The organism is Rhodanobacter sp. OR92, from assembly GCF_000427545.1.
Lineage (GTDB): Bacteria > Pseudomonadota > Gammaproteobacteria > Xanthomonadales > Rhodanobacteraceae > Rhodanobacter > Rhodanobacter denitrificans.
The window spans coordinates 373,034-428,975 of the sequence record NZ_KE386558.1 but is presented as its reverse complement, the minus strand read 5'-3'; the positions used below and the strand labels follow the sequence as shown (position 1 = coordinate 428,975).

49 protein-coding genes and 1 pseudogene (2 of these 50 cut by a window edge) are annotated in these 55,942 nt (G+C 67.3%); 20 read left to right on the top strand and 30 right to left on the bottom strand.

The annotated features are described in order from the left end of the window. The 4 genes from RHOOR92_RS19430 to RHOOR92_RS19785 all read right to left on the bottom strand — a co-directional run. Window positions 1-527: the 5' portion of a WxcM-like domain-containing protein gene (locus RHOOR92_RS19430; protein WP_081660261.1), read on the bottom strand. It extends 295 nt beyond the left edge of the window; 527 of the gene's 822 nt are visible here — the first part of the coding sequence; the start codon lies at window positions 525-527; its stop codon lies off the left edge, out of view. Beyond that, window positions 508-1,497: a glycosyltransferase family 2 protein gene (locus RHOOR92_RS18945; protein WP_037115688.1), complete on the bottom strand. Its 990-nt coding sequence runs from the start codon at window positions 1,495-1,497 to the stop codon at window positions 508-510. The genes RHOOR92_RS19430 and RHOOR92_RS18945 overlap by 20 nt, the downstream gene beginning before the upstream one ends. Beyond that, a complete protein-coding gene (locus RHOOR92_RS0118145; protein ID WP_027490895.1) occupies window positions 1,482-2,582 on the bottom strand; it encodes a DegT/DnrJ/EryC1/StrS family aminotransferase in 1,101 nt (366 codons plus the stop codon). The genes RHOOR92_RS18945 and RHOOR92_RS0118145 overlap by 16 nt, the downstream gene beginning before the upstream one ends. Before the next feature lie 165 nt (window positions 2,583-2,747). After that, window positions 2,748-3,161 (bottom strand): hypothetical protein, encoded by a 414-nt coding sequence (locus RHOOR92_RS19785; RefSeq protein ID WP_155950272.1) that lies wholly within the window; start codon window positions 3,159-3,161, stop codon window positions 2,748-2,750. Between the two features lie 280 nt (window positions 3,162-3,441). Between RHOOR92_RS19785 and RHOOR92_RS19055 the strand changes: the two genes are divergently transcribed. Next, window positions 3,442-4,371: a class I SAM-dependent methyltransferase gene (locus RHOOR92_RS19055; RefSeq protein ID WP_051281251.1), complete on the top strand. Its 930-nt coding sequence runs from the start codon at window positions 3,442-3,444 to the stop codon at window positions 4,369-4,371. Window positions 4,372-4,377: 6 nt separating this feature from the next. On the opposite strand, the gene RHOOR92_RS0118130 is transcribed toward RHOOR92_RS19055, so the two are convergent. The 6 genes and pseudogenes from RHOOR92_RS0118130 to RHOOR92_RS0118105 form a co-directional block, all read right to left on the bottom strand. After that, window positions 4,378-5,286: a sulfotransferase gene (locus tag RHOOR92_RS0118130; RefSeq protein ID WP_081660260.1), complete on the bottom strand. Its 909-nt coding sequence runs from the start codon at window positions 5,284-5,286 to the stop codon at window positions 4,378-4,380. Window positions 5,287-5,295: 9 nt separating this feature from the next. Then, the gene (locus RHOOR92_RS0118125; protein ID WP_027490892.1) at window positions 5,296-5,736 is read right to left on the bottom strand and encodes a hypothetical protein; all 441 of its coding nucleotides are present in this window, start codon (window positions 5,734-5,736) and stop codon (window positions 5,296-5,298) included. A 165-nt stretch (window positions 5,737-5,901) separates the two neighbouring features. Beyond that, a pseudogene (locus RHOOR92_RS19425) lies at window positions 5,902-6,422 on the bottom strand (FAD-binding protein). 50 nt (window positions 6,423-6,472) lie between these two features. Continuing rightward, window positions 6,473-7,228 carry a sulfotransferase family 2 domain-containing protein gene (locus RHOOR92_RS19050; protein WP_051281249.1) on the bottom strand — a complete coding sequence of 252 codons (756 nt, stop codon included), beginning with the start codon at window positions 7,226-7,228 and terminating at the stop codon, window positions 6,473-6,475. A gap of 119 nt (window positions 7,229-7,347) precedes the next feature. Next, window positions 7,348-8,289 (bottom strand): FAD-binding protein, encoded by a 942-nt coding sequence (locus RHOOR92_RS0118110; protein ID WP_027490891.1) that lies wholly within the window; start codon window positions 8,287-8,289, stop codon window positions 7,348-7,350. Window positions 8,290-8,400: 111 nt separating this feature from the next. Next, a complete protein-coding gene (locus tag RHOOR92_RS0118105) occupies window positions 8,401-9,147 on the bottom strand; it encodes an electron transfer flavoprotein subunit beta/FixA family protein (RefSeq protein WP_027490890.1) in 747 nt (248 codons plus the stop codon). A 325-nt stretch (window positions 9,148-9,472) separates the two neighbouring features. Here RHOOR92_RS0118105 and RHOOR92_RS0118100 point away from each other — a divergent pair, with 325 nt between their 5' ends. Together RHOOR92_RS0118100 and RHOOR92_RS0118095 are read left to right on the top strand one after the other, a co-directional pair. Continuing rightward, window positions 9,473-10,459 (top strand): glycosyltransferase family 2 protein, encoded by a 987-nt coding sequence (locus RHOOR92_RS0118100; RefSeq protein WP_007510885.1) that lies wholly within the window; start codon window positions 9,473-9,475, stop codon window positions 10,457-10,459. Beyond that, window positions 10,452-11,390, top strand: a complete 939-nt coding sequence (locus tag RHOOR92_RS0118095) for a glycosyltransferase family 2 protein (protein WP_027490889.1) — start codon at window positions 10,452-10,454, stop codon at window positions 11,388-11,390. The genes RHOOR92_RS0118100 and RHOOR92_RS0118095 overlap by 8 nt, the downstream gene beginning before the upstream one ends. 18 nt (window positions 11,391-11,408) lie before the next feature. Here the strand turns inward: RHOOR92_RS0118095 and RHOOR92_RS0118090 are convergent, their stop codons facing one another. Further along, window positions 11,409-13,019, bottom strand: coding sequence for an electron transfer flavoprotein-ubiquinone oxidoreductase (locus RHOOR92_RS0118090; protein WP_027490888.1), 1,611 nt, complete (start codon window positions 13,017-13,019; stop codon window positions 11,409-11,411). Between the two features lie 169 nt (window positions 13,020-13,188). Here RHOOR92_RS0118090 and RHOOR92_RS0118085 point away from each other — a divergent pair, with 169 nt between their 5' ends. From RHOOR92_RS0118085 to RHOOR92_RS0118055, 8 genes are all read left to right on the top strand, one after another. Next, on the top strand, window positions 13,189-14,586 hold the full coding sequence (locus RHOOR92_RS0118085; RefSeq protein WP_027490887.1) for an amidase: 1,398 nt from the start codon (window positions 13,189-13,191) through the stop codon (window positions 14,584-14,586). 156 nt (window positions 14,587-14,742) lie between these two features. Next, on the top strand, window positions 14,743-15,660 hold the full coding sequence (gene cysD, locus RHOOR92_RS0118080; protein WP_027490886.1) for a sulfate adenylyltransferase subunit CysD: 918 nt from the start codon (window positions 14,743-14,745) through the stop codon (window positions 15,658-15,660). After that, on the top strand, window positions 15,660-17,552 hold the full coding sequence (gene cysC, locus RHOOR92_RS0118075; protein ID WP_027490885.1) for an adenylyl-sulfate kinase: 1,893 nt from the start codon (window positions 15,660-15,662) through the stop codon (window positions 17,550-17,552). Before cysD ends, cysC begins: the two co-directional genes overlap by 1 nt. Before the next feature lie 88 nt (window positions 17,553-17,640). Then, entirely contained in the window at window positions 17,641-18,741 is a 1,101-nt protein-coding gene (gcvT, locus tag RHOOR92_RS0118070) for a glycine cleavage system aminomethyltransferase GcvT (RefSeq protein ID WP_027485622.1), read from the top strand. Window positions 18,742-18,832: 91 nt separating this feature from the next. After that, complete coding sequence (gcvH, locus tag RHOOR92_RS0118065) at window positions 18,833-19,228, top strand: glycine cleavage system protein GcvH (RefSeq protein WP_007510870.1); 396 nt, start codon at window positions 18,833-18,835, stop codon at window positions 19,226-19,228. A 137-nt stretch (window positions 19,229-19,365) separates the two neighbouring features. Further along, window positions 19,366-19,785 carry a hypothetical protein gene (locus tag RHOOR92_RS19780; protein WP_155950271.1) on the top strand — a complete coding sequence of 140 codons (420 nt, stop codon included), beginning with the start codon at window positions 19,366-19,368 and terminating at the stop codon, window positions 19,783-19,785. Between the two features lie 53 nt (window positions 19,786-19,838). Continuing rightward, window positions 19,839-20,375 (top strand): met regulon transcriptional regulator MetJ, encoded by a 537-nt coding sequence (metJ, locus tag RHOOR92_RS20060; RefSeq protein WP_081491641.1) that lies wholly within the window; start codon window positions 19,839-19,841, stop codon window positions 20,373-20,375. 385 nt (window positions 20,376-20,760) lie between these two features. Continuing rightward, complete coding sequence (locus RHOOR92_RS0118055; protein WP_007510865.1) at window positions 20,761-21,789, top strand: energy transducer TonB; 1,029 nt, start codon at window positions 20,761-20,763, stop codon at window positions 21,787-21,789. A 69-nt stretch (window positions 21,790-21,858) separates the two neighbouring features. Here the strand turns inward: RHOOR92_RS0118055 and RHOOR92_RS0118050 are convergent, their stop codons facing one another. Continuing rightward, window positions 21,859-23,172: a serine hydrolase domain-containing protein gene (locus tag RHOOR92_RS0118050; RefSeq protein WP_027485624.1), complete on the bottom strand. Its 1,314-nt coding sequence runs from the start codon at window positions 23,170-23,172 to the stop codon at window positions 21,859-21,861. A gap of 55 nt (window positions 23,173-23,227) precedes the next feature. Between RHOOR92_RS0118050 and RHOOR92_RS0118045 the strand changes: the two genes are divergently transcribed. Together RHOOR92_RS0118045 and RHOOR92_RS0118040 are read left to right on the top strand one after the other, a co-directional pair. Next, the gene (locus RHOOR92_RS0118045; protein WP_027485625.1) at window positions 23,228-23,815 is read left to right on the top strand and encodes a LemA family protein; all 588 of its coding nucleotides are present in this window, start codon (window positions 23,228-23,230) and stop codon (window positions 23,813-23,815) included. Window positions 23,816-23,862: 47 nt separating this feature from the next. Further along, window positions 23,863-25,776: a M48 family metallopeptidase gene (locus RHOOR92_RS0118040; RefSeq protein ID WP_027490884.1), complete on the top strand. Its 1,914-nt coding sequence runs from the start codon at window positions 23,863-23,865 to the stop codon at window positions 25,774-25,776. On the opposite strand, the gene RHOOR92_RS0118035 is transcribed toward RHOOR92_RS0118040, so the two are convergent. Continuing rightward, window positions 25,761-27,371: a choline dehydrogenase gene (locus RHOOR92_RS0118035; protein ID WP_027490883.1), complete on the bottom strand. Its 1,611-nt coding sequence runs from the start codon at window positions 27,369-27,371 to the stop codon at window positions 25,761-25,763. The two genes, RHOOR92_RS0118040 and RHOOR92_RS0118035, sit on opposite strands and share 16 nt — an antisense overlap. Window positions 27,372-27,488: 117 nt before the next feature. Between RHOOR92_RS0118035 and RHOOR92_RS0118030 the strand changes: the two genes are divergently transcribed. Further along, complete coding sequence (locus RHOOR92_RS0118030) at window positions 27,489-28,751, top strand: MFS transporter (RefSeq protein WP_027490882.1); 1,263 nt, start codon at window positions 27,489-27,491, stop codon at window positions 28,749-28,751. Between the two features lie 26 nt (window positions 28,752-28,777). Here the strand turns inward: RHOOR92_RS0118030 and RHOOR92_RS0118025 are convergent, their stop codons facing one another. Both RHOOR92_RS0118025 and mtgA read right to left on the bottom strand, forming a co-directional pair. Next, the gene (locus RHOOR92_RS0118025) at window positions 28,778-29,206 is read right to left on the bottom strand and encodes a CBS domain-containing protein (protein WP_007510852.1); all 429 of its coding nucleotides are present in this window, start codon (window positions 29,204-29,206) and stop codon (window positions 28,778-28,780) included. Between the two features lie 98 nt (window positions 29,207-29,304). Further along, entirely contained in the window at window positions 29,305-30,045 is a 741-nt protein-coding gene (gene mtgA, locus RHOOR92_RS0118020; protein WP_027490881.1) for a monofunctional biosynthetic peptidoglycan transglycosylase, read from the bottom strand. Between the two features lie 110 nt (window positions 30,046-30,155). On the opposite strand from mtgA, the gene RHOOR92_RS0118015 reads away from it, so the two are divergent. Continuing rightward, window positions 30,156-31,055: an Hsp33 family molecular chaperone HslO gene (locus tag RHOOR92_RS0118015; RefSeq protein ID WP_007510848.1), complete on the top strand. Its 900-nt coding sequence runs from the start codon at window positions 30,156-30,158 to the stop codon at window positions 31,053-31,055. A gap of 16 nt (window positions 31,056-31,071) precedes the next feature. On the opposite strand, the gene RHOOR92_RS0118010 is transcribed toward RHOOR92_RS0118015, so the two are convergent. Then, on the bottom strand, window positions 31,072-33,972 hold the full coding sequence (locus tag RHOOR92_RS0118010; protein WP_027490880.1) for an EAL domain-containing protein: 2,901 nt from the start codon (window positions 33,970-33,972) through the stop codon (window positions 31,072-31,074). Window positions 33,973-34,214: 242 nt separating this feature from the next. Here RHOOR92_RS0118010 and RHOOR92_RS0118005 point away from each other — a divergent pair, with 242 nt between their 5' ends. Further along, window positions 34,215-35,123: a hypothetical protein gene (locus tag RHOOR92_RS0118005; RefSeq protein ID WP_007510844.1), complete on the top strand. Its 909-nt coding sequence runs from the start codon at window positions 34,215-34,217 to the stop codon at window positions 35,121-35,123. Between the two features lie 72 nt (window positions 35,124-35,195). Here the strand turns inward: RHOOR92_RS0118005 and RHOOR92_RS0118000 are convergent, their stop codons facing one another. The 5 genes from RHOOR92_RS0118000 to RHOOR92_RS0117980 all read right to left on the bottom strand — a co-directional run bounded on the left by RHOOR92_RS0118000 (window position 35,196) and on the right by RHOOR92_RS0117980 (window position 39,744). Then, entirely contained in the window at window positions 35,196-36,098 is a 903-nt protein-coding gene (locus RHOOR92_RS0118000; RefSeq protein WP_027490879.1) for a DUF4097 family beta strand repeat-containing protein, read from the bottom strand. Window positions 36,099-36,115: 17 nt separating this feature from the next. Continuing rightward, window positions 36,116-36,574 (bottom strand): hypothetical protein, encoded by a 459-nt coding sequence (locus tag RHOOR92_RS0117995; RefSeq protein WP_081660259.1) that lies wholly within the window; start codon window positions 36,572-36,574, stop codon window positions 36,116-36,118. After that, on the bottom strand, window positions 36,565-37,110 hold the full coding sequence (locus tag RHOOR92_RS0117990; protein WP_027490877.1) for a sigma-70 family RNA polymerase sigma factor: 546 nt from the start codon (window positions 37,108-37,110) through the stop codon (window positions 36,565-36,567). Before RHOOR92_RS0117990 ends, RHOOR92_RS0117995 begins: the two co-directional genes overlap by 10 nt. Window positions 37,111-37,253: 143 nt before the next feature. Further along, window positions 37,254-39,038: a phosphoenolpyruvate carboxykinase (GTP) gene (locus RHOOR92_RS0117985; protein ID WP_027490876.1), complete on the bottom strand. Its 1,785-nt coding sequence runs from the start codon at window positions 39,036-39,038 to the stop codon at window positions 37,254-37,256. Window positions 39,039-39,165: 127 nt separating this feature from the next. Beyond that, on the bottom strand, window positions 39,166-39,744 hold the full coding sequence (locus RHOOR92_RS0117980) for a TetR/AcrR family transcriptional regulator (RefSeq protein WP_015446820.1): 579 nt from the start codon (window positions 39,742-39,744) through the stop codon (window positions 39,166-39,168). Window positions 39,745-39,873: 129 nt separating this feature from the next. On the opposite strand from RHOOR92_RS0117980, the gene RHOOR92_RS0117975 reads away from it, so the two are divergent. Genes RHOOR92_RS0117975 through RHOOR92_RS0117965 form a run of 3 tightly spaced genes read left to right on the top strand, consistent with a single transcriptional unit; the run spans window position 39,874 to window position 43,785 of the window. Then, window positions 39,874-40,794 (top strand): alpha/beta fold hydrolase, encoded by a 921-nt coding sequence (locus tag RHOOR92_RS0117975; protein WP_027490875.1) that lies wholly within the window; start codon window positions 39,874-39,876, stop codon window positions 40,792-40,794. A 9-nt stretch (window positions 40,795-40,803) separates the two neighbouring features. Continuing rightward, entirely contained in the window at window positions 40,804-43,254 is a 2,451-nt protein-coding gene (locus RHOOR92_RS0117970; protein ID WP_027490874.1) for an acyl-CoA dehydrogenase, read from the top strand. A gap of 57 nt (window positions 43,255-43,311) precedes the next feature. After that, the gene (locus RHOOR92_RS0117965) at window positions 43,312-43,785 is read left to right on the top strand and encodes a hotdog fold domain-containing protein (RefSeq protein ID WP_027490873.1); all 474 of its coding nucleotides are present in this window, start codon (window positions 43,312-43,314) and stop codon (window positions 43,783-43,785) included. 18 nt (window positions 43,786-43,803) lie between these two features. On the opposite strand, the gene RHOOR92_RS0117960 is transcribed toward RHOOR92_RS0117965, so the two are convergent. The 9 genes from RHOOR92_RS0117960 to RHOOR92_RS0117920 all read right to left on the bottom strand — a co-directional run bounded on the left by RHOOR92_RS0117960 (window position 43,804) and on the right by RHOOR92_RS0117920 (window position 55,234). Next, complete coding sequence (locus tag RHOOR92_RS0117960) at window positions 43,804-44,796, bottom strand: diguanylate cyclase (protein WP_027490872.1); 993 nt, start codon at window positions 44,794-44,796, stop codon at window positions 43,804-43,806. A 72-nt stretch (window positions 44,797-44,868) separates the two neighbouring features. Then, window positions 44,869-47,691: a response regulator gene (locus tag RHOOR92_RS0117955; protein WP_231378429.1), complete on the bottom strand. Its 2,823-nt coding sequence runs from the start codon at window positions 47,689-47,691 to the stop codon at window positions 44,869-44,871. Window positions 47,692-47,750: 59 nt separating this feature from the next. After that, the gene (locus tag RHOOR92_RS0117950; RefSeq protein WP_015446826.1) at window positions 47,751-48,647 is read right to left on the bottom strand and encodes a type II CAAX endopeptidase family protein; all 897 of its coding nucleotides are present in this window, start codon (window positions 48,645-48,647) and stop codon (window positions 47,751-47,753) included. Window positions 48,648-48,700: 53 nt separating this feature from the next. Next, window positions 48,701-50,302, bottom strand: coding sequence for a peptide chain release factor 3 (locus tag RHOOR92_RS0117945; protein WP_015446827.1), 1,602 nt, complete (start codon window positions 50,300-50,302; stop codon window positions 48,701-48,703). 217 nt (window positions 50,303-50,519) lie between these two features. Beyond that, window positions 50,520-51,692 carry an IS4 family transposase gene (locus tag RHOOR92_RS0117940; protein WP_027490870.1) on the bottom strand — a complete coding sequence of 391 codons (1,173 nt, stop codon included), beginning with the start codon at window positions 51,690-51,692 and terminating at the stop codon, window positions 50,520-50,522. Between the two features lie 492 nt (window positions 51,693-52,184). Further along, on the bottom strand, window positions 52,185-52,883 hold the full coding sequence (locus RHOOR92_RS0117935) for an aspartate/glutamate racemase family protein (protein WP_015446828.1): 699 nt from the start codon (window positions 52,881-52,883) through the stop codon (window positions 52,185-52,187). A gap of 88 nt (window positions 52,884-52,971) precedes the next feature. Then, the gene (locus tag RHOOR92_RS0117930; RefSeq protein WP_015446829.1) at window positions 52,972-53,322 is read right to left on the bottom strand and encodes a helix-turn-helix domain-containing protein; all 351 of its coding nucleotides are present in this window, start codon (window positions 53,320-53,322) and stop codon (window positions 52,972-52,974) included. Continuing rightward, window positions 53,319-53,684 carry a DUF6516 family protein gene (locus tag RHOOR92_RS0117925; protein WP_015446830.1) on the bottom strand — a complete coding sequence of 122 codons (366 nt, stop codon included), beginning with the start codon at window positions 53,682-53,684 and terminating at the stop codon, window positions 53,319-53,321. The genes RHOOR92_RS0117930 and RHOOR92_RS0117925 overlap by 4 nt, the downstream gene beginning before the upstream one ends. A gap of 152 nt (window positions 53,685-53,836) precedes the next feature. Then, window positions 53,837-55,234, bottom strand: a complete 1,398-nt coding sequence (locus RHOOR92_RS0117920) for a M20/M25/M40 family metallo-hydrolase (protein ID WP_015446831.1) — start codon at window positions 55,232-55,234, stop codon at window positions 53,837-53,839. A gap of 311 nt (window positions 55,235-55,545) precedes the next feature. Here RHOOR92_RS0117920 and RHOOR92_RS0117915 point away from each other — a divergent pair, with 311 nt between their 5' ends. Further along, window positions 55,546-55,942: the 5' portion of a manganese efflux pump MntP family protein gene (locus RHOOR92_RS0117915; RefSeq protein ID WP_007510803.1), read on the top strand. 170 nt of this gene lie beyond the right edge of the window; 397 of the gene's 567 nt are visible here — the first part of the coding sequence; its start codon is at window positions 55,546-55,548; its stop codon lies beyond the right edge, outside the window.

The window sequence follows — 55,942 nt, the reverse complement described above, 5'->3', positions numbered from 1 at the left end:
CCGAACACCATGAAGTAGCGCTTGGCCTCGAAGGGCAGCGTGCGCCCGAATTCGCCCACAGTGAGGTTTCCGCGTAGATCTAATACCTTGGGCAGGCGGTGCAGGATGACGTCTCGAACCCGTGTGGCTGCCTTGCCGGGTGCCTCTGGCAGGTGCATCCCGGGGACGTGAGCGGAGTCGATTCCGGCCGTCGTATAGCCGGTGATCTGCGCCGGGTTCCCGGAAACGATCGCATGGGGTGGAACGTCCCGGATGACCACTGCACCGGGTTGTACCAAGGCGCCGCGTGCGACGTGTACAGGTCCCGCAATGGTTGCGGAAGCCATTACACGGGCGCCTGCTTCAACGACGATGTGCGCGTCGTCGGCACCCGGATCCAGGACCGCGCCCGCCCCGACAATGCAGTTGTCGCCTATCGTGCAGCTACCACTGATGATTGCTCCGGCGCCGATTTCGACGTTCGCGCCGAGTACGGCCAGCGGCGAGATCCAGCCGCGCGCCGAGGAATCAAGGTTCGGTTGTTCCACGAGATGGGTCCGAATGGGGGAATGGAGTGAACTCTTCGATCAGCATGGGGATGCTGAGAGGCCGTTGCTTGGTATTTTCGTAGGCGCGCCAGGCGTAATTGCCAACCAGGCCCAGCCCTAGTGCGTTCAGTCCACCGAAGAACAGCACGGCAAGCATGGTGCCTGCGTAGCCGGGTACCAGCACCAAGCCCAGCAGGCGTGCGGCGAGAACGGCCACGCCCAGAGCGATGGAAAGACCAAGGCCAGCCATCCCACTAGCGAGTAGCAGCCGGATCGGCGCGTCGGTAAATGCGAAGACGCTGTCGAGCAGGTAAGTGAGCTTCTTGTGGAAGGTCCACGCGCTTTTGCCGTGAGCGCGCTCGCGGCGCGTGTACGGCACGAAGATCCTGCGTCCACCCATCCAGAACAGCAGGCCAAGCAGGCTGCCATTCGCCTCGCTGAATGCCGCCACGCGATCGAGAAACTGGCGGTTGACGGCAAATACGTCCACGCCGCCCACGGGCACATCCCGTTGCACAAACCGGCGATAGACCCACCAGAAAGTATTGGCCATCAGGCGTGATAGCCATGGATCGTGCCTGGCTTCGCGTACACCGAAGGCGACGTCGCCCTCGCCTTCGTCCAGTCGCCGGAAGAACTCAAGCACCAGTTCCGGCGGCTCCTGCAGATCGGCGGCCATCACGGCGGCATAGCTCCCGCTCGCGTGCAACAGGCCCTCCCGGATGGCAGAAAATGCACCGAAGTTGCGCGACAGCAGGATCAGTTTGGCACGTAGGCCGCTGGAAGGCAGCTTGGTCTGCAGTTGCCAATGGCAATCATCCGGGCTGCCATCCACCACGAAGATTGTTTCAAGACGATCGTCGAGCTGTTTCTGAAGATTGCCTACTGCGGCCAACAACGCGTCTATCGCGCCCGCATTGCGATACACGGGAATGACGAGTGAATAGTGCGGATTCAGAAGTTGTTGCATGCCCGAATCACTCGCGTGGCTTCGTCATCGGTCAACTCGGGGAAACACGGCAAGGTCAGGACGCTCTGGCATGCGGCCTCGGTAGACGGCAGCGTCGTCGAGACGAAACGGTCGCGGAAGAGCGGCTGGCGATGGTCGCCAGTCGGGTAATGCACGTCGCTGCCAACGCCTGCTGTGGCCAGGTGCTGCTGAAGTCCCGTCCGATCCGATGCCTGCACTACATAAAGATGGGCGACATATTCTTCGCTGCTCGTGGGAGGCACCTGGATGCGCTCGTTGCGGATCTCGCGGGAATAGCGATTGGCGATCTCTCGCCGGCGTGCGTTCCAGCCGTCGAGCAGCGGCAGCATGGTGCGAAGGAAGGCCGCTTGCAGTTCGTCCAGGCGGCTGTTGCGGCCGCCGGGAAGCTCGTTGCGGTACTTGGCAGTCCAGCCGTACTGGCGCAGCTTGCGCAGCGTGTCGGCGATCTGCGGGTCGTTGGTGACGATGGCCCCCCCGTCGCCGATGGCGCCAAGGTTCTTCGTCGGATAGAAACTGAAGCTGGCAGCTTTGCCGAAGCTGCCAACCCGCCGGCCGGATACATCGCGCGCACCGTGGGCTTGCGCACAATCCTCGAACACCGCGAAACCGTGCTTGTCGGCCAACGCCATGATGGCTTCCATGTCGGCCAGCCTTCCATAGAGGTGGGTCACGATTACCGCGTCGAGGCGACCGGCGGCAAGCACGGCCTCGAGGGACCTGGGGTCGAGCGTATGGGCGGCGGGATCGATGTCGACGAAAACGGGTTCGGCACCGCACGCGAGCACTGCCGTGGTGCCATACATGGCAGCATTCGCGACCAAGGCCACGCGCTTGCCTTGGGTGATGCCGATGCTGCGGAGCCCCAGCTCCAGCGCCTCGGTGCCATTGGCTACGCCCACGCAATCAGAAACGCCACAATATGTGGCGAATTCCTTTTCGAACGCGCTTACGTTGGGGCCCAAAACGAAGTAGCCGCTAGAGATGACGTTGCTACTTGCATGAGTCAATTGTTCACGGAGAGGGGCAATATGGCGATCTAGGGCGTTTACGGGAATGTTGGTCATCAGATTTTCAAGGAGATCTGTTGATGTCTTGGGCGGCGAGTAACGAAATTCCGTGCGATGCCGCAGTTCGGTCGTCTACTTGGAAAGTCTGCCTCGCCCGTCGATTTCTGCAATGTGAGCAAGTCGGCACCTTGCGAAGTGCCCCGTCACCGTCCGGCTGATAATTCAATGGCAAACCGGGCCACCGACAACAGCTTGACCCAGCTCTTTTCCATCTGGCTTGTTCTTGAGAATGAAGTGGGTGCCGGGGCGAGTCCATGCGTCCGTCTTGGCCTCGCCGCTGTTGCCTCCAGCCGAAAAGAGCTTGGCGTCAGCGTTCGACGAGCCGACCCAGATCTCGGTGCTGTCCGTGTTGCTCCCTGCCTTGCTCGCGTCCCAGTGGACGGTGGCGACGGCGCCATCGCAGTTCTGCAAGGTGTCCGGCGCCACCGTGATCGCCGGATTCGAGATAGCAGTGGCAATCTGGCCGGATGCTGTCTTGTTGGATTGCGGAGAAGCCGGTGGCACCGAGGTCGATTCTTTCTGGCAGCCGGCCAAGGCCAGCAGGGTTGCCACGATGAGGACGGTGCGCTTGAGCATGGGCTTCTCCCGAGTTCGCAAAGGAAATTAGGTCGTCTAAGGTAGCAGTTGTCGCCATACCCTGCACGCCTTATGCTCCATCAGGCTCGGTGATCGCGGGTATGCTCATCAAGATGCATGCCGGGTGGCGACATGCCATCGCAAGCATGAATGGTTTTTAGATCATGCGCTTTATGGCATTCATCGAGTAGACGCTGCATGGGGAAAAATAGGGATTTGATTCCGGAAGATCGGCCCCGGGTTGCCGGGAGCCATCTCGCCGGATACTGGGAGCTATGGAATGATGATCAGGTTTGGTAATTCCGTCGTGGGGCTGCTCTCTTGGGCTGGTGTGAAGTCGAGAGCCAGCCGCGCAGGGCAGGGGCTTTGGAATTTGTCATTTGCTTCTCTTGACGAATGCAGGCTTCAGCTCGAGGCGCACGCCGAGGAGTTGCGCGAGCGACGGCAGTTCGAGCAGCAGTTGGAAGAATCTCTGGGGGTGCTTGAGGAGAGCGTGTTCGCTGGTCAGTGTTGGGTCTGCTCCAGAAAGCAGGCGTTTCTTTACGACCGCAGGTACTCCGACGGTGTCCACGTAAACTGGCGCGAGCGACTTGTCTGCCCACGCTGTGGCCTCAACAATCGCCTGCGCTTGTGCGTCCAAGTGATTGAACGAATGGCTCCAAGGGGAGCCTCAATCTATCTGACGGAGCAGGTCACACCACTGGCTGCCTGCCTGACGCGCAGGTATGAGAGGCTTGAGAAGAGTGAATACTTGGGCGATGGTTTCACATCCGGCAACGTCGATGCACGCGGCATCCGCCATGAGGATGTGACTGCGCTCAGCTACGGGGATCGTTCGTTCGACTGCGTCCTCAGTTTCGATGTGCTGGAGCACGTGCCGGATTATCGGGCGGCTCTAGCCGAGTTCGGGCGGGTGCTGAAGGACAGTGGAAGTCTGATCCTGTCCGCCCCGTTCGGGTTGCTTTCCGAGAAGAACGTCGTGCGTGCCCGCATTTCGGCGGACGGCAGCGTGGAGCATCTGCTTGCGCCGGAATATCACGGCGACCCGGTCGACCCCCAAGGTGGCATCCTGTGTTACTACCACTTCGGCTGGGAACTGTTGGAGGATATGCAGGCCGCCGGTTTCAGGGAGGCGAGAATCGACGCCTACTGGTCCCGTGAGTACGGCCACATAGGCGGTGAACAGTTGGTGGTCGTCGCCACCAAGTGATTGCCCTCATGTCCCGGCAAGCGACGCTTCGTCGGGTTCGCTCGTGGTCTCCCTGACCCGGAGCGTGATGGCCGGAGTGGTCTTGTCGGCTTCCGTGCTGCGAAGGTACATCTCTAGGCGGCTCGGCCGGGCAGTGAGGCCGGTGGGCACGATGGCCGTGACGAGATTGCCTTCGCTGTGCACCTTGCTGGCGAGTGGCACTCCGGCCAGCACGACTTGCGTATCGGGCGCAGCGTGCCGTGTGCTGACCCAGATGGCCGAGCTGCCGTCAGGCTGCCGGTTGAACGGGGCGCCGGCCTGGATGTCGGTCGGCCCCCAGTCCAGCACTTCCAGCGGCTGCTCGATGCGCTTCAAGCGGCGCTGCAGGGTGACACATTCGTGCTGCAGATCCGCGACCTGCCTTTCGTAGTCGAGGTTGGCCATCGAAAGCTGCTCGTTGGTCGCGGGCAGCAGGCTGGTCCGGTACTCGCGCAGGTTGTACGCCAGCTGTTCGTGGGCGGCGGAAGCGCCGCCGTCGAGCACGTCCTTGCCGGCCAGCAGGCGCGCATACAGTTCGAAGGCTTCCCTGATCCACGGCGTTTCGGACTGGATATGGGCTTCGACGCTGCAGTCGCCGGGATCGTCGTAGCGGGAGCTGTTCATCTTCTCGCGCAACGGCATCAGGCAGTCGGCGTGGTACTTCTCGCCGATGAATGCCAGGCACTTGGCCAATGCGTCGCGCGGTGATTCCAACAGCTCATCGTGCATGAGGCGCATGACGCGTCCGGGTCCCAGCGCCTGTTCGCTCAGGGCGGCGTCGTGCACCAGGCGCTTCCAGATCAGGTAGGCGCTCTTCTCGTCGTAGTCCTGCGCTCCCATGGTCGAGAAGTGCATGAGGGAGGTGGCCACGCGGCGCGGATTGCGCAGGGTATGGATGAATCGCGCCTAGGGGAACAGCCGGAGCAGCGGCAGCACGAAGTGCGAGTTTTCCGGTGTACCGTCCACCCAGCGCCGCTTCGGTTGCCACCAGCCGCGATGAAGCCTGACGTTGGGGCTCTCGCGGGAGCGGTCGCGCAGGCTGATCTCCATGCAGTGGCGCGCGATATGTCGGCGCGCATCCAGCACCATCCGGTCGCACGCTTCGCTGAAGTAGCGCTGAAACTCCGGGGCGCCATAGCGGGCCAGGCCGAGGAACGAGTGCTCGCCCTGGGCGGTGCCCAGTTCGTAAAGATTCTCGAGGTCGACGGCCAGCTTGTAGAGGAAATGGGTTTCCTCCAGCGGGAAGAGGTTCGAGTGCTGGCCCAGGGCCCATGTCAGCGCGCTGGTGGCGGCGCGGTACGAGCCGATGACGAAAATGGGCCGGATTTGCCCGAATCTCTGCCGCATGGATTACGCACCTTCAACAAAATTTTGCGGGAGGGTGTAACGCGGCTGTCTCGGGTAAGTCGACAGAACCCGCCATCACGGCCTTGGCAAAGCGTTTTCTTTGCCGAATGATGACAGGCGCCAAGGGCGTTCCGCAATAATTTGCGGAACGCGGGAATATGGGAATCAACCCAGCGCCGTTTCGAGCTCCGGAATAATCTTGAACAGATCCCTCACCAACCTGAGATCCGCCACCTCGAAGATCGGTGCCTCACCGTCCTTTTTGATCGCCACGATGGTGCCGGCGTCCTTGATGCCGGTGAGGTGCTGGATGGCGCCGGAGACGCCGATGGCCATGTACAGCTCGGGGCGATGATCTTACCGGTCTGGCCAACCTGCAAGTCGCTGGGCACGTAGCCGGCGTCCACGGCGGCGCGTGAGGCGCCTCGACCGGCGCACTGTTGGCGCCGCTGGCGCCGGCTAGCCAGGAGGCCGAGCGGATGGTGGCGACCACGGTGTGGGGTCGGCTTGGACCGTGATAATCGCGGCGCCGGCGTAGATCAGGCGCTTGAAGCTGTGTGCATTTTTCATGCTCATCACGTCGCTGACCTGGCCACGCCGAGCAGGGCGGCCACGTGCGAGGTGCCCTTGCCGAAGGTGGTGGAGGGCGCGAACACGTGGCTGTAGCCAGCGGCGGCTTTGACGATCTGCGGTGCGCCTTTTCCATCGGGCCATAGACAAGCTCATGTGCCCTGCATCACGCGTGCAGTAATGCTCGTCCGTGGGCGTACAGGGTCGAGTCGAGGCGATTGGCCTCCATGAAGTCGTTGTGCAGGCCCTCACCCAGCATTTGCCTTAGTTGGTCCACGCGTTCGGCCAAGGGCGTGGCTTCACGCGAAGTGGCGTTGTCCCACCTGGAAAGGAGTTCGAGGCCTGGCAAATGCTGGCCGTACCTGGCTTGGAACGCCGCGGCCGACAGGTCGAACTCCTCCACGATGCCCGCCACACCCCAGTCCGACAACAGTTGGCAGGCCTGCTCCAGATCGGCCAGGGTGGCCTCGGTCTTGAGGATGTCGCCTCCGCGCCATGACGCATCAGACAGGTGCACCACCTGGTAGTTGCGGATGACGATGCTGCCGGGTTCTTTCTTGAGAGCCCACCTGATGTAGTCGGAGAATGTCAGCTCGCGGGCCACCGCGGAATAAGGCTGCGAACCATTGGCGCGCGTGTATCGATAGACGGACCAGGCGCGCAGCAGCGGATGCCGTAGAAACACCACAGGCAGGCAATGGGAGTGCGGCAGTGGAGGGCGTGCGAGGTGGCTGGATATGGCAACCAGGTGCTTGTTGGCTGCTATGAACGCGGACAACTGCTCGCTGGACTGAATGGCATGGGCGTGTGGCCCTTCGAACGTTCCCCAATGGTCTCCGAAGGAGTGCCGCAGGCTCGCGTCTACGCTGCTGCCCGCATTTTTGAAGATGTGATAGTGGATCAGGACGTAGTCGTCGCTCATCGCGGAAATTTCGGCGGGTGGGGCGCAGATGGATCGGCTTGGTGCCGCATCAGTCAAGGTCGACGACGCGGTTTCTGCTCACGGTGCGACCGTGAGCGGGTGCCTCCGGATGGCAGGGCTCAGAGTGCCTGCTCCAGCTCTGGAATCAGTTTGAACAAATCCCCCACCAGCCCGAAATCCGCCACCTCGAAGATCGGCGCCTCGCCGTCCTTGTTGATCGCCACGATGGTGCCGGCGTCCTTGATGCCGGTGAGGTGCTGGATGGCGCCGGAGATGCCGATGGCCATGTACAGCTCGGGGGCGATGATCTTGCCGGTCTGGCCGACCTGCATTTCGTTGGGGCAGTAGCCTGCATCGACGGCGGCACGCGATGCGCCCACGGCGGCGCCGATCCTGTCGGCGAACTTGTAGATGATGTCGAAGTTTTCCTTCGAGCCCACGCCGCGGCCACCGGACACGACCTTGCGGGCGCTCTGCAGGTCGGGGCGGTCGCTCTTGCCCTGCTGCAGTTCGACGAAGCGGGTGTGGGTGGGCAGCGCGGTGTCGACGGTGATGGCCTCGACCGGCGCACTGTTGCTGGCGCTGGCAGCGGCGGACCACGACGCGGTGCGGATGGTGGCGACCACGGTGTGTGCCGGGTCGGCTTCGACCGTGATGATCGCGTTGCCCGCGTAGATCGGCCGCTTGAAGGTGTGCGGGGCTTCCACGCTCATCACATCGCTGACCTGGGCCACGCCGAGCAGGGCGGCCACGCGCGGCGCGAGATCCTTGCCGAAGGTGGTGGAGGGTACGAACACGTGACTGTAGCCGGCGGCGGCCTTGGCGATCTGCGGCGCCAGCACGGCGGCCAGCGGGTGTGCGTTCTCGGCGCGGGCGACGGTGAGTACGCGGCTGACGCCGTCAATCTTCGCCGCCTCGGCGGCGATCGCGTCGACGCTGTCGGCCAGTACCAGCACGTCGATCGCTTCGCCTTTCACCGCAGCGGCGGCGCTTACGGCGCGCGCGGTGGAGGAGTTGAGTTTGCCGCCGAGGTGTTCGGCGATGACGAGGATCTTGCTCATGTGTGTCTCCGAAGCTCTTTTGTAGGAGCCCGCTTGTGGGCGATGCTTCTGCTCTGGATATCGAAAGAAAGAGCATCGCCCGCAAGCGGGCTCCTACATACGGGAATGGGGTTACAGCAGGCCTTTCTGCTTCAGTGCGGCGACCAGCTCGGCCGCGTCCTTCACCATGACACCCTTGCTGCGCTTGGCCGGCGCGGCGTAGTGCGTGGTCTTCAGGTGGCCGTGCGACTCGACACCGAGTGATCCGAGCTCGATCGTGTCGATCGGCTTGGACTTCGCCTTCATGATGTCCGGCAGCTTGATGAAGCGCGGCTCGTTCAGGCGCAGGTCGGTGGTGATCACCGCCGGCAGTTCCGCTTCGATCACTTCCAGGCCGGCGTCGATCTCGCGGGTTACCGTGGCCTTGCCATCGGCAATCTCGACCTTGCTGGCGAACGTGGCCTGCGGGCGATCCCACAGCGCGGCGAGCATCTGGCCGGTCTGGTTGGCGTCGTCGTCGATCGCCTGCTTGCCCAGGATCACCAGCCCCGGCTGCTCCTTCTCGATCAGCTTGAGGAACACGCGCGCGGCGGTCAGCGGCTGCACGGCGTCGCCGGTGACCACGTGGATGGCGCGGTTCGCGCCCATCGCCAGGCCGTTGCGCAGGTGCGCGGTGAGATCGGCCGGGCCGATGCCGACCACCACCACTTCCGTGGCCACGCCTTTCTCGCGCAGGCGCAGCGCCTCTTCCAGTGCGATGTCGTCGAACGGGTTGGCGGACAGCTTGACGCCGTCGGTGACCACGCCGCTGCCGTCGGGCTTGACCTGGATGCGCACGTTGTAGTCCACGACGCGCTTGTAGCCGACCAGAATTTTCATCGGTGATTCCTGTCTTGTTGGCCGCCCCGGCAGGGGCTCGAAATCGCCATTCTAACCGGCATCGAACAATCGTACGAATTGGACGGTTCTGCGGCGTTGCGACGCAGTGCAGCGGTCAGCCGCTGCGTCGCGCGTACGGTGGATGTCGCCGGCGCCGCTGCGGCGAGGTCGAGCGGGCTGGCCGCGCTGGCTGCGGTGAAGCCGCGGGCGCGGCGGTGCGTTCCGGTATGATGCCGCGATGCCGGGTCGGCCGGCATGTGGCGGTATCGATGGCGTCCCCGTGGTCACCCGACTTGAGCAGGGTCGCCCGCGACAACGAGTGAACATGACGCGGCCTCGCTTTTCCATCGTGCTTTGCACTTACAACGGAGCTGCTTACCTGCAGCCGCAGCTGGACAGCCTGCTGGCACAGACGCGTCTGCCCGACGAGATCGTGATCGGCGACGACGGTTCGACCGATGCCAGCATGGATATGCTGCATGTGTTCGCGCAGCGTGCGCGCAAGGCCGGCATCGCAGTGGAGCTGCGGCGTAACCGGGACACTCTCGGTTATGTCGGCAACTTCTCCGCGGGTTTGCGGGCTGCCGAGGGCGAGGTGTTGTTCCTCTGCGACCAGGACGATGTATGGCGCGCCGACAAGCTGGCGCGGATGGCCGACAGGTTCGAGCGGGATCCCTCGCTGTTGCTGCTGCACAGTGACGCGCGGCTGGTGGATGCGCAGGGCGGCTCGCTGCAGTGTTCGCTGTTCGAGGCGCTGCAGATGACGCCGCAGGAGAAGCGGGCCATTCACGACGGCCACGCGTTCGAGGTGGTTCTGCGGCGCAGTTTCGCGACCGGCGCCACCGCGGCGTTGCGGCGTAGCCTGGTCGAGTTGGCGCTGCCGGTGGAAACGGGCTGGATCCACGACGAATGGTTGACCGCGGTGGCAGCGGCGACCGGTCGGGTCGACTTCATCGACGAGCCGCTGATCGATTACCGCCAGCATGGCGCCAACCAGATCGGCATGCGCAGGCGCACGCTGGCGATGAAGTGGCGGGATCTGCTGCTTCCGCGTGGTCGCCTGCTGTCCGACGAGGCGCTGCGCCTGCGGCGACTGGAGGCGTTCCTGGCGCGGGGCGAATTCCGTGGCAGCGCCGAACGTGTCGCGCAGGTGCACCACAAGTCCAGCCATTTCGATCGGCGCGTGGCGATCGGCCGCCTGCCACGGCTGCGGCGCCTGCCGGCGATCATGCGGGAGGCGCGCAGCGGCTGCTATCGCCGCTACGGCACCGGCGGCCGCTCGATGTTGCGGGATCTGCTGCGGCATGACTGAGATTTCCGTCAGCGGCATCTGTGCGGTGATCGTGAGCTATCAGCCCGATCCGGCGGCGATCGCCGACCTGCTCGGCAGGGTGATGCCGCAGGTCGGCGCCGTGGCGCTGGTCGACAACGCCAGCGGCGGCGACTGGCAGGCGGCGATCGGTGAACTGCTGGCCGCCCATGGCGGGGCGTTGCTGGGCCAGCCGCGCAACATCGGGCTGGCCGCGGCGCAGAACGTCGGCATCGACTGGGCGCGCGCACGCGGCTTTCGCCATGTGCTGCTGCTGGATCAGGACAGCGAGCCGGGCGCCGACATGGTGGCTGCCCTGTGGCGGGCGCTGCAGGTGCTGTCCGCAGCCGGCAAGGTGGCCGCGGTGGGGCCACGCTTCCATGACCCGCGCGAGCACCGCGACGCACCCTTCGTGCGCATCGGTTTCCCGCTGAACCGCAAGCAGTGGTGTGCTGCCGATACGCCATCCGTCGCATGCGATTTCCTGATCAGCTCGGGGATGTTGATTCCGTTGGCCGTGTTGGATCGGGTGGGCCCGATGGACGCAGGCTTGTTCATCGACAACGTGGATCTGGAATGGGGTTTTCGCGCGCGGGCGCAGGGCTATGCGCTGCATGGCGTATGTGCGGCGACCATGTATCACCGTCTTGGCGACGGCCGCCGTGCGCTGCCGTTCGGCCGCGGGCGGATCGTGGTGCATGGTTCGCTGCGGTTGTACTACATGATGCGCAATCGCCTGTTGCTTTACCGGTTGCCGCACACGCCGCGGACATGGGTTGCGCAGGATCTGCCCAGGGTGTTGGCCAAGTTGTTCCTGTTCGGCGTGCTGGTCGGCCCGCGCTGGCGCAACCTGCGTTGCATGCTGCGCGGCCTGCACGACGGCCTGCGGGGCCGGCGTGGGGCGTGCCCGGACGAGCTTTCCGGATACGGCTGAGCGCGAGACTGCGACTGCTTACAGGTTCTGGTAATTCGGCCCCGAACCACCCTCCGGCGTGACCCAGGTGATGATTTCGTACGGGTCCTTGATGTCGCAGGTCTTGCAGTGCACGCAGTTGGCGGAATTGATCTGCAGGCGCTTGCCGTGCGGCGCGCTTTCGTCGGCGACCATCTCGTAGACGTTGGCGGGGCAGAAGCGGGTGCAGGGGTTGTCGTATTCCTCGACGCACCTGGTGGCGCAGATGTCGGTATCGGCCACGTGCAGGTGCACCGGCTGGTCCTCGTCGTGCTCGGTGGCGGCGAAGTAGACGCCGGCCAGGCGGTCGCGCGGCGGCAGCGTGCGCTGCACGTAGTCGCGCTTGGGCTCTTCGTACTCGCCGAGCTTGTGCAGGCTGGACCAGTCGGGCTTGTTCTTCAGCGTCCACGGCGACAGCCCGCCGGTGGCGGTTTCCCAGGCGGCGTTGAGCATGCCGAACCACAGGCCCTTCTTGAACGCGGGCTTGATGTTGCGCACCTTCCGCAGCTCGGCCATCGCTGCCGAGCCGCGTAGCTTCGCATCGAAGCCGATGGCGTCGAGGCCATTGGCGGCCAGGTGCTCGGCGGCGAGCATGCCGCTCCTGATCGCCTGGTGGGTGCCTTTCACCTTCGGCACGTTGAGCAGGCCGGCGGTGTCGCCGATCAGCAGCGCGCCGGGCATCTCGCATTTCGGCAGCGACTGCCAGCCGCCGGTGACGATCGCGCGCGCGCCAGCGGAGAGGATGCTGCCGCCTTCCAGCAGCGGCAGGTTCATCGGGTGGTTCTTCCACTGCTGGAACGCTTCCCACGGCTGGTACTTGGGGTCGCTGTAGTCGAGCCCGCTGACGTAGCCGAGCGCGATGCGGTCCTGCTCCAGGTGGTACATGAAGCTGCCGCCGTAGGTGTGCGTGTCGGCGGGCCAGCCGAAGCTGTGCACGATCTTGCCCGGGGTGACGCGGCCGGGCGGCAGCTGCCACAGCTCCTTGATGCCGATCGAGTAGCCCTGCGGGTCGCTGTCCTTGTCCAGCGCGTAGCGCTTGATCAGCCGCTTGGTGAGGCTGCCGCGCGCGCCTTCGGCAAGCACGGTGACCTTGGCCTTGATGTCGATGCCCTGGGTGTAGCCGGCCTTGTGCGAACCGTCCTTCGCCACACCCATGTCGCCGATGCGCACGCCGGCGACCGAACCGTCTTCGTTGTAGATGTTGTCGGCGGCGGCGAAGCCGGGGAACACGTCGACGCCCAGCGCCTCGGCCTGCGGCGCCAGCCAGGCGCACATCGCGCCCAGCGAGACGATGAAGTTGCCGTGGTTCTTCATGCCCGGCGGCACCATCATCTTGTGCCCGCCGGTTTTGCTGAGCAGCCAGAACTCGTCCTCGCCGGCCGGCACGCAGACCGGCGGCGGGTTGGCGCGCCAGCCCGGCAGCAGCGCGTCCAGCGGCTGCGGCTCGATCACCGCGCCGGACAGGATCTGCGCGCCGATGGTCGAGGACTTCTCGATCACGCACACGCTCGTGTCCGGCTTCAGCTGCTTCAGGCGGATCGCGAACGACAGGCCGGCCGGGCCGGCACCGACCACGACGACGTCGTATTCCATGGTTTCGCGTTCGCTCATGGCGGACTCCCTGGAGCTGGGTGGCGGCGCAGGCGCTTGCCGTGCGCGCGGGTATGGGTCAGGTCGCCATTGTCCGTTTTCGCGCGCCGTGCGGCAACGCGTGCTGCGCTACCGCTTGCAATCGTTTCACCGGAGGCGGCGATAATCGGGCCAAGCCACGGGAGCGTTCATGAATTCGATGCCGCCGATCGCCGATCTCGACCTGCGTCGCGCCTCGCTGTGCCAGTTGCTGCACTGGCTGGCGGCGGGCCGCGTGCAGCCGCAGGCGCTGGCCGACGTCTACCAGCAGGCCATCGAGCGTATCGATCCGCAACTCCATGCTTACGTGGACCAGCGTTCGGGCCTGGTGCAGGATCAGGCGGCACTGGCCGAACGGCGCCGCCGCGACGGCGTGATCGGCCGGCTCGACGGTATTCCGATCGCGCTGAAGGACAACTTCGACATCGCCGGCTGGCCCACCCGGGTCGGCCTGCCCGGTCGCGGCAAGCCGGTACGCGAGGATGCCCACGTGGTGGCGCGGCTGCGCGCGTCCGGTGCGGTGCTGCTGGGCAAGACCAACATGGACGAGGGCGCGCTGGGCGCGGTCACCGACAACCCGCACTTCGGCGCCACCCACAACCCGCACCGGCACGGCTATACCGCCGGCGGTTCCTCCGGCGGTGCGGCGGCCGCGGTGGCCGCGGGTCTGGCGGTGGCGGCGGTGGGTTCGGACAGCCTCGGTTCGATCCGCATCCCGGCCAGCTATTGCGGCGTGTATGCGCTGAAGCCCACCCACGGCGAGATCTCCGCGCGCGGCCTGGTGCCGGCGGCGCGCCGGCTCGACGCGGTCGGTTTGCTGGCGCGCAGCGCCGACGACCTCACCGTGCTGCTGCAGGTACTGGCCGGCTACGACGCCGACGATGCGCGTTCGCGCCGGCGCCGGGTCGCGTTCGCGCTGCCGGACTGGGAGCCGGGCAACCTGCGCGCGGGGCTGCTGCCGGACCTGGCCGCGGTCGGCGTGCAGCCGGAAGTGATCGAGGTGTTCGAGGCGGCCATGGCGAAATTGCCGCATGCGCTGGGCGACCGCCGCACGGTCGACTTCGCCGACTGGGATTTCGCGCGCACCCGCCGCGCCGGCCTGCTCCTGATGGAGGCGGAGATGCTCGGCACCTTCGCCGCGGACCTGGCCGATAGCAGGCGCCCGGTGTCGGAACGTTTCCGCCGTCTGCTCGGCTACGCCGCCGGCAAGAGTGCGGCCGATTACGCGGTGGCCGATCGCGTGCTCGACGCGGCCACCCTGAAGATGCGCCGGCTGTTCGCCCAGGTCGACGTGCTGGTGCTGCCGACTACGCCGCAGGGTGCGTTCCCGCTGGGTGGTCCGGTGCCCGATTCGCAGGCCGACCTGACCAGCTTCGCCAGCCTGGCCGGTTGCCCGGCGGTGAGCCTGCCGATGGGCATGCTGCCGAACGGCATGCCGGTGGGCCTGCAACTGGTCGGCGCGCGCGGCTCGGACCTGCGCCTGCTGGAGCTGGCCTCGGTGTGCGCGGCCACGCTGGATGCCGAGCCGACGTACCCGGCGATCGCCTGAGCGCATCCATACCGTGGCGCGAGGGCGCCCGCATATGCCGCACGCGCAGGCGACTGCCGATCGAGATTATTTCGGAACCCCGCCGGTGTTCGCGTAACATGGCCGGATGACCGGCGCGCGGTGGCGCGCCGCGCAAGGCCAGCCTGGGTTCCACGCATGAACATCGACAACGTACCGGCGCGCTCGCACCTGGACGATCTGGAAGCGGAGAGCATCCACATCTTCCGCGAGGTGGCGGCCAGCTTCCGCCATCCGGTGATGCTGTATTCGATCGGCAAGGATTCCTCGGTGCTGCTGCACCTGCTGCGCAAGGCGTTCTACCCGGCGAAGCCGCCGTTGCCGCTGCTGCACGTGGATACCACCTGGAAGTTCCGCGAGATGATCGCGTTCCGCGAGCGGGTGGCGGCGAGCGGCGACGTGCAGGTGCTGGTGCACATCAACCAGGACGGCGTGCGCCAGGGCATCTCGCCGCTGACCCATGGCGCCACCGTGCATACCGACGTGATGAAGACCCAGGCACTGAAGCAGGCGCTGGACCAGTACGGCTTCGATGCGGCGATCGGCGGTGCGCGGCGCGACGAGGAGAAGTCGCGCGCGAAGGAGCGCGTGTTCTCGTTCCGCAACGGGCAGCACCGCTGGGACCCGAAGCGCCAGCGCCCGGAGTTCTGGCACACCTACAACACGCAGATCCGCCAGGGTGAGAGCGTGCGCGTGTTCCCGCTGTCCAACTGGACCGAGATGGACGTGTGGCTGTACATCCGCCGCGAGGCCATCCCGGTGGTGCCGCTGTACTTCGCCGCGCCGCGCCCGGTGGTGGCGCGCGACGGCGCGCTGATCATGGTGGACGACGAGCGCTTCACGCTGCGCGAGGGCGAGGCGGTGGAAATGCGTGAAGTGCGCTTCCGCACGCTGGGCTGCTACCCGCTCACCGGCGCGGTGGCATCGTCCGCCGACACGCTGGACAAGATCATCGCCGAGATGGCCGACTCGCGCAGTTCCGAGCGGCAGGGCCGGGTGATCGACCACGACCCCACCGCCTCGATGGAGCGCAAGAAGCTGGAGGGCTACTTCTGATGGCCGCCCCGACCGCTTCCGCCATCACGGCTGCCGCCGCCGGCCAGGGCCTGCTGCGCTTCATCACCTGCGGCAGCGTGGACGACGGCAAGAGCACCCTGCTCGGCCGCCTGCTGTACGACGCCGGCATGGTGCCGGACGACCAGCTCGCCGCGCTGGCGCGCGACAGCCGCCGGCTGCATGCCGACGCCGGCGACGCGCTGGACTTCGCCCTGCTCACCGACGGCCTGGACGCCGAGCGCGAGCAGGGCATCACCATCGACGTCGCCTGGCGCTACTTCCACACCGCGCGACGCAGCTTCATCGTGGCCGACTGCCCCGGCCACGAGCAGTACACCCGCAACATGGCCACCGGCGCCTCCAACGCCGAGCTGGCGGTGGTGCTGGTGGACGCGCGCAAGGGCCTGCTGCCGCAGACCCGCCGGCACACTTATATATGTGCGCTGCTGGGCATCCGCCGGGTGGTGCTGGCGGTGAACAAGATGGACCTGGTCGGCTGCGACGAGGCGGTCTACCGCGGCATCACCGACGCCTACCGGGCGCTGGCGCAGTCGCTGGGCATCGCCGAAGTGGCGTGCCTGCCGGTGATCGCGCCGGACGGCGACAACGTGGGCTCGCGTTCGTCGCGGATGCCCTGGTACACCGGCGCCAGCCTGCTCGAACTGCTGGAATCGGCCGACGTCACGCCACTGAGCGCCGGCGATTTCCGCATGCCGGTGCAATGGGTGAACCGGCCCGACCAGTCGTTCCGCGGCTACGCCGGCACCATCTGCGGCGGCCGCGTGGCGAAGGGCGACGAGGTGATCGTGCAGCCCGGCGTGCAGCGTGCGCGCATCGCGCGCATCGTCACCGCCGACGGCGAGCTGGACAGCGCCGGCGACGGCCAGGCGGTGACGCTGTGCCTGGACCGCGAGATCGACGTAAGCCGCGGCGACGTGATCGCCGACGCGCTGCACCCGGCACCGGTCGCCGACCAGTTCGCCTGCCACCTGCTGTGGCTGGGCGACAACGCGCTGCTGCCGAACCGCACCTACTGGCTGAAGCTCGGCACGCGCACGGTGAACGCGCGGGTGATGTCGATCAAGCACAAGGTGGACGTCAACAGCCAGGCCAAGCTCGCCGCGCGGCAGCTGCTGCTGAACGAGGTGGGCTACTGCACGCTGGGCCTGGACGACGAGGTCGCGTTCGAGGCGTATGCGGACAACCGCACGCTCGGCGGCTTCATCCTGATCGACCGCCAGAGCAACGCCACGGTGGCCTGCGGCATGCTGGATTTCGCGCTGGGCCGCTCGGCCAACGTGCACTGGCAGCACGTCGACATCGACAAGGGCGTGCGCGCCTCCAGCAAGGGGCAACAGCCGCTGTGCCTGTGGTTCACCGGCCTGTCCGGCGCCGGCAAGTCCACCATCGCGAACCTGGTCGAGCGCCGCCTGCACGCGCTGGGCTGCCACACCTACCTGCTCGACGGCGACAACGTGCGCCACGGCATCAACAAGGACCTGGGCTTCACCCCGCAGGATCGCGTGGAGAACATCCGCCGCATCGCCGAGGTGGCGCACCTGATGGTGGACGCCGGGCTGATCGTGCTGGTCAGCGCGATCTCGCCGTACCGCAGCGAGCGGCGCTCGGCGCGCGAACTGTTCGCCGCGGCGGAGTTCATGGAGGTGTTCGTGGACGCGCCACTGGAGGAGTGCGAGCGGCGCGACCCGAAGGGCCTGTACCGCAAGGCGCGCGCCGGCACGATCCGCAATTTCACCGGCATCGACGCGCCGTACGAGCGGCCCGAAGCGCCGGACATCCACCTGCTGAGCGGCGGGCAGCGCCCCGAGCAGCTGGCCGAGCAGGTGGTGGCGCGGGTGCTGGCCGCGCTGGATGGCGCCGCGGGCGGTTGAGCCACCGCGGCCAACGGCCGCGCCCGGCTTGGATTGCCCGCTGCCGGCGGCGATAATGCGGGACTTTCCTCCGCAAGGCGCCGCCGCGATGACCGAGAAGACCGTACTCAACGCCACCCACCGTGCGCTCGGCGCGCGCATGGTCGACTTCGGCGGCTGGGACATGCCGATCAACTACGGCTCGCAGATCGAGGAGCATCACGCGGTGCGCCGCGACGCCGGCATGTTCGACGTCTCGCACATGACCGTGATCGACCTGCACGGCGCGCGCACCAGGGATTTCCTGCGCCACCTGCTGGCCAACAGCGTCGACAAGCTCAAGCTGCACGGCAAGGCGCTGTACTCGTGCATGCTGGACGAGCGCGGCGGGGTGATCGACGACCTGATCGTGTACTACCTCGGCGAGGAGTTCTTCCGGCTGGTCGTCAACGCCGCCACCCGCGCCAAGGACCTGGCCTGGATCGAGCGCCAGGCAAAGGCGTTCGAGGTGGAGGTGAAGGAGCGCCCCGAGTTCGCCATGATCGCGGTGCAGGGCCCCAACGCCCGCGCGAAGGTGCTGGGCCTGCTGCACGAGGTGGACCGTCCGCGCATCGAGAAGCTCGGCAAGTTCAGTGCCGCCGCCGCGCAGGGGCCGCACGGCATGCCGTTGTTCGTGGCGCGCACCGGCTACACCGGCGAGGACGGTTTCGAGATCATCGTGCCGGCCGAGCACGCCATCGCGCTGTGGGCGGCGCTCGTCGCCGCGGGCGTGACGCCGGCCGGCCTCGGCGCGCGCGACACGTTGCGCCTGGAAGCGGGCATGAACCTGTACGGCCAGGACATGGACGAGAGCGCCACGCCGTGGGAGGCGAACCTGGGCTGGACCGTCGCGCTGGACGAGGGCCGCGACTTCATCGGCCGTGCCGCGCTGGAGGCACAGAAGGCGACGGGCGTGCCGCGCGTGATGGTCGGTCTGGTGCTGGACGAGAAGGGCGTGCTGCGCCACGGCCAGAAGGTGCTCACCGCGAACGGCGAGGGCGAGATCCTCTCCGGCAGCTTCGCGCCGACGCTCGACAAGGCGGTGGCGTTCGCACGCATACCCGTGGGCGAGCCGGGCGCGATCCGCGTGGATATCCGCGGCCGCGAAGTGCCGGTGCGCCTGGTGAAATATCCGTTCGTGCGCGACGGCAGGCCCTGCGAGGGGATCTGAGCGACGCCCGGCATGACACGTTTTTCCAACGGCGGATGTGGCTAGAATCACCGCCTGTAACCCGACCCAACCCAACGACTGGACCCCGATCATGAGCGAGATTCCCGGCGATCTGAAATTCCTCAAGTCCCACGAGTGGGCCCGCGCCGAAGACGACGGCCTGGTCCGGGTGGGCATCTCCGACCACGCGCAAGACCAGCTCGGCGACCTGGTCTACGTCGAGCTGCCCGAAGTCGGCTCCGCGGTGAAGGCGGGTGCCGGTGCGGCCGTGGTGGAGTCGGTGAAGGCTGCCTCGGACATCTACTCGCCGGTGTCCGGCGAGGTCGTCGCGGTCAACGAGCTGCTCAACGACAAGCCTGAGACCATCAACGAGGACGCGTTCGGCGAAGGCTGGATCTTCCTGGTGCGTCCCAGCGATCGCGGCGAGCTCGACGAGCTGCTCGACGCGAACGACTACGAGGAACTGGTCGAGAACGAAGACCACTGACCTCGCACGCGATCAGGTTCGACCTTGCCGGCCGCCCAGTGCGGCCGGCGGCGTTTTTGCGACGGCGACTTGCTGTCCGCGGCGTGCGTGCAGCCGGCGTCGCGCAGGCGCGCCTTCGTCGACGCGACGTGTCCGGCATGACGTCGAGCGAGCGCCTCGGCGACGAGTGCCCGACGCCGCCGCGCGTTTCGTTCGCGCCGTCGCCGGGGCGAGGGCAGGGTGGGCGAGGGATTTTTTTTGCCTGCGTCGGAACGCGGGTCCGGGTGGTTTCAGTCGTGTTCCGTTCATCTGCAGGCCACCTGCCGGCGGCTCGGAACGCGCCTCGCGCGAATGGCGCCGTGCGATGCTCATTTTCCGGTACGCCATGGCTGCATGTCTTGAAATCGTTGTGTACCAACGGTTTCAAGGGGTACAAAGATTTTCTTGAAAATATCGTATGGACGTCCAGACGTCTATTCGATGAATCGTGCAAATGCCCCGAAAGCCTTGTTGCGGCAGGCCTCGGGGCGGTTTGGGGCGGCTGCAAGCGGGTGGAATTGATGACTGAAATCAATTGACAGGCGAAATCTTCGGGGATAGCTTTCGCAACAGATCACGGGGAATGCGTTTTATGGCGACAACGAAATTCATCAAGCCGTATGTCGAGCACGGTGAAAAGGCCAATGCAGTACGCAAGATCACCGTCTCGATTCCGCTGCATGTGCTGCGGCGGCTTTCTGATTTGCGCACCCACCGTCAAGTGAACAATCTTCGGCACGCTACCAACAGTGATGTGTTGGTCGAAGCGTTCCTGCACGCTTTTACTGGGCAACCACTGCCAACTGATGAGGAGCTGAGACGAACCATGGCCACTGCCAAGAAATCCGCTGCAAAGAAACCGGCCGCCAAGAAGGCCGCCGCCAAGAAACCCGCCGTGAAGAAGGCCGCCGCCAAGAAGCCGGTTGCCAAGAAGCCGGCCGCCAAGAAGGCTGCCGCCAGGAAGCCGGCCGCCAAGAAAGCTGCCGCCAAGAAGCCGGCGGCCGCCAAGAAAGCTGCCGTGAAGAAGGTCGCGAAGAAGGCTGCGCCGAAGAAGGCCGCCGCCAAGAAAGCTGCACCGGCCAAGGTGGTGAAGGCCACCAAGACCGCGAAGGCCAAAGCGAAGAAGTAAGGCGACACGCGACACCCCACAATAAGACAAGCCATCGACTTCTCTCCCCGCGGTGCCCAGCGCGGGGAGAGCACTTCGAGAAGCCTTCGTCCCGGCCTGGCCGGGACGCTTCGTTTCAGGGGGTGGAATATCCGTGCGCGCAACCGGCGGCGTGCCCGCGTTGCCTTTCGCCGCCCACCCCGAGCGTGCCGTTTTCCGAAGGTCGCGACGATGCCTGCCTGGAACAGATTTCCGGCCGGTAGCGTGACCTTGCGCATGATTTGCCGTGCTTCGCCATTGGAGTTACCTTCTGCACATCCGCGCCGCGGTGAATCCGGGGGATTCGCCGCTCCTGGATCGACAGGGGGAAAAAGCGCGGGTATCTGTCGACACTCAGTGAGAGACCATGGATACCCGATACATACTTGATACGCGTCGGCATGCGCGTGGGGCCGTCCGGCCCCTGGTCATTGCCATCATCGCCATCTTCGCCTTGCTCGCCGTGGGTGCGTGGTTCCTGATCATCAAGCCGCACCAGGACCTGATCATGGCCGACTCGGGCGGTCATCCGTCCACACCGGTTTCCACCGCGACGCGGGCGGCGCCGCCGCCGCCGGCCAATGTGGCCGCGATGGATCTCAACCAGTTGCTCGCCGAGGCGCGCACCGCGATGAACGAGCAGCGCTACCTGGCACCGGCCGGCAACAACGCGTTCGAGTTCTATCTGCGCGTGCTGGAAAAGGAGCCCGGCAACAAGGTGGCCTCCGACGCGTTGCGCGAGACGTTCCCGTTCGCGGCCAGTTCGGCCGAGCAGGCGATCAACTCGCGTGACCTCGGCGAGGCACAGCGCCAGATCGAGCTGCTGGCGAAGGCCGATCCGGCCAACTTCACGCTGACCATCCTCCGCTCCAAACTGGATGCCCAGCGCAAGACGCTGGACAAGCAGCAACAGCAGGCCGTCGATCAGGAAAAGGCCGCACAGCTGGCCGCCCAGAAAGCCGCGGCGGACAAGCTGGCGGCGGATCAGCTGGCCGAGCAGCAGAAGGCACAGCTGGCCGCGCAGCAGAAGACGGAGCAGTCGCGCGTCGCGCAGCAGCCGCGTCAGCAGTCGGCGGCGGATGGCGGCGCCTCCGCTGCGGCGGACGGCGGCGGCACGGCGGCAGGCGGGACCACGGCGGCGGTGCTGGTGAAGGGCGCGGCCGCCCGCTATCCCACGGCCGCGATGCGCGCCCGCCAGGAAGGCTGGGTGGTGGTGTCGTTCACGGTCGATCCGGACGGCAGGACCAGCGACGTGAAGGTGGTCGAATCGCAGCCGCGGCATGTCTTCGACCGCGCCGCGGTCGATGCGGTGGAGCGTTACCGCTTCAACCCGGCGATGAAGGATGGCGTGGCCGTTTCCAGCGTCAAGCAGCAGCGGATCGAGTTCAAGCTCTGATCGGAGCGTGAGCGTGGCAACCCGGGCGGCGCATGTTTCGCATGCGCCGCCCTTCTTTTGGGCGGCGGCTCAGCGGTGCCGCGGCGTGCGGCGATGCACGCGTGGTTTCGCCTTGGCCTTCGCCCGGGGTTGCGCCACCGGCTTGGCGGGGCTCTCGAGGTTGGCCCAGTCGACGTGCGGCAGGCCCAGCAGGTCGTCGAACACCATCGGCATCAATCCGCTGGGTGTGGGGCCGGTGGAGTTCCACAGGGTGACCACGCCGGCGCGGTATTTCGGGAAGAAGCCGATCATGGTGCGATAGCCCGCCACGGCGCCGGCGTGATAGATCAGCGTTTCGCCGCCGTATTCGTAGACCCGCCAGCCGAGTCCGTAGTACGCGCCGCTCAGCCGCCCGCGACGCCAGGCGGTGGCGTACAGTTCGCTGGGGGTGGCGACGCCGGGCGTGTGCAACGTGTCCAGCAAGGAGGTGGGCAGCACGTCCTGGCGACCGCCCATCTGTGCGATCAGCCACTTCTCCATGTCGCGCAGGCTCGCGTTGACGCCGGCCGCCGGCGCGACCCGGTAGTAGGTCTCGCTCGGATCGAACGGCACCCAGCCCCGGCTGGTGGCACGGTGCGGGCGCGCCCAGCTCTTGCTGGATTCCAGCGCGGCCCGGCCGTAGCTGGCGGTGGTCATGCCCAGCGGATAGAAGATGCGCTTGTCGACCTGGTGATAGAAGAAGTCGCCGGTGCGGGCGAGCACCACGTCGCCGATCATGCTGAAGGCGACGTTCTGGTAGCCGTAGCACTGGCCCACGCCGCAGATCATGTCGACCTCGTCCAGCTTGCGCACCAGCTCTTCGTACGAAGTGTCGCCTTCGAGCATGTTGTCGTAGGTGTTGCGCGGCAGGCCCAGCCGCTGCCCCAGGATGTCGCCGACGGTGGCCTGCGCGGCGGCCTGCATGTCCTTCAGCTTGAAGTACGGCAGCACGTCGACCAGCTTGGTGTTCCAGTCCAGCTTGCCGTCGTCGACCAGCAGGCCGGCGATGGCGGTGGCGAATGCCTTGGACAGCGAGGCGAGGCGGAACACGGTGTCCGGCTTGATCGGCTGCTTGGTGGCGGTGTCGGCATAGCCGACGGTGCCCTCGAACACCACCTTGCCGTCGATCACCACCGCGGTGGCCAGGCCGGCCACCGCGTCGCGCTGGGCGAGACGGTTCAACCAGCGCTGGTAGTCCGCGAGGGTCTGCTTGACGCGTGCCGGCGGCAGTTGCTGCGGCGCGGTGTCGACACTGATCGACAGCATGGCGGGTGCCGGGGAGGCGGGTGATGCGGCGGCGCGGAGCGGCGTGCAAGCCAGCCCCAGGGTGCCGGCGATCAGCAGGAAGATCTTCTGAAACTGCATGGTATTCTGGCGTGGTTCCGGCGTGGGGATGCGCCTTGGGGTGGAGAGCTTGACGATGGGTCTGATCATCTTCCTGATAGTCGTCGTTCTGATTGTCTTGTACTTCGTGGCGATCTACAACGGACTGGTCACTTCGCGCAACGGCTACAAGAACGCGTTCGCGCAGATCGACGTGCAGCTCACCCGTCGCCACGACCTGATTCCGAACCTGGTCGAGACGGCCAAGGGCTACCTGGCGCACGAGCGCGGGACCCTCGAAGCCGTGGTGCAGGCACGCAACGCGGCGGTCAACGAACTGGCCGGCGCGAAGGCCAACCCGGGCGACCCGGCCGCGATGCAGCAGCTGGCCAGCAGCGAAAACGCCTTGACCCAGACGCTGGGCCATTTGTTTGCGCTGCAGGAGGCGTACCCCGACCTGAAGGCGAACCAGACCATGATGCAGCTCTCCGAAGAGCTGACCTCCACCGAGAATCGGGTGGCGTTCGCGCGGCAGGCCTATAACGATGCAGTGCTGACCTACAACAACCGGCGCGAGGTCTTTCCCGCGTCGTTCGTGGCGAACGGCTTCGGCTTCGCCGCCGCCGAGCCGCTCGCGATCGACAATCCGGCCGTGCGCGACGCGCCGAAGGTCTCCTTCGGCTGATCGCCGCCGCGTCGCGGTGCATGCCGCGGCGCACTCCGGGAGTTTGCATGGATTTCTTTGCGCAACAGGCGCGCGTGCGCGGCAGCAGCCGGCGGCTGGTGGCGCTGTTCGTACTGGCGGTGGTGGCGATCGTGGCGGCGATCGACGCGGCGGCGTGGCTTGCCTTCGGCCACCATCCGGCCGCCGGCGAGCCGGCCGCGTCGAACCTGCCGCTGCTCCTCGCCAGCAGCGGCGCGGTGATCGCCGGGATCGGACTCGGCTCGCTGTTCCGCATCATGAGCCTGTCCGGCGGCGGCAAGGCCGTCGCTGAAAGCGTCGGCGCGGTGGCGGTGCCGGCGGATACCCGCGACCCGCAGCTGCGCCAGCTGCGCAACGTGATCGAGGAGGTCGCGATCGCCTCCGGTGTGCCGGTGCCGGACATCTACCTGATGGCCGACGAGGCGGGCATCAACGCCTTCGCCGCCGGTTACTCCGCCTCCGACGCGGCGGTGTGCGTGACCCAGGGCTGCCTGGACAACCTCACGCGTGACGAACTGCAAGGCGTGATCGCGCACGAGTTCAGCCATGTGCTGAACGGCGACATGCGGCTCAACATCCGCCTGATGGGCCTGCTGTTCGGCATCCTGGTGCTGGCGGTCGTGGGGCGCAAGGTGCTCCAGTTCGGTGGCGGCCGCGGCAGTCGCCGGGGCAGCGGCGGCCAGGTGCTGCTGATCGGTGCGGCGCTGATGGTGGTCGGCTACATCGGCTACTTCTTCGCACGCCTGATCCAGGCCGCGGTGGCGCGCTCGCGCGAAGCGCTGGCGGACGCCTCGGCGGTGCAGTTCACCCGCCAGACCGATGGCCTCGCCGGTGCGTTGAAGAAGATCGCGATCAACGCCGAAGGCTCCGCCTTGCAGGTGGCGAACAGGCAGGAAGTGGCGCACATGCTGTTCGGCGAGGCAGGCAGTTTCAATGCGCTGTTCGCTACCCATCCGCCCTTGCTCGAGCGCATTCGAACGCTGCAGCCTGGCTTCAAGGAGGCTGACCTGGCACGCATGGCGGCGGGGATGCAGCGCGAAGCGGCGCCGCCTGCGCAGGCGAACGGCCCGGCCGCCGCCTCAGGCGTGCCGGGGTTGCCGTTGCCACCGATCCTGACGGGCGTGCTGGCCGGCGGCGTGGCCGCGGCCGCGCCGGCGTTCCGGCGTGCCGCGACCGTGCAGCAGGCGATGCCGGCGAGCCTGAGCGAAGCCGTGCAGCAGCCCGAGTCCGCGCTGACGGTGATGCTGGCGCTGGCGCTGTCCTTGAAGGCGGAGCTGCAGCCGGCGCAGCGCCGGATCGTCGCCGATGCCTTTGGCGACGACGTGCAGCGCGCCGTGCAGGCGCAGGCTTCCGCCCTGGCCGCCTTGGCGCCGATCGCGCGCCTGCCGCTGGTCGCGCTGGCGTTTCCCGCGCTCAAGCAATTGCCCGACGGACGCCAGCAGACTTTGTTGCGCGCGCTGGACGAGCTGGTCAAGGTGGATGGCCGGGTCGACATCAACGAGTACTGCCTGGCACGGCTGCTGCGCATTCACCTGAGCGAGGCAAGTTCGCCGCGCCGTGCACCGGTCGACGGCGTGAAGAAGCTTCCGGCGGCGCGCGACAGCGTGATCCTGGTCTGTGCCATCGTCGCCGCGGCCGGCTGCTCGGACGAGGCCAGCGCAAGGCGCGCCTGGCTGCTGGCGATGCAGCAGGCGTTCCCCGGCGAGGCGATCGACTGGACGCCGCCGCCGGCGGCCTGGCAGGCACCGTTCGAGCGCGCGCTGGACGATCTGGACGGCCTGAGCCCGATGGCCAAGGAGCTGGTGATCCAGGCCTTGCTGCGCGCGGTCCACGCCGACGGCCAGGTCAGCGTGGAGGAGGCCGAATTGTTGCGGGTGATCTGCGCCAGCCTGCATTGCCCGCTGCCGCTGGGAGAGGACGGAGGGGGTCAAGTCGCCACTTGACTCCCGCCGTTCCCTCCCGCAATCAACGCACTCGCCCGCTCGGCGATCATGATGGTGGGTGCGTTGGTGTTGCCGGTCGGCAGGGTGGGCATCACCGAGGCGTCCACCACGCGCAGCCCATCCACGCCGCGCACGCGCAGCTCGCTGTCGACCACAGCGCGATCGTCCTTGCCCATGCGGCAGGTGCCGACCGGGTGGTAGATGGTTTCGGCCTTGCGCCGGATGAAGTCGACGTACTCGGCGTCGCTGGCGATGCGCCGTTCGGGGAACACCGGCGCGCCGCGGTAGGGCGCGAACGCGGCCTGGTCGAGGATCTCGCGCGACAGTCGCGCCGCCTCGATCATCATCTTCAGGTCGTGGCCTTCCGGGTCGCCCAGGTAATTGGCGTGGATCGCGATCGGCTGCGCCGGATCGGCCGAGTGCAGGCGCAGCCGGCCGCGGCTGCGCGGGTGCAGATGGCAGGCGTGCAAGGTGTAGCCGTAGCCAGGCAGGCGATGGCGGCCGTGGTCGTCGAGCAGCGCGGGCACGAAGTGGAACTGCAGGTCGCAGCGTGCATCGGCGGCGTAGCGGCTGCGCACGAAGCCGCCGGCCTCGGCCACGTTGGAGCTGCCCGGCCCGTCGCGGTGGCGCAGCCAGCGCCAGCCGGCGGCCAGTTCGTTGAGGTGGTCGTAGCTGACGCGGCTCGGGTTGCCGTCGAGCGTGCAGATGTCCAGGTGGTCCTGCAGGTGGGCGCCGACGTCGGGCAGGTCGGCGAGCACCGCGATGCCGTGCTCGCGCAGGTGGTCGGCCGGGCCGAGTCCGGACAGCATCAGCAGCTGCGGCGAATTGATCGCACCGCCGGCGAGGATCACCTCGCCCGCCGCGATCCGCTCGGCGTCGTGCCGGCCGCGGCGCAACTGCACGCCGACCGCGCGGCCGTGCTCGATCAGCACGCGCTCGACCAGCGCATGCGTGCGCACGTCGAGGTTCGCGCGCCGGCGCACCGGCTTCAGGAACGCCGTGGCCGACGAGCAGCGTGCGCCGTCGCGCTGGGTCACCTGGTACAGCCCGAAGCCGGCCTGTCGCTCGCCGTTGAAGTCGTCGTTGCGTGCGAAGCCGGCGCTCGCGGCCGCGTCGAGCAGCGCTTCCGACAGCACGTTGCGGTGGCGCAGGTCGGCGACGCCGAGCGGGCCGCCGGCGCCGTGCAGCGCGCCGGCGCCGCGGCTGTTGTCCTCGCTGCGCAGGAACCACGGCAGCACCTCGCGCCACGACCAGCGCGGGTCGCCGCTGGCTTCGGCCCAGCCGTCGTAGTCGGCCGCCACGCCGCGGATGTAGCACATCGCGTTGATCGAACTCGAACCGCCGAGGGTCTTGCCGCGTGGCCACCACAGCCGGCGCTGGCCGAGCGCCGGTTCCGGCTCGGTGCGGTAGTTCCAGTTGAGCGCGCGGTTGTTGGCCAGCCGCGCGATGCCGGCGGGCATGTGGATCAGCGGGTTCCAGTCTGCGGGGCCGGCTTCCAGCAGCAGCACGCGCGTGGCCGGATCGGCGCTGAGCCGGTGGGCCAGCACGCAGCCGGCCGAGCCGGCGCCGACGATGATGTAGTCGTAGTGGTTCAAGGCGTCCCCCGTGCGTGACGGAATGAGCGTGACCGCGTGCTAGGCTTGCCGCGCCCCACGCCGGATGTACCCGTGAGTTTGCCCCGCCCGCTGCCAGTGGAACAAGCCGCCGCGCCGATGCTGTCCGCGCTGGCGTTCTTCTTCGTGATGACTTCGTACTACATCATCCGGCCAGTCATGGGCCAGCTGAGCGGTGCGGTCGGCTCGCAGTCGCTGCCGCTGTTCTACGGCGCGGTGTTCGTGGTGATGCTGCTGCTGACGCCGCTGTTCGGCATGCTGGTGGCGCGCTTCCCGCGCAGACAATTGCTCGGCTGGAGCTACAGCTTCTTCATTTTGTGCCTGCTCGCCTTCGTGCCCGCGTTCATGGCGCAGGAGCGCATCGGCGCGCGCGAGCTGGGCGTGCTGTTCTTCGTCTGGGCCAGCGTGTTCAACCTGTTCGTGGTGTCGCTGTTCTGGAGCTTCATGGCCGACATTTTCTCCAGCGCGGAGGCACGGCGGGTGTTTTCGCTGATCGCATTGGGCGGCATGGCCGGCGCGGTCTTCGGTCCGCTGGTGACCAAGCTGCTGACGCAGCTGATCGGGGTGGCGCCGTTGTTGGTGGTTTCTGCGTGCGCGCTGACTCTCTCGCTGACGCTTTTGCTGCGGCTTTCCGCGCAACACGATCAGCAGCCGGGCAGCGCTGGCGAGGCGGCGATCGGCGGCTCGCTGTGGGCCGGCCTCAGGCAGCTCTGGTCGCGTCCTTTCCTGCGCTACATGGCTTTGCTGATGTTGTTCGGCGATGGCATCGGCACGCTGGCCTATGCGCTGGTGGCGGACTATGCCAAGGCGCATTTCACCAGCACGGTCGCGCGCACGTTGTTCTACAGCAATCTCGACCTGGCCACCAATCTGCTCGGTGCAGTGTTGCAGTTGAGCGTGACGCCGTGGCTGCTGGTGCGTCGCGGCGCGGGCTGGGGACTGGTCGTCCCGTCGCTGGTGAATCTGGCCTTGCTGGCCGGGGTGGCGTTGATCGGTGGCGGGAGCTTTGCGTTCTTCAGCTACAGCGTGCCGCTGCTGGCCGTGATGCAGGTGATCACGCGCGGCTTCGCCTACGGCATGACCAAGCCCGCGGTGGATGCGCTGTATACGCGGGTGCCGCGCGAGACGCGCTACAAGGGCAAGAACTTCGTGGAAACCGCGGTGTGGCGCTTCGGCGACGTGGTGGTGACCAGCGCGGTGAGCGGCCTGCGCCTGCTGGGCTGGGGCGTGGCCGGCCTGGCCTTGGCCGGTGCCGGCGTCGCTGCGCTGGCCGTAATGGTGTCCCGGCGTGCCGGCTGGTCGCCGGACCTGGCGCCGGACGAGCAGGCACCCGTGGACAAGGCGGCGAAAGCATCGGCGTGAGCCGATGCTTTCCCGAAGCCCGCGTCTCAGCTCGTGATGTAACGCTGCAGGTGCTCGATCTGCTCGGCCTGTGCGTCGATCACCGCCTTGACCAGGTCGCCGATCGAGATCACGCCGACTACCTTGCCGTCGTGCACCACCGGCAGGTGACGGATGCGGCTGTCGGTGCACAGGCGCATGCAGTCGAACACGTCGGTGTCCGGGCTCACGGTCAGAGGGGGGCCGCTCATGATGTCGGACACGGCGGTCTGCGACGAGGAACGGCCCTGCAGGATCACCTTGCGCGCGTAGTCGCGTTCGGACATGACGCCGACCAGCTGCTCGCCGCGCATCACCAGCAGCGCGCCGATCCGATGCTCGGCCATGTGCTTGATCGCATCAAGTACCGGCGCCTCCGGCGCGATGCTGTAGATCGCGTTGCCCTTGCCCTGCAGCAGATGTTTGACCTGGCTCATGCTTGGGTCTCCCAGCGGCCCGGGCGGGCCGTCTGGGGCGAGTCTAGCGCCGCCACCACGCCGGCGTGTAGTGAAGTTGTGAACCCGTCGCGCCGCGCTCAGTGCGTGGCGCGTGGCGGCGTGCGGCCTTCGATGTAGCCGGGTCCGCCGAGCTGGTACATCTGCCGCTGGATCCACGCCGCGCGGCGCTGCACGTAGGCGCTGGGGCGGTCCGCATGCAGGCGCCGCGGGCTCGGCAGCACCGCGGCGAGGCGGGCAGCCTGGGCCGGGCCGAGCTGCGCCGGCGTGGCGTGGAAGTACGCCTCGCTGGCCGCGCCCACGCCGTAGATGCCGTTGCCCAGCTCGGCGATGTTCATGTACACCTCGAGGATGCGCTGCTTCGGCCAGGTCAGTTCGATCAGCACGGTGAAGTACGCCTCCAGCCCCTTGCGCACGAAGCTGCGGCCGTTCCACAGGAACAGGTTCTTGGCGGTCTGCTGGCTGATCGTGCTGGCGCCGCGCAGGCGCCGGCCGTCGTCGGCGGCGTCGAGCGCGTCCTGGATCGAATCGAGGTCGAAGCCGTGGTGGTAGGGGAATTTCTGGTCCTCGCCGGCCACCATCGCCAGCGGCACCCAGCTGGATACCTGCGTCCACGGCACCCAGTGCTGGCGCAGGCGGAAATCCCTCTCGCCGTGGAGCCATGCGCCGAGCTGGCGCTCCAGCATCACCGCCGACGTCCACGGCGGCACGAAGCGCAGCACCAGCACCACCAGCCAGCTCAGCGCCAGCCATGCCAGCAGCAGGATCGCCAGCGTGCGCAGCAGACGTAGCAGCGGGGCGCGGCGGAATGGAAAAGGCATGGCGGTACGCGTGGGAGGACGCGGGCAGTATAAGGGCCTGTTCAAGGGACGTTGTCCGGCCGCCGCGGCGCCCCCATCTGTGGCGCTTGACCTCCAGGAGACCTGCTGCCGTGGAAAACCTGCCTGCCGAAGACGTGCTGCATCGCTTCCTGCTGGAACGCGCCGGGGTGCGCGGTACCCTGCTGCGGCTGGGGCCGGCCTGGCGCGAAGTGGCCGGTCGCGCCGACTACCCGCCGGCGCTGCACGCCCTTCTGGGCGAGGCGCTGGCCGCCAGTGCGCTGCTGACCGGCGGGATCAAGCTCGACGGCGCGCTGTCGATCGAGCTGAAGAGCGCGGGCGCGTTGCGCCTGCTGTTCGCCGAGTGCAGCGACCAGGGCCGCCTGCGCGGGCTGGCGCGCTGGAACGAACCGCTGCCCGCGCCGCTGGCGCTGGATGCGCTGGCCGGCGCGATCATGGCCATCACCATCGGCAACGTCGATCGCGGCCAGCGCTACCAGGGCCTGGTGGACCTGCGCCACGCCGACCTGGCCGCTTCGCTGGAAGACTACTTCACGAAGTCCGAGCAGTTGCCGGCGCGGATCCTGCTGGCCGCCGACGGCGAGCAGGCGGTCGGCCTGATGCTGCAGAAAATGCCGGGCGAGGGCGGCCACGCCGTGGTGCAGGACGACGATGCGTGGAATCGCGTGGTGCACCTGACCGCCACCCTGGGCACGCAGGAACTGCTGGCCAGCGCGCCGGAGCAACTGCTGTACCGCCTCTACCACGAGGAGTCGGTGCGCCTGTTCGAGCCGCGTCCGCTGGCGTTCGGCTGCAGCTGCAGCCGTGAGCGGGTCACGGCGATGCTGCGCTCGCTCGGCCGCGACGAGGTGGAGGCAGCACTGGCCGCCCGCGGTGACGAGATCGAGGTGGTCTGCGAGTTCTGTGCGCAGCGCTATCACTTCGACCGGATCGACGCCGAACACCTGTTGAGCGAAGCTGCGGCACCCGGCGCGCCGGGCACGGCACAGTAGACACTCGGTTCCGCGATCAGGCCAGCAGCAGCGGCTTGTCCGCGCCGAGCCAGGTGCTGGCCGGCTGTGCCTCGGCGAACAGGAAGCCCTGGCCGTAGCGGCAGCCGACGCGCAGCAGCGCCTGCCGCTGCGATTCTTCCTCGATGCCCTCGGCGATCACCTTCATCCGCAGCGAATCGGCCAGCACCTGGATCGCGCGCACCAAGGCCAGGCCTTGCGTCTCGGCGTCGTCCGGTGGCAGCTCGGTGATGAAGGAGCGGTCGATCTTCAGCGTCTCGAACGGGTACTGGTGCAGGTAGCTGAGCGAGGAATAGCCGGTGCCGAAGTCGTCCAGCGCGATGCCGACGCCGTGGCTGCGCAGGTTCTGCAGCATCTGCTTGACCTGGGTCGGGTTCTCCAGCAGCGCGTGCTCGGTGACCTCGATGCGGATGCAGCGCGTGGGCACGGCGTACTGGTCGAACAGCGCCAGCAGCCGCAGGTCGAGGTCGGCCGAGCGGAAGTGCCGGCCGGACACGTTGATGCTGATGAAACCGTCGGTGCCGATCAGCCGCACCGCCTGGGTGCACACCTGCTCGAAGATCTGCCAGTCGATCGCCTCGGCGCAGCCGCACTCTTCGGCGATCAGCAGGAAATCGTGCGGCGGCAGCAGGCCGCGCTCGGGATGGTGCCAGCGCAGCAGCGCCTCGTAGCCGGTGATGCGGCCGTCCGCGAGTTCGACGATCGGCTGGTAGAACGGCTCGAACTCGTTGCGGCTCAGCGCGTGGCGCAGGTCGCTCTCCATGTCCAGCAGCGACAGCGCCTCGCGGCGCAGGCGGTCGTCGAACATCGCCGCGCGATGGCGGCCGCCGTCCTTCGCGTTGTACATCGCCGCGTCGGCGTCGCGCAGCAGTTCCTCCGGCTGGCGGTAATGCGGGCGGGCCAGCGCGATGCCGATCGAAGCGGAGGTGAAGATCTCCTTGGTGCCGAGCCGGAACGGCGTCTGCAGCTCGCTGATGATGCGCTCGGCGATCAGGGTGGCCTTGCCGGTCTCGACGATGCCTTCCAGCAGGACCGCGAACTCGTCGCCACCCAGGCGCGCGACCACGTCGCGCGTCTTCAGGCAGGCGCGGATGCGGCCGCCGACCTGGAACAGCAGGTCGTCGCCGACCAGGTGGCCGACCGAGTCGTTGATCACCTTGAAGCGGTCCAGGTCGATGAACAGCACGGCGAACTGCTCGCCCGGGTTGGCGGCGTAGCGCTGCATCGCCTGTTCCAGCCGCTGCAGCAGCAGGGTGCGGTTCGGCAGGCCGGTCAGCGAGTCGTGCAGCGTTTCGTACTTCAGCCGGCGCTCGACGCGCTCGCGCTCCGCGATCTGCTCGCGCAGGTCGCGGTTGGCCAGCGCCAGCGCGCGGGTGCGCTCGGTGACGCGGCGCTCCAGCCCGGCATAGGCCTGCTTCAGCGCCGTCGCGGCCTGTTTGCGCTGCAGCGCGTTGGCGATGTGGTAGCTGACGAAGGTCAGCAGCTCCTGATCGCGCTCGTTGTAGGTGTGCTCGGGCGAGTAGCTTTGCAGCGCCAGCACGCCCATTGCCTTGCCGCCCCAGATCAGCGGCACGCCGAGCCAGCACACCGAGCGTGCGCCGAAGAGGCTGATTTCGCCGAGCGCGCTGAGCCGGTCGATTTCCGCCGGCGTGGCCAGCAGCGGCTTGGCGTGGCGCAGCACGTACTCGGTGGCACCCCGGCCGTGCGCACGCGGCGGCCGCACGCTGTCCATGTCGTCCACCGAATAGGGGAAGGTGAGGTGGCCGTTCTCCTCGTCAATCAGCGCGATGTAGAAGTTGCGCGCGTACAGCAGGCCGCTGATCACCTGATGCATGGCCGCGTAGAACTTGTCCAGGCTGTCCGAGGTGTTGGCCAGCTCGGCGATGCGGAACAGCGCCGCCTGCAGGCGTTCGCCGCGCTGGCGCTGCAGCACCTGCTGGCGCAGCACGCGGTTGGCCTCGCGCAGCGCGGCGGTGCGGTCGGTGACCCGGCGGCCCAGCTCGAGGTGCGCCTCGCGCCGCTCCAGCGCGGTCTGCACGTGCTGCGCCACGTAGTTCAGCAATTCCAGGTCGTGCCGCGAGTAATGGGTGTCGGCACGGTAGCTCTGCATCACGATGCCGCCGACGACGCGGCCGGCGCGCAGCAGCGGCGCACCCAGCCAGTGTTCGCAGCTGGGGCCGATCGGCACGAAGCGGTCGCCAAACTGCTGCTTCAGCTCCTCGAATGAACCCATCAGCGGGCGGCCTTCCTGCAGCAGGTTCCAGGTCAGGCTGTGCAGCATGTCGTGCAGCGGCAGGTGCTGGTCCGGCGGCGGCGGGTCGGTATCGGCGATGTCGACGTAATAGGGAAAACGGACGGTGTCGGTGGCCGCGTCGTACAGCACGATGTAGAAATTTTCCGCGTACATCAGGCTGCTGACGATGGCGTGCAGCGAGCGCATCATCTCGGGCATGTCGTGGTCGGCGCCGGCCTGCTCGGCGATCGCGTAGAGCGCGCGCTGCAGTCTCTCGGCCAGCGCCAGCCGCGAGATCGCCTCGTACAGGTGGCTGGTCTCGGCCAGTTGGTGCAGCCGGATGTCGGCCAGCCGGCCCAGCCAGTCCAGCCGGTCGCGCAGGGCTTCGGGCAGCGGCAGGTCGGCCCATTCGAGCACCAGGGTGCGCGGGCCTTGCGGGTCCTCGGCCAGATCCATCTGCCCGGCCAGATGGCCGGGTTGCTCGTCCATGCGCCGCCAGCGCAGCCGGCCATGGATGCCGAAGTTGTCCAGCATGAGTTCGCACACGTCCATCACGCCGGCGGCGTCGGGTGCCTCGAACAGCCGTTCGACCGCTGCGTGCAGGGCCGCAAGATCCCGTGCCACCGGCGGTGGTTGGGATGAACGGATCGTCGGTGAGGCACTCATGGGGCTGCGACTGGTTCCGGTGCGACCTGGCGGGATCGGCGTGGCATGTCTTTATATCGTGTAAGTCTGCACCCCCGCCACTTTCCCCGGGGCGGGAACCCGCGGCTGGCCGGGAGGTCGAAGGGCCATCGGCTGCAGCCGTTTTGTGCGTTGGGACGGATTTTCGGGGTGTTAGTAAAACGTAAAGCGGGGTATACTTCGAGCCAAGTATCCTCTATCGAGCGAGTCATCGGTCCATCGTCATGCGCCGCCTGTCCGTCCTGCTGTTGACCCTGTTGCTGCCGCTTGCTGCGGCCGGGCAGTCTGCGGGCGGCGACAGCGCCATGGCAGAGCGCCTGCTGGCGCAGCCGCCGGACCAGACGGCCGAGGTTGAACCCGGCGTCGTGGTGCCGCTGTGGCGCGGCGCCGACGGTCGCCTGCTGGCGCTCAAGGCGGATCGCAGCACCGGCGCCGAGGCGCTGCGCAAGAATGCGCCGCTGGCGCTGCGGGTGGTGGATGCCTCCACGCTGATGACGACCGGCGTGGAATACGGGCTGGGGCCGCGACTGCAGGCGCACGCGCAGGTCAGCGAGCAGGCCTGGACCAACCCGGGCCTGCGCGTGCTAGGCAGCGAGGTGGGCGCCACCTATGACGCCGGCCGTTACAGCGTGGGTGTCAGTGTCGGCAGCAGCACCACGCCGAACAGGAACGTGTTGCCGCGCGTGTTGCCGGGCGCTGCGCCGGGCGTTGACGGCCTGTCCAGCTTCGACAGCAGCGCCCAGCTCAATGCGCATGGCCGACTGGCGCTGGGCAGCAAGAGCGGCATCGACCTGGGCGCCAGCGTGGGCCGGATCCATCTGCTGCCGGGCAACCTGCTCGGCGTCGATACGCTGGATCAGAAGGCGCTGAGTTTCGGCGTCGATCATGGCCCGCTGAGCGGCGTGCTGATTGGCCGCACGATGCAGCCGCAGGCCGGCATTCCGGGTGGCCTGAACGCCGACCGGCGCTGGAACAGCATCGATTTGGGCGTGACCTGGCGTCTGCCGTGGCGCGGTTCGCTGAGTGTCGGCGCGCAGAACCTGTGGTCGTCCGGCACACCGGCCAGTACGCCGGCGGGCCCGGAACCGGACCAGTCGCGCACGCCGTACGTGCAGTATCACCAGGATCTCTGAGCGGTTTTCTTCCGCTGGTCCCATGAGAAAACGCCGTCGCCATGCGACGGCGTTTTTCGTTGGCGCGTGCGTTCAGTCCCGCTTGCGCACGCGCAGGTCGCCGCTGAAGGTCTCGATGTTGATCTTGCCGGTACCGTCGCCGAGGCGGACGTCCAGCGAGCTGCCGGGGCCGTGCTCGGGTTCCTTCGGCGTGCCGAAATCGCTGCGCAGGTCACCGCTGAAGCTGCTGGCGTGCAGACTGGCCGAGGTGGCCGCCGGCAGTTGCAGCTGCACGTCGCCGCTCATGCTGTCGATGCCGATGCTGCCGGCGGGAGCCAGCGCGCCGCTGAGCTGCACGTCGCCGGACACCGTGCTGAGGGTGAGCTTCCGCCATGGCCCGCCGCTGGCCTGGATGCGGCCGGAGATGGTCTGCAGTTCGACCTCGTGGCCCAGCGCAGGCGCGAGGATCTCGCCGCTGACGGTCTTCAGCTCGGCCTGCCCGGCCTGCCCGGCCTGCTCGATGCCGCCGCTGACGCTGTCCACCTTCAGCGAGGGCGTGCGTGCGTTGATGCGCGCCTTGCCGCTGACCGTGTTGACCTGGATGCTGCCGCCGTCCATGCCGTCGATGACCAGCGGTGCGCTGACCACGTCGACGTCGAGCGAGGCTGCCCTGGGCACGTGCAGCTCCAGCGTGGTGGGCGCCATCTTGCTGTCGCCGCCCCAGTTGAACCAGCCGGGGCCACCTTGCGGTTCGACCTTGATCTGCAGGTTGTCGTCGGTGCCGGTGACCGCCAGCGGCTTGGCGCCGTCGCCGAGCCGGCCGCTGACTTGCACCTCGTTGCGGTCCCAGGCGGTCACGTTCACCGTGCCGGCGACGTTGCCGATGCTGATGCGGGCGGTCGACGTGGCGTCGTGGCGCAGCTGGATCGGCGTGCCGGCGAGGGCCTGGCTGATGCACAAGCACAGCAGCAAGGGAAGGTAGCGGGCGGTTTTCATGGTCGTTCCTGTGAGTGTCAGCCGGCCTGGTGGGCCAGCTGGCGCAGTTGTACCTGTTGCTGTTCGGTGCGCCCGAGCAGGCGCTGCAGTGCCGGTGAATCCGGGGCCTGCCGGAGGGCCAGTTGCAATTCCATCCGTGCGGCGTCCAGCTCGATCGCGGCGCCGGTGAGGCGCGGGTCGGAGGGCTTCCAGTCGGTGGAGGACTTCAGGCTGCCGGCCAGCGGTGCGGCCGCCGGCGCCCGCAGCACGCGCCAGCCGATGCCGCCGGCCAGCAGCAGCGAGGCGGCGAGGCCGGCGGCGATCAGCCCCTGCCGGCGCGGCGTCGGTCGAGGCTCGCGCAAGGGCAGGGGCGCCGGTGCCGTGCGCTGGGCATCTTCCAGCACGGCGTCGATCGCGGACCACAGGTCGCGCCGCGGTACCAGCGGCTGGCGCAACTCGCGCAGCTGGCGGCGCCATTCGAATTCGTTCACGAGCATTCTCCCAATAGCTTGCGCAGCAGGCCGCGGGCGCGGTGCAGCTGTGCTTTCGAGGTACCGATCGCCATGCCCAGTTCGCTGCCGATCTCTTCATGCCGCCAGCCCTCGATGTCGTGCAGCACCAGCACGGCGCGGGCACGCGGCGGCAGGCTGCCGATCGCGCGTTCCAGCTCTTCGCGCTCGGCGACGCAGAACGGGGTCTCGCCGGTGTCCGGCAGGTGCTCGTCGTCGAGCATGCTGACCGGGTCGGCGCCGCGGGCGCGGATGTCCATCAGCGCCACGTTCACCGCCAGCCGGTACAGCCAGGTGCCGAACGCGCTTTCGTGGCGGAAGCCAGGCAATTTCTGCCAGGCGCGGACAAAGGCATCCTGGGTGAGGTCTTCGGCGCGCGCATGGTCGTAGCCGGCGAGCCGATACACCGCGCCGTGCACGCGACCTACGTGCAGCCGGTACAGCCGCTGGAACGCGTGGCGGTCGCCGGCGGCCGCCGCGCGCACGTCATCGCTGTCGTTGGCTCGCGTTGAGGCGGGCGACATGGCGCTTCCAAGGGCAGGACAGGCGGCGGTCATCTTGCCAGCTTGGATGCGGCGTTGCGCGAAAGGGTTTGCACGGCGCGCGCCACGCTGGGCCTGCAAGTGCCGCGGGCAGGTCGTGGCGACCTGCCCGCCGCCTGGACACCTCAGGAAGCAGCGGCCTCGCGTCGCGACGGGCCGGCGTCGTCTTCCAGTGCCTGCACCACGCGCTGCTGTTCCCGGCGCAGGCGTTCGGGCAGGCGCGGGGCAAAGCTGGCGAGGTAGTCGCCGATGGCCGACAACTCGGCCTGCCAGCTGGCGTTGTCCACCTCGAGCAGTTCCTCGAGCCGGGCACGCTCGAGCCTGAGCCCGTCGAGCTTGAGTTCGCCTTCGTCCGGCAGGATGCCGATCGGCGTCTCCGCGCCGCTCGCGCGGCCTTCGGCGCGGTCGATCATCCACTCCAGCACGCGCAGGTTGTCGCCGAAGCCCGGCCACAGGAACTTGCCGTCGGCGCCCTTGCGGAACCAGTTGACGTGGAAGATCTTCGGCAGCTTCGCGCCGGGCCGGTCGAACGACAGCCAGTGCGCGAAGTAGTCGCCGTAGTGGTAGCCGCAGAACGGCTTCATCGCCATCGAGTCGCGACGCAGCACACCGACTGCGCCGGTGGCGGCGGCGGTGGTCTCCGAGCCCATCGCGGCGCCCATCAGTATGCCGTGGCTCCAGTCGCGCGCTTCCATCACCAGCGGCAGCAGCGAGGGCCGGCGGCCGCCGAACACGATCGCGCTGATCGGCACGCCCTGCGCGGCTTCGGCCGTCTCCGACCAGGTCGGGCACTGCTTCGCGCTGACCGTGAAGCGGGAATTGGGGTGCGCGGCGGGGCCGTTGGCCGGGTCGTACGGACGCCCCTGCCAGTCGGTGACGGGCGCGCCGGGCAGGCCTTCCCACCACGGCTGGTTGTCGGCGGTGACGGCGACGTTGGTGAAAATGGTGTCGTGCGAGATGCTGCGCATCGCATTGTGGTTGGTGGCGTCGCTGGTGCCCGGCGCCACGCCGAAGAAGCCGGCCTCCGGGTTGATCGCGTACAGCCGTCCGTCCGCGCCGGGGTGCATCCAGCAGATGTCGTCGCCGATCGTCCACACCTTCCAGCCGTCACGCCGGTAGCCTTCCGGCGGAATCAGCATCGACAAGTTGGTCTTGCCGCAGGCGGAGGGGAACGCGGCGGCGACGTAGTGCGTCTCGCCGCGCGGGTTCTCGATGCCGACGATCAGCATGTGTTCGGCCAGCCAGCCTTCGGTGCGCGCCTGGTTGCTGGCGATGCGCAGCGCGTGGCACTTCTTGCCCAAGAGCGCGTTGCCGCCGTAGCCGGAGCCGTAGGACTTGATGCTGAGCTCGGCCGGGAAGTGCATGATCCAGCGGCGCTCGGGGTCGAGCTCGCCGATGGAGTGCAGGCCCTTGACGAACGTGCCTTCGCGCTCGATGCGCGCCTGCGCGGCGGCGCCCATGCGGGTCATGATCCGCATGTTGGCGACCACGTACGGGCTGTCGGTGATCTCCACCCCGCAGCGTGCCAGCGGCGAGTCGATCGGGCCCATGCAGTACGGGATCACGTACATGGTGCGGCCTTCCATGCAGCCGTCGAACAGCGCGTCGATCTTGGCGTGCGCCTCGGCCGGGTCCATCCAGTGGTTGTTCGGGCCGGCGTCTTCCCGGTTCGGGTGGCAGACCAGGGTGAGGTGCTCGACGCGGGCCACGTCGGTGGGATGGGAGCGGTGCAGGTAGCAGCCCGGATGGGTTTGCTGGTTCAGTTCGATCAGCGTGCCGTCGGCCAGCATCTGCTGCACCAGGGCCTGGTATTCGGCGTCCGAGCCGTCGCACCAGTGGATCCGTGCGGGGCGGGTCAGCGCCGCCGCCTGGTTGACCCACTGTTCGAGCGCTTCCAGCTTGCTGGCCATCGTGTCCCCTTGAGGTTTTCGGAAAAAGTGACCGGAAACGCTAGTTTGCGTGCACTGGTATTGCAAGGTTCGATGCAGCAGAAAACGGCGCCGCATGGCGCCGTCCGGGGCTTTCGGCAGGCTAGGGTCAGGCCGGGATGAGGGTGGTGATCATGTGTTCGACGTAGGCGTCGAACTCTTCATGATTGAGCCGCGGCAGGCCCAGGGTGAAGTTCAGCTGCAGGAAGCCGACGTAGGCGGCATAGGTCAGCCGCGCGCGGTTCAGCGCCTGCGCCGGGGCCAGGCCGGCCTCACGGTAGGCGGTGGTGAGGAACTCCATGCGCCGCTGCGATACGCGCGCCATCACCGGCACCACCTGCGGGTGATCCAGCGCCTTCAGCAGCGCCGCATATACCCGGTGCGGCTGCAGTTCGTGCGCGACGCGGCGAAACAGCTCGGGCAGGCGCTGGCGCGGGTCGGCGATCTGCTCGATCTGGCCCAGCACTTCGCGCTCGCCGTATTGCTCCCAGCGTTCCAGCGTGGCATGCAGCAATGCCTCGCGGGTGCGGAAATGCCAGTAGAAACTGCCCTTGGTCACGCCCAGCTGGCGCGCCAGCGCTTCCACGGCCAGTGCGCCGACGCCGTGTTCGGCAATCAGCTGCAGGGCGGCAAGTTCCCAATCCTCGGCCGACAGCCGGGTGCGTTCTGGCTTGCTACTGACATTCATGTGCGTATGGTAACGGCAGCCCACGCATTTGTAATGCGCCACGTCGATCCGGCCTGGCGCCACGGCCGTCGCCGGGGGCGCCAGGTGCAGGGTTGACGCCGCTCGCCGGGGCAATCCATACTCTTCCGTATGGTGATCCACGCCCCCGCGTCCCCGCTGCTCAGCCGCTTTCGCGCTGCCGACCTGACTCTGGCGGTGGAGACGCGCTGCCCGGCGGGTCGACCGAGCCTGCTGTTCGCGCACGGGTTCGGCCAGACCCGCGGCGCCTGGAACGGTGCGGCGGCGGCGCTGGCGCAGGCGGGTTGCCGCTGCGTCACGTTCGATGCGCGCGGCCACGGCGAGAGCGACCGGATGGCGGAAGGCGCGGAGTCCGGCCATGGCTACCACATGGACCAGTTTGCCGACGACCTGCAGCGCCTGGCCGCAGCGCAGCCGCAGCCGCCGATCCTGGTCGGCGCGTCGATGGGCGGCCTGCTCGGCATCGTGCTGGCCGGCGAAATCCGGCCGTCGCCGTTCCGTGCGCTGGTGCTGGTGGACATCACGCCGCGCTGGGAAACCGCCGGGGTGGAACGCATCCTTGCCTTCATGCAGGCGCATCCGCACGGCTTCGCCAACTACGCCGAGGCGGCCGAGCAGATCGCCGCCTACCTGCCGCAGCGGCGCGAACGCAAGAGCGAGCAGCAGCTGCGCCCGTTGCTGCGCGAAGGCAGCGACGGCCGGCTGCGCTGGCACTGGGATCCGGCCCTGCTGGCGGGCGACCTGGTGCAGGAAAGCGAGCGCTACCAGCCGCGCCTGCAGGCCGCCGCGACGACGATCGAGGTGCCGGTGCTGCTGCTCTCGGGCGCGCGCAGCGACGTGGTGTCGCGCGCCACCGTCGACGAGTTCATGCATCTGGTGCCGCACGCGCAGCATGTCGAGTTGCCGCACGCCACGCACATGGTGGCGGGCGATGCGAATGACGCCTTCACGCACGAAGTTGCCCGCTTTGTGCAGAGTCTTGATCCGCTACCCGTCGACCGGCGCGTTGCCGGTGCCGCCCAATCGCAATGAGGTGTTGAGATGTCCGTGCTACTGACCCTGCTGGCGGCGTTGATTGCCTCCGGCGCCTGCGCCTACCACCGCAGCAGCCTGCGCAGCTGGGCGATCGCCACCGCCGTCGCCACGCTGGTGGTCGGCCTGATCGCGCATGCGCCGTGGACCACCACGATCCTGCTGATCGTCGAGCTGGCGATCGCGCTGCCGCTGCTGCTGGTGGATTTCCGCCGCAAGCAGATCACGCTGCCGATCCTGAAGATCTTCGCCAAGGTGACGCCGAAGCTGTCGGAGACCGAGCAGACCGCGCTGGAAGCGGGCACGGTCGGCTTCGAGGGCGAGCTGTTCTCCGGCAAGCCGGACTGGCACGAACTGCTGAAGCAGCCCAAGCCCGAGCTCTCCGTGGAGGAGCAGGCCTTCATGGCCGGCCCGGTGGAAGAGCTGTGCGCGATGATCGACGACTGGCAGATCACCCACGAGCTGGCCGACCTGCCGCCGAAGGTGTGGGAGTTCATCAAGAAGCACCGCTTCTTCGGCATGATCATCCCGAAGCAGTACGGCGGCCTGCAGTTCTCCGCGCTGGCGCATTCGGCGGTGCTGCAGAAGCTGTCCACCGCGTCGGCCACGGTGTCCTCCACGGTGGCCGTGCCGAACTCGCTGGGGCCGGCCGAGCTGCTGCTGCACTACGGTTCGGAGGAGCAGAAGAACCACTACCTGCCGCGCCTGGCGGTGGGCGAGGAGATTCCCTGCTTCGCGCTGACCGGCCCGTACGCCGGTTCCGACGCCACCTCGATCCCCGACGTGGGCATCGTCTGCAAGCAGGTGGTCGACGGCGTCGAGACGCTGGGCATCAAGCTCACCTTCGACAAGCGCTACATCACGCTGGCGCCGATCGCCACGGTGGTCGGCCTGGCCTTCCGCATGTACGACCCCGAGCACCTGCTCGGCGACAAGGAAGACCTCGGCATCACCCTGGCACTGCTGCCGCGCTCGACACCGGGGCTGGAGATCGGCCGCCGCCACTTCCCGCTGAACATCCCGTTCCAGAACGGCCCGGTGCGCGGCAAGGACGTGTTTGCGCCGCTGTCGGTGCTGATCGGCGGGCCGCAGATGGCCGGCCACGGCTGGCGCATGCTGGTCGAGTGCCTGTCGGTGGGCCGTGCGATCTCGCTGCCGTCCAACGCCACCGGCGGCATGCGCGCCTCGGCGCTGGCGACCGGCGCGTATGCACGCATGCGCAAGCAGTTCGGCCTGGCGGTGGCCCGCTTCGAGGGCGTCGAGGAAGCGCTGGCGCGCATCGGCGGCCTCACCTACGCCACCGCCGCGCTGTCGCGCGCCACTGCGGCGGCGGTCGACCGCGGCGAGAAGCCGGCGGTGCCGTCGGCGATCGCCAAGTACCACGCCACCGAATGGGCACGGCAGATCGCCGCCGACACCATGGACGTGCACGGCGGCAAGGCGGTGCAGCTCGGTCCGAAGAACTACGCCGGCCGCGGCTGGTCGGCGGTGCCGATCGCGATCACGGTGGAAGGCGCCAACATCATGACGCGCAGCCTGATGATCTTCGGCCAGGGCGCGATCCGCTGCCATCCGTACGTGCTGAAGGAAATGCAGGCGCTGTCGATCGCCGACCGCGGCGAGCAGCTGAAGACGTTCGACCGCCTGCTGTTCGGCCATATCGGTTTCGGTATCTCCAACGCGGTGCGCAGCTTCGCGATGGGCGTGAGCGGCGCACGCCTCGGCGAAACCGCCGGTGACGCCTACACCCGCCGCTACTACCGCAAGCTCGACCGCTACTCGGCTGCGCTGGCGCTCACCGCCGACGTGTTCATGGGCGTGCTCGGCGGCAAGCTGAAGTTCAAGGAGAAGCTGTCGGCGCGCCTGGGCGACGTGCTGAGCTACCTGTACATCGCCAGCAGCATGCTCAAGCAGTACGAGGACAACGGCCGGCCGGAAGCCGATCGCCCGTTCCTGGCCTGGGGCTTCCATCAGTGCATGTGGCTGATCCAGAACGCGCTGGACGGCGCGATCCGCAACTTCCCGGTGCGCCCGGTGGCGTGGCTGCTGCGCGCACTGGTATTCCCGCTGGGTCGCCGTGAGGTGCCGCCGTCAGACCGCCTCGGCCGCCGCGTCGCCGCGCTGCTCACCGCTCCGAACGAGGCGCTCGACCGCCTCACCGACTGGGTCTACACCACGCCCACGCCGAACAACACGATCGGCCGCATGAAGGCGCTGCTGCCGGACGTGATCGCCGCCGAGCCGGTCGAGCGCAAGTTCGGCAAGGCGCAGAAATCCGGCCAGTTCACCGCGCACGATTACCTCGACCAGCTGGCCGAGGCGCAGCAGGCCGGGGTGATTTCCGAAGCCGAGGCCAACCTGCTCAGGCACGTGCGCGAAGGCGTGTTCGAGTTCATCTCGGTGGACGATTTCGACAGCGACGAGCTGCGCGCGTTCAAGACGCGGGCGGACGCCTCCTGAATCCCACTGACCGACCGGCCCGCCTTGCGGGCCGGTTCCTTTGCGAGGGCCAAAAAGATGAATGCCCCGGTGTTGACCATCTACCGCCGTATCACGCGCTGGCCGGCGGGTCACTGGTTCTTCTCGCGGCTGATCTGCCTGAAGGCGCCGTGCTTCGCCACCATCGCGCCGCGCTTCGTGGCGCTGGAGCCGGGCCGCTGCGAGGTGCGCATCTGCGACCGGCGCCGTGTGCACAACCACCTCGGCACCATGCATGCGATCGCGCTGTGCAACCTGGCCGAGCTGGCTGCCGGGGTGATGACTGATGCGACGATTCCGGCGGACATGCGCTGGATCCCGAAGGGCATGAGCGTCGAGTACCTGAAGAAGGCGGTGGGTACGATGCGCGGCGTCGCCACGCCGGAGGCGGGCGTGCCCGGTGCCGGCGACGGCCGCGAGTGGCCGGTCGGGGTGGAGGTGACGGACGACATGGGTGAGACGGTGCTCCGCGCACGCGTGCTGATGTGGGTGTCGTCGCGCAAGCGCGGCTGAAAGGCGGCCCGTGCCGGCTCAGTCCGCCAGCATGCAGCGGTTCTTGCCCCTGCGCTTGGCCGCGTACATGGCGCGGTCGGCCGCCTGCATCAGTCGTTCGTCGGCATCGGCCTGCTCGTTCGGCGCGTACGGTGCGATGCCGATGCTGGCGCCGACGCGCACCTCGGCCGGCGTGCCGTTGACCCACAGGGCGTAGGGCTCGCCCAGCGCGGCGCAGATTTTTTCGCACAGGCGCAGCGCCGTCCGCGGATCGTCGATCTCCTCCAGCACCAGCGCGAACTCGTCGCCGCCGAGCCGCGCCACCGTGTCGTTGCTGCGCAGGTGCGCCGACAGCCGCGCGGCGATCTCCTGCAGCAGGGCGTCGCCGGCGGCGTGGCCGTGGCTGTCGTTGACGTGCTTGAAGCCGTCGATGTCGATGCTGGCCAGCGCGAACTGGCTTTGGTGACGGTTCGCGCGCTGGATCGCGCCGTGCAGGCGGTCGTGGAACAGGATGCGGTTCGGCAGCCCGGTCAGCGGGTCGTGGCTGGCCTGGTGGCGCACCATCGCCTCGATCAGCTGGCGCTCGGCGATCTCGCGACTGAGCTGCTGGTTGCGTTCGGCCAGTTCGTCCCTGGCCTGCTGCAGCTTCATGCGCGCCGCGTACAGCTCCAGGAATACGCGCACCTTCGACTGCAGGATCACGTCGTTGATCGGCTTGGCGATGTAGTCCACCGCGCCGGAGCGGTAGCCCTTGAGCCGGTTCATGTCGTCGACGTAGGCGGCGGTGACGAAGATGATCGGGGTGTCGCGCAGGTGCTCGGCCTCGCCCAGCAGGGCGGCCACCTCGAAGCCGTCCATGTCGGGCATGTTGACGTCGAGCAGGATCAGCGCGAACTCGTGGTCCAGGCACAGCGCCAGCGCCTCGTTGCCGCTGCGTGCCTCGAACAGCTCGGCGCCGCTGCGGGCGAGCAGCCGGCGCATGGCGACCAGGTTGGCGGCGGTGTCGTCGACGATCAGGATCTTCGGCAGCATCGTGTACACCAAACAGACGGACTCGAGCCTACCTTAACCTCTGCGGCCGGCCGCGGGTAAGGGCCGCCATGCTCAGCGCCGCAGCCAGGCCAGCAGGGTGGCCGCCAGGCGGTCGAGGTCGATCGGCTTGGACAGGTAGTCGCTGGCGCCCATCGTCAGGCACTTCTCGCGATCGCCCTGCATGGCCTTGGCGGTCAGCGCAATGATCGGCAGGTCGCCGTAGCGCGCCTGCGCACGGATCGTGCGGATCATCTCGTAGCCGTCCATGCCCGGCATCATGATGTCGATCAGCAGCAGCTCCGGCATGGCTTCCTCGGCCAGCATGCGCAGCGCCTTGGCGCCGTCCTGCGCCAGGCTCACCTGCATGCCCCAGCCGCGCAGCACCTTGGACAGCGCAAACAGGTTGCGCATGTCGTCGTCCACCAGCAGCACGCGGCGGCCGGCCAGTGCGTCGCCGGCTGCCGCCGATGGGGCGGTCGCCGCGTGCGGTGCGGCGGCCTGCCGCTCGACGGCGGCGGCAGGCTTCGTCGGCGCGGTCGCCGGTGGTTCCTCCGGCAACAGCACGGTGAAGCGGCTGCCGCGGCCAGGTTCGCTGCGCACGACCAGGTCGCCGCCGAGCATCCGCGCCATCCGCCGCGAAATGGCCAGGCCCAGGCCGGTGCCGCCGAACTGCCGGCTGGTGCCGGCGTCCACCTGCTCGAACGCGTTGAAGATGTGTTCGAGCTTGTCGGCGGGGATGCCGATGCCGGTGTCGCTGACGGTCAGCGCGAGCAGTGGCCGGCCACGCAGCGGGTCGGGCACGTCGACCTGGCCTGGGCGGCCGATGTGCAGGCTCACCGCACCCTCGGCGGTGAACTTGAAGGCGTTGCCGAGCAGGTTGTTGGCGATCTGTTCGAGCCGGGCACAATCCGTGCGCAGGCTCGTCGGCAGCCCGGCTTCGATGTCCAGCGTGAATCCCAGCGATTTCTGCGCGGCGACGTGGGCGAACGCGCGGCGCAGGCGCTGCACCAGCCCGGCCAGCGGCAGCTCGTCGATCACCAGCTCCATCTTGCCGGCCTCGATCTTGGACAGGTCGAGGATGTCGTTGATCAGGCGCAGCAGGCTGTTGCCGGCGTCGTGGATGATCTGCACCGATTCGACCTGTTCCGCGTCCAGGTTGCCGCGGGCGTTGCTGGCCAGGTCGCGCGACAGGATCAGCAGGCTGTTCAGCGGCGTGCGCAGCTCGTGCGACATGTTGGCGAGGAACTCGGACTTGTACTGGCTGGCCTGCGCCAGCTCGGCGGCCTTGTCGGCGGTTTCCTGCTGCAGGTCTTCCAGCACATATTTTTGCCGGTTCAGGCTTTCGGTCATCTCGCGCAATTCCTCGTTCGACGCCTGCAGCTCGCCGGCCTGGATGCGCAGTTCCTCCTCGGAGGCGATCAGCCGCCGCGATTGTTCCTCCAGCTCTTCCGTCTTCGCCTGCAGCGCGTCGTTGTTGTCGCGCAGCACTTCCTTCTGCTGGCGCATCACCAGTTCGGACACGCGCAACTCGTCGGCCTGTTCCTGCGTGCGCAGCAGCAGCCCCTGCACGCTGGCCGTGCGGTTGAGGTTCTCCAGGCTCAGCGCCACCACGGGCAGCAGTTCGTCCAGCAGCTGCCGTATCAGCGGGGTCGACGGGGTGAAGCCGGCCAGTTCCAGCACGCCGATCAGGGTGTCGCGATACAGCACCGGCAGGATCGCGAGGTGGCTGGGCAGGGCCTCGCCGCTGCCGGAGTCGATGTGCAGGTAGTCGGCCGGCACGTCGTCCAGGATGATTGCCTTGCGCTCGATCGCACACTGCCCGACCAGGCCTTCGCCCGGCAGGTACTGGTCGGCCGAGCGGTGGCTCAGGCGCAGGCCGTAGCTGCCGATCAGGTCGAGCCGCTGGCGCGCATCGTCGTACGAGTAGAACAGGCCTACGCCGGCCTTGCACAGCGGCACCAGCGCGCTGGTCAGCCACTGCGCGAACTCCTTGTGCGTGGTGGCCTGCAGCAGCAGGTGGGAGATGGACGAGACCTGCTCCTTGATCCAGCTCTGTGCCTGGGTGTCCACCGACATCTGCCGGAACACCTGCAGCGCGCGGGCGATCTCGCCGATTTCGTCGCGGCGGTCGATCCGGCGGATCTCGAAATCATGGTCGTGGTTCGCCAGCCGGGTCAGCTGATCCGTCAGGCTGCGCAGCGGGCGGGTGACCAGGCGCAGGGTCAGCCGGATCACCGTCACGCCGAGCAGGATGGCGAGCAGCGCCGCCACGAAATTGACTGCGCGGGTGATGGCGAGGGTCCGGTCCAGACGCTGGTTGCGCGTGGCCAGGAGCCGCTCCTCGTCGAGCGTCATCTGCCCGATGACGTCGCTGATCTCCTGCACGCTGACGCTGCGGTGCTTCAGGTAGTCGGACTGGATGCGCAGCCGCTGCAGCGCGGCCTGCGCCGGATCGTTCGCGTCCAGGCCGGCGAGGGTGTCGATCACCCCCCTGCGGAACTCGCGCTGCCACAGCGCCGCCATTTCCTCCACCTTGTCGATGCGCGACAGCTGCAGCGGGTTGTCCGACATCAGCTCGCGCAGCCGGGCGATATGGGTGCGCAGATCCTGGTTGGCGCTCTCGAAGGCATCGCGCTGCGCGGCGTCCTGGGTCAGCAGGTAGCCGCGGGCGCCAACCTGGCTGGCCTGCATCGTCTGCAGCACGTGGTCCAGCTGCAGCAGCACCTGATAGGTATGCGTGGCCCAGCGGCGGTCCTCGTCCTGCTGACGCAGCGAGTACAGGCTGATCGCGCTGGCCAGCAGGAACAGCCCCAGCAGCAGGCCGATGGCCAGCACGATCTTGTGCTGCAGCGGCCGGTCGGCCAGCCAGGAGTTGGACGTTTGGGTCAGGGGCATGCGGATCATCATCGCAGTTTGCCGCCGCGCCTGCCGCAGGTCGGGTGGCGCTCGCCGACTCAGCGGCGCCAGACCGGCGGCACGATCGAGCCGCGCCGCCGCGCCACCACCAGCAGGCCGAGCGTGCACAGCGAGCACAGCACCAGCGCGACCACCGAGGCCTCGGCGCCGAACGCGCCGCCGCTCAGCCAGTCCGGGCCGCTGCGGGTGGAGATCAGCCAGCCGTCGGCGTCGCTGCCGGAAACCGGGATGCCGTAGACCGTGCCCTGGGCGAAGTTCCACGCCGCGTGCAGGCCCATGCAGGCCGCCAGCGAGCGGGTGACGTGGTAGAGCATGCCGAACAGCAGGCCGGCCTCGATCGCGATGGCCGCCGAGCTCCACAGCGTGGCGCCGGGGTTGGCGATGTGCGCCGCGCCGAAGAACAGCGCCGAGATCAGCAGCGCCCACCAGCTGCCCAGGCCTTCCTCGACGATGCGGAAGATCACGCCGCGGGCAATGATCTCCTCGCCGATGCCGGCGCCCAGGCCGACCACCAGCAGGGCATTCACCCATGCGGCGTCCGGGTTGCTGCCCGTCACGCGGTAGCTGCCCAGCAGCCACAGCGTGGCCACCACGGCGCTGAACAGCAGCAACCCGAACAGCACGCCGGACAGGCCCTGCGGCAGCAGCCGGCGTGGCGCCAGCTCGGCGAGCGGGCGGCGTTCGACGCCTTTCACCAGCAGCAGGTAGGCGGCCAGCGGCACCAGCGCACGGGCGACGAATTGTGCGATGGCCAGTTGTGGCGCCGGCGTGCCCTTGCCCCAACCCAGCAGATGAAAACCGAACTGTGCCAGCATCATGAGGCCGACGAACCAGGCCGCGAAAATCACGATCCGCGCCAGCGGCGAGAACAGCAGCCAGCGCTGCCAGCGCGGCGCCGCGGACGGCGTGGTGAAGGCGATGGCCTGCTCGTGCATGTTTGGGCTCCCCCGGCAAAGCCGTGCACGTTAGCAGCGCGGTGGCGCGGCGGCTACAGCTCCACCGCCGCCGCGTGCTCGCGCGTGGCGGCGAAGCGCACCTGCGGCCAGCGCTCCTGCGCCAGCTGCAGGTTGACCCGCGTCGGCGCGATGTAGACCAGCTCGCCGGCCGCGTCCAGTGCCAGGTTCATCGCGTTCTTCTCGCGGAACTCCTCCAGCTTCTTCGGGTCGTCGCAGTGCACCCAGCGTGCGGTGGTCACCGTCACCGGCTCGAAGCTGGCGTCGACGTTGTACTCGTCCTTCAGCCGGTAGGCGACCACCTCGAACTGCAGCACGCCGACCGCGCCCAGGATCAGGTCGTTCGACATCAGCGGGCGGAAGAACTGGGTCGCGCCTTCCTCGCTCAATTGCGCCAGGCCCTTCTGCAGCGCCTTCATCTTCAGCGGGTCGCGCAGCCGCGCGCGGCGGAACAGCTCCGGCGCGAAGTTCGGGATGCCGGTGAAGGTGACCAGCTCGCCCTCGGTGAAGGTGTCGCCGATGGTGATGGTGCCGTGGTTGTGCAGGCCGATCACGTCGCCCGGGTACGCCGTCTCCACGATCTCGCGGTCGGACGCCATGAAGGTCAGCGCGTTGGCGATGCGCACCTCCTTGCCAGTGCGGGTCTGGATCATCTTCATGCCGGCGTTGTAGGTGCCCGAGCACACGCGCATGAACGCCACGCGGTCGCGGTGCGCCGGGTCCATGTTGGCCTGGATCTTGAACACGAAGCCGGAGAGCTTCTCCTCCTCCGGCTGGATCTCGCGCGTGGTGGTGGCGCGCGGGCGCGGGCTGGGCGCGTACTCGACGAAGAAGTCCAGCAGCAGCTGCACGCCGAAGTTGTTCACCGCCGAGCCGAAGAACACCGGCGTCTGCCGGCCGGCCAGGTATTCGTCGAGGTCGAACGAGGGCGCGGCGCCCTGCACCAGCTCCAGTTCCTCGCGCAGCTCGCGCATCGCCTCGGCACCGATCTTCTCCAGCAGGCCGGGCGCATCGAGGCCCTTGAAGATGGTCGAGTCCTGCCGGGTGAAATTCTTGCCCTGCTCGAAGATGTGCACCTCGTCCAGCGCCAGGTGGTACACGCCCTTCAGCCGCTTGCCCATGCCGATCGGCCAGGTCACCGGCGCGCAGGCGATGCCCAGCACCGACTCCACCTCGTCCAGCAGTTCGATCGGCGAGCGACCCTCGCGGTCGAGCTTGTTGATGAAGGTCATGATCGGCGTGTCGCGCAGCCGGCAGACTTCCATCAGCTTGATCGTGCGCTCCTCCACGCCCTTGGCGCAGTCGATCACCATCAGCGCCGAGTCCACCGCGGTCAGCACGCGGTAGGTGTCCTCGGAGAAGTCCGCGTGGCCGGGGGTGTCGAGCAGGTTGACGATCTTGCCCTCGTACGGGAACTGCATCACCGACGAGGTCACCGAGATGCCGCGCTCCTTCTCCAGCGCCATCCAGTCCGAGGTGGCGCTGCGCGACGTCTTGCGACTCTTCACCGAGCCGGCCATCTGGATCGCGCCGCCGAACAGCAGCAGCTTTTCGGTTAGCGTGGTCTTGCCCGCGTCGGGGTGGCTGACGATGGCGAAGGTGCGGCGGCGGCGGGTTTCTTGGAGATGCGAGGGCATGGAGGCGGGTCGGCTGGAGCGCGAACCGGCAATTGTAGCGTGGATCGGGGTGGGGCCTCTTGCTCCCTCTCCCGCGGCAACCACCTCGCGACCTCGTTGTAGGAGCCCGCTCGCGGGCGATGCTGTCGCCTTTTGATGAGTGATTCAAAGCGAAGAGCTTTCGTGCGCCTGCGGCGCCCGAGGTACTTCTCTTTATGCTTGCCCCAGTACTGTCCGGTTAATCGGGGAAGAGAATCAATTGGTTAGCAGGGTCGCCGGTAGAACTCTGTGGTTCTTGCTGCTGCAGGGCGCATTCCAATGGGGTTTGTTCAAATAGCGTCACGCTCAGGATCTGTAGAATTTCGTAGAGCGAAGCCTTCAGGTGCAGGCGCTTGCGCACGATGGCGATGAGCACATAGACCGCAACGGCGATCCACACCTGGGTCTTCACGGCATTGAGTGAGGTGCCGAAGAATGCCTTGATATGCAGGTGCTGTTTGATCCATTTGAAAAAGATTTCGATCTGCCAGCGATGGCGATACAAGGCGCTGATCGTCGTTGCCGGTAGTGCGAAGTGGTTGGTCAACAGCACGATGGATTGACCGCTGTCGGGATCGCGCACACGTACGCGACGCAGGACACAGGGATACTTCGCGCGAACCACATCGCGCACCAGCACCACGGTCTGATCGCAACCGATCAGCCGGCGATCCGCCACCGGCTGGGAATAACGTCGTCGCACGCGCAAGTTCTTCTTCGTGCGCATGAGGAAGAACGCGCCCTCGCAATGGAAGTGATACAAGCGCTCGAAGTCGAGGTAGGCACGATCCATCACATAGATCGCGCCGGGCTCGGGCACCAGCTCGTCGAGCATGTGCACATCGTGCTGGCGCGACTCGGAAAAGCTGATCACCGTGGGGATGGCGCCGCGTATGTCGAGCAGCGTATGGAGTTTGAGGCCGCCACGACCAGGATGCATGGCACGCGCCCACGGGAACACGGATAGGCAGAGCTCAATCGTGGTCGAGTCGAGTGCATAGGCCGTATGAGCCAGCTCAATATCGAGCGGGTCGTTGACATAGAGTCGTCGGGCCGTCGTGATCAGGCCTTGTGCAAACTCGGCATAAATACGCCAGTCACGCTGTTCGTTGGCATCGGCCAAGGTGCTGCGCGCCACGTGACCGCGGATACCAAGGTGGTAGAGCTTGGCCTGATGAGCGCGCAGACAGATCTCGATATCACGCAAGCTCTCGCGTCCGCTGAGCTGAGCGAAGGCCATGCACAAAAACTGGTCGAGGCAGCCAAAGCGTTTCACGTAGCGATCGCCGTCGTACTTCGCGACGAGGCGTCGGAAAGTATGCATAGGCAGATGCCGCATGAGCTGCGTGAACACAAACTGGCCTTCGTGCATGGCGACGCCCTCCCCGTGAGGTCGTCCAGGTTGAGGCCTGCATGGTTGAAATCGCTAACACCCCGGAGCTGTCATTTTTTATCGCATGATCAATCGTTTACTGAGATCGCCGAGCAATTTCCCCGGACAGTACTGGCTTGCCCAAAAGAGAAGTACCCAAGAGAAAACGACACCCCGCTTGGCGCTTGCCGCCCATCCATGGGCGGCAAGTCCGTGAGGCGGGCCGGGCTTTTCGACAGAACATTCCTGTGCTGGTGAAAAGGAATCGGCATCCTGCCGATTCCCCCTGCGGGGCCTGTCGTCCCCACCTCACTCCCGCACAGGGGCCTCGGGTAGAGCAGCGCGCCATCCTGGCGCGCAACTTGGTACGCCACCGCTGCGCGGTGGCGGAAGAGCCGATCGCCAGAGCCTCTCCCTTGAACGCCATTCCCAAGTGTACGGATATCTCGATTCGGCCAAGAATGGTCGTTGGTAACTCCAACCTGGCCCCGTTCACTCCCGGGATAGAGCCTCGTCGGCGGCTGTGCGTGCGTGAATGGCGGTAGTGTCGAACAGAGGGACCTCGGAGTCTTGCTGGTTGACCAGAAGCGATATTTCCGTACACCCAAGAATGATGGCTTGTGCGCCCTGGGACGCGAGTATTCCCATGATTCTTCGATATTCGCCGCGAGACTCCGACTTGATGTTTCCCAAACACAGCTCTTCGTAAATGATGCGGTGAATAGTCTCACGGTCCTCCGCATCGGGAACGATGACCCGAAGGCCGTGACGCATACTCAAGCGGTCACGGTAGAAGGCCTGTTCCATGGTGAACCGCGTACCGATTAGGCCAACGGTTGAATGGCCCGCCCGTCTGATTTCGGCGGCCGTTGGATCGGCAATGTGAAGCAGTGGGATGGAGACGGCCGCCTCAATGGTGGAGGCCACCTTGTGCATCGTATTTGTGCACAGTATCAAGAAGGCTGCACCAGCTGCCTCAAGTGAGCGAGCAGCAGCGGCCAAAATGACTCCGGCAGCTTCCCAGTCACCGGCGCGCTGAAGTCGCTCAATCTCGTGGAAGTCAACACTGTAGAGGACGACCTTTGCCGAATGCAGACCGCCCAAGCGCTCTTTGATCGTATCGTTGATCTGACGGTAATAGGTAACGGTCGATTCCCAACTCATACCGCCGATAAGGCCAATCGTCTTCACGAACACTCCTGTACGAGAGCTTGTGATGCCCGACTCTGGAGTCAAGCGGCAAAGAATAAAGGGGCCAAGTTCATTTAAATCGTCGACTTCACGCCGCCTGAATCACAAATTCGCTGGCCGTGGCGATGGGCTGCACGTTACGCAGCGTGCGGCGCATTTCGACCAGACCATAGCGTTCCATCGTCTTGAGCGTCCGTGAAAGATTGCTGGGCGCGCGCCCGGTGAACTCGGCGAGCTGGCTCAGTGATTCGGGCTTCTGCTCCCTGATCACACGCAGCAACGCGCGGTTGTCGTCGGACAGCACTTCGGCCAGCGAGCGCATGGAGGTGAACCAGATCTTCGGCTCGTTGGGGCGTGGCTGATGATCGCCGCGCGCTATGGCCAGTGCGCGGGCGCGGATGGCTTGTTGGGATGCGATGCCGATGACCAGCTTTTTCATGATTTCGTTTCCTCAAGTACGCGATCGACTTCGTTGAAGAAGTCCTCCAGCAATTGCTGCGGGCTGGTGAATTCGTACGGTATGCCCTTGTCGCTGACGTGACGATGTCGATGGTCGTAGGCCAGACGCCGGCCTGCATGGCGCTTGCGCTTCGGTGGCTTGACGACATGCGCATTGTCGAAACCGAGCAACCGCGTGCCGTAGCGATCATGCAATGTCAGCGCGTAGCGTATGCCGTGTGGCACATGCTCGTTCGCCTCGATACGCCATGCCTCGATCTTGATCCAGTAACCGTTTCCCTGATCGTAGATCTCGCCGTTGAGCAACAGCAGCGTTTCCAGTCCCACGTCTTCCTTTGACATGACTATATATCATCCGATGATAACTTGAATGAATTCCGCCGAGGTTCGTGGCGGCTGGTCGCATGCCGCTCCATGAGCACGGAGTCAGGTTCGGCCGTTCCGACATTTGTCCGAGATCGGGAGCCGGCATGACGCCGGCTCTGCCAGTTACGTCACTTCGCCAACTGCACCAACACCCGATGCCAGAACTCCAGCCCGGCTTCGACCTCCGAAGCGGGCAGCTTCTCGTTGAGCCCGTGGGCAAACGTGTCGTCGGGCTTGGTGAAGGCGGCATCGATGCCGTAGCTGGGCACGCCGGCGTTGCGGAAGTACATGCTGTCGGAGGCGCCGGCGGACATGCCGGGTACCACTTCGACGCCGGGGAAGCGGGCGTGCACGGCGGCGGTGACGGCGGCGATCACGTCCTGGCGCAGTGGCGAGGCGGGGCTTTCCACCGGCGGGGGCGGCAGCACGGTGACGGTGGCGGACTGGTCGTTGATCACCTTGACCAGCGTGTCGCGCACGCTGTCGACCGGCGTGCCCGGGAAGATGCGGCAGTTGATGTTGACGCTGGCGCTCTGCGGCAGTGCGTTGAGCGCGTGGCCGCCGTTGAGCATGGTCGCCACGCAGGTGGTGCGGATCTGGCCGACGTAGGCGGGATCGGCGGAGATGGTGGCCGCCGCGGCGGCATCGTCGGGGCGGGCGGCGAAGCGGGTCATCGCCGCGCCCAGCGGGCCGGGCGTGTGGGCGCCGAGCGCACGCAGCGAGGCGAGCGTGATCTCGTTGCTGAGCGGCGGAAACTGGTAGCCGGCGACGCGGTCGATGATGCGCGCCAGCCGGTAGATCGCGTTGTCGTTGTTCGGTTCGCTGGAGTGCCCACCGGCCGAGGTCAGGCCGATCCGGAAGTCCGCATAGGTCTTCTCGGCGGCCTGGATCTGGTACAGCGCGGGCTTGCCGGTATCGGGATTCAGGGTGCCGCCGCCGGCGTCGGCGTTGAGCAGGAATTCGGCGTCGTGATAGCGCTTCGCCAGCTCGCGGGTCGAGGCCATGGTGGTCTCTTCGTCGCCGGACAGCAGCAGGATCAGGTCGTGGCGCGGCTTGAAACCCTCGCGCTTGAGCCGGATCAGCGTTTCGACCAGCACCACCACCGCGGTTTTCATGTCGGCGGTGCCGCGGCCGTAGAGGTAGCCGTTCTCCTCGATCAGGGTGAACGGGTCGCGGGTCCAGTCCGCGCGCTTGGCCGCCACCACGTCCATGTGCCCGGACAGCAGGATCGGCCTGCCTTCGCCGGTGCCGCGGTAGCGCGCGACCAGCGCGGCGGTTTCGCCCACCGGGATGATCTCCACGTCGCCGGCAGGGAAGCCGGCGGCCTTGAGCTTGTCCGCCAGATAGGCGGCCAGCACCGGCACCTGGTGCTCGCCCTGAACGGTGTGGATGCCGATGGCGTGTTTCAGCATGGCCATGGTTTCCGGCCGTGCCTCGGCGGCGCTGCCGGCGTGGGCCATGCCGATGCCGGCGCAGAAGACCAGCGCGGCCGCGGCGGCGGGCCCGAGTGCTCGTGGTGCTTTCATACAAGATCCCCTGTCGACGTCATGAACGAAGCACCGAGTATGCGCGACGTCTCGCACGCCTGCATCTGCCGCGCGGGTACCGCCTGCGCTGCTGTGCTAACCTTGCCGCCGCGCTGGCGGTGCTGCCGCCAGCGCGACACCCCTTGGGGAGTAGCCTGCCTCGCTGCGGCGGGGCGTCTTCGTCAACATGCTCGGCCCGTGCGGCCGTGGCGAAGACACCGATCCTGGTTGGCGAGACCAACGGCTGACGGCGCCACGGCGGTGGGGCGCGCCGTCGTGCCGTTGCGCCTGGCCCGACCGAATGGCAACCCATGAATCCCATTTCCATCCTGCTGCTCGGCTTTGCCATGTCCACCGACGCGTTCGCCGCGGCGATCGGCAAGGGCGCCGCCATGACCAAGCCACGGCTCAGCCAGGCCATGCGCGCCGGAGCGATCTTCGGCGTGATCGAGGCAATCACGCCGGTGCTCGGCTGGCTGCTGGGCAAGGGCGCCGCGCGCTACATCGAGGCCTGGGACCACTGGATCGCGTTCGGCCTGCTGCTGGTGCTGGGCCTGCACATGGTCTGGGCCGGACTGAAGCCGGATTCTGGCGAGCCGGTCGACGAGGCGAAGCAGCACGGCATCGTCGGCCTCGCCATCACCGGCCTGTCCACCAGCATCGACGCGCTGGCGGTGGGCGTGGGGCTGGCCTTCGTCAACACGCCGA

Coding starts and splice junctions, on each gene's coding strand:
- RHOOR92_RS0117980 (WP_015446820.1), bottom strand. CDS start 39,744: ATGAATGTCAGTAGCAAGCCAGAACGCACCCGGCTGTCGGCCGAGGAT.
- RHOOR92_RS18945 (WP_037115688.1), bottom strand. CDS start 1,497: ATGCAACAACTTCTGAATCCGCACTATTCACTCGTCATTCCCGTGTAT.
- RHOOR92_RS0118050 (WP_027485624.1), bottom strand. CDS start 23,172: ATGCAGTTTCAGAAGATCTTCCTGCTGATCGCCGGCACCCTGGGGCTG.
- RHOOR92_RS0118125 (WP_027490892.1), bottom strand. CDS start 5,736: ATGCGGCAGAGATTCGGGCAAATCCGGCCCATTTTCGTCATCGGCTCG.
- RHOOR92_RS0118025 (WP_007510852.1), bottom strand. CDS start 29,206: ATGAGCCAGGTCAAACATCTGCTGCAGGGCAAGGGCAACGCGATCTAC.
- RHOOR92_RS0118105 (WP_027490890.1), bottom strand. CDS start 9,147: ATGAAAATTCTGGTCGGCTACAAGCGCGTCGTGGACTACAACGTGCGC.
- RHOOR92_RS0117975 (WP_027490875.1), top strand. CDS start 39,874: ATGGTGATCCACGCCCCCGCGTCCCCGCTGCTCAGCCGCTTTCGCGCT.
- RHOOR92_RS19055 (WP_051281251.1), top strand. CDS start 3,442: ATGATGATCAGGTTTGGTAATTCCGTCGTGGGGCTGCTCTCTTGGGCT.
- RHOOR92_RS0117945 (WP_015446827.1), bottom strand. CDS start 50,302: ATGCCCTCGCATCTCCAAGAAACCCGCCGCCGCCGCACCTTCGCCATC.
- RHOOR92_RS0117985 (WP_027490876.1), bottom strand. CDS start 39,038: ATGGCCAGCAAGCTGGAAGCGCTCGAACAGTGGGTCAACCAGGCGGCG.
- RHOOR92_RS0118110 (WP_027490891.1), bottom strand. CDS start 8,289: ATGAGCAAGATCCTCGTCATCGCCGAACACCTCGGCGGCAAACTCAAC.
- RHOOR92_RS19785 (WP_155950272.1), bottom strand. CDS start 3,161: ATGCTCAAGCGCACCGTCCTCATCGTGGCAACCCTGCTGGCCTTGGCC.
- gcvT (WP_027485622.1), top strand. CDS start 17,641: ATGACCGAGAAGACCGTACTCAACGCCACCCACCGTGCGCTCGGCGCG.
- cysD (WP_027490886.1), top strand. CDS start 14,743: ATGAACATCGACAACGTACCGGCGCGCTCGCACCTGGACGATCTGGAA.
- RHOOR92_RS0118010 (WP_027490880.1), bottom strand. CDS start 33,972: ATGAGTGCCTCACCGACGATCCGTTCATCCCAACCACCGCCGGTGGCA.
- RHOOR92_RS0118095 (WP_027490889.1), top strand. CDS start 10,452: ATGACTGAGATTTCCGTCAGCGGCATCTGTGCGGTGATCGTGAGCTAT.
- RHOOR92_RS0117990 (WP_027490877.1), bottom strand. CDS start 37,110: ATGTCGCCCGCCTCAACGCGAGCCAACGACAGCGATGACGTGCGCGCG.
- RHOOR92_RS0118085 (WP_027490887.1), top strand. CDS start 13,189: ATGAATTCGATGCCGCCGATCGCCGATCTCGACCTGCGTCGCGCCTCG.
- gcvH (WP_007510870.1), top strand. CDS start 18,833: ATGAGCGAGATTCCCGGCGATCTGAAATTCCTCAAGTCCCACGAGTGG.
- RHOOR92_RS0117960 (WP_027490872.1), bottom strand. CDS start 44,796: ATGCTGCCGAAGATCCTGATCGTCGACGACACCGCCGCCAACCTGGTC.
- RHOOR92_RS0118005 (WP_007510844.1), top strand. CDS start 34,215: ATGCGCCGCCTGTCCGTCCTGCTGTTGACCCTGTTGCTGCCGCTTGCT.
- RHOOR92_RS0118090 (WP_027490888.1), bottom strand. CDS start 13,019: ATGAGCGAACGCGAAACCATGGAATACGACGTCGTCGTGGTCGGTGCC.
- RHOOR92_RS0117955 (WP_231378429.1), bottom strand. CDS start 47,691: ATGCCCCTGACCCAAACGTCCAACTCCTGGCTGGCCGACCGGCCGCTG.
- RHOOR92_RS0118030 (WP_027490882.1), top strand. CDS start 27,489: ATGCTGTCCGCGCTGGCGTTCTTCTTCGTGATGACTTCGTACTACATC.
- RHOOR92_RS0118100 (WP_007510885.1), top strand. CDS start 9,473: ATGACGCGGCCTCGCTTTTCCATCGTGCTTTGCACTTACAACGGAGCT.
- cysC (WP_027490885.1), top strand. CDS start 15,660: ATGGCCGCCCCGACCGCTTCCGCCATCACGGCTGCCGCCGCCGGCCAG.
- RHOOR92_RS0117940 (WP_027490870.1), bottom strand. CDS start 51,692: ATGCACGAAGGCCAGTTTGTGTTCACGCAGCTCATGCGGCATCTGCCT.
- RHOOR92_RS0118000 (WP_027490879.1), bottom strand. CDS start 36,098: ATGAAAACCGCCCGCTACCTTCCCTTGCTGCTGTGCTTGTGCATCAGC.
- RHOOR92_RS0118045 (WP_027485625.1), top strand. CDS start 23,228: ATGGGTCTGATCATCTTCCTGATAGTCGTCGTTCTGATTGTCTTGTAC.
- RHOOR92_RS0117950 (WP_015446826.1), bottom strand. CDS start 48,647: ATGCACGAGCAGGCCATCGCCTTCACCACGCCGTCCGCGGCGCCGCGC.
- RHOOR92_RS0117970 (WP_027490874.1), top strand. CDS start 40,804: ATGTCCGTGCTACTGACCCTGCTGGCGGCGTTGATTGCCTCCGGCGCC.
- RHOOR92_RS0117965 (WP_027490873.1), top strand. CDS start 43,312: ATGAATGCCCCGGTGTTGACCATCTACCGCCGTATCACGCGCTGGCCG.
- metJ (WP_081491641.1), top strand. CDS start 19,839: ATGGCGACAACGAAATTCATCAAGCCGTATGTCGAGCACGGTGAAAAG.
- RHOOR92_RS0118040 (WP_027490884.1), top strand. CDS start 23,863: ATGGATTTCTTTGCGCAACAGGCGCGCGTGCGCGGCAGCAGCCGGCGG.
- mtgA (WP_027490881.1), bottom strand. CDS start 30,045: ATGCCTTTTCCATTCCGCCGCGCCCCGCTGCTACGTCTGCTGCGCACG.
- RHOOR92_RS0118145 (WP_027490895.1), bottom strand. CDS start 2,582: ATGACCAACATTCCCGTAAACGCCCTAGATCGCCATATTGCCCCTCTC.
- RHOOR92_RS0117995 (WP_081660259.1), bottom strand. CDS start 36,574: ATGCTCGTGAACGAATTCGAATGGCGCCGCCAGCTGCGCGAGTTGCGC.
- RHOOR92_RS0117925 (WP_015446830.1), bottom strand. CDS start 53,684: ATGTCAAAGGAAGACGTGGGACTGGAAACGCTGCTGTTGCTCAACGGC.
- RHOOR92_RS0118055 (WP_007510865.1), top strand. CDS start 20,761: ATGGATACCCGATACATACTTGATACGCGTCGGCATGCGCGTGGGGCC.
- RHOOR92_RS0117920 (WP_015446831.1), bottom strand. CDS start 55,234: ATGAAAGCACCACGAGCACTCGGGCCCGCCGCCGCGGCCGCGCTGGTC.
- RHOOR92_RS19050 (WP_051281249.1), bottom strand. CDS start 7,228: ATGAGCGACGACTACGTCCTGATCCACTATCACATCTTCAAAAATGCG.
- RHOOR92_RS19780 (WP_155950271.1), top strand. CDS start 19,366: ATGACGTCGAGCGAGCGCCTCGGCGACGAGTGCCCGACGCCGCCGCGC.
- RHOOR92_RS0117930 (WP_015446829.1), bottom strand. CDS start 53,322: ATGAAAAAGCTGGTCATCGGCATCGCATCCCAACAAGCCATCCGCGCC.